The sequence below is a fragment of the Clostridioides sp. GD02404 genome, from assembly GCF_045898275.1.
In the GTDB taxonomy this organism is placed as follows: Bacteria; Bacillota; Clostridia; order Peptostreptococcales; family Peptostreptococcaceae; genus Clostridioides; species Clostridioides difficile_A.
On record NZ_JBJOCA010000034.1, the window covers coordinates 1 to 41,908 of the forward strand.

The window sequence follows — 41,908 nt, forward strand, 5'->3', positions numbered from 1 at the left end:
ATACTTCTCTTTATAATTATATATTTCATTACTGTATTACTATATGTTTTTCTATAATAGTATATATTTAAATAGTATATGTTTATATTTATACTTTATCTCATAGCCCTCATAGCATTTATTACTGCTATAAGTGCTACCCCTACATCAGCAAATATAGCTTCCCACATAGTAGCTATTCCTCCAGCTCCTAATATCATAACTATAATTTTTACTCCTAAAGCAAATATTATATTTTGCCATACTATTTTATTAGTCTTATTTGCTATCTCAATTGCTTTAGATATTTTACTAGGCTCATCCGTCATAAGAACTACATCTGCTGCTTCAATGGCTGCATCTGAACCTAGACCTCCCATTGCTATACCAACATCAGCACGAGCTAGTACTGGAGCATCATTTATTCCATCACCTACAAAGGCTATTTTTTCTTTTTCAGTTCTTCCTTCATATAAAGATTCTAATCTATCAACTTTTTCATTAGGAAGTAAATTTGAATAAACTGTATCTAATTCTAATTCTTTAGCAATATTTTTTGCTACTTTCTCATTATCTCCAGTTAACATTACAACTTCTTTTATTCCTATTGATTTTAAACTTCTTATAGCATTTTTACTATCTTCTTTTACTTCATCTGATATAACTATATAACCTCTGTATACTTTATCAACAGCAATATAGACTACTGTACCCACTTCTTTAGCTGGTGAATAGGATATATTCTCCTTCTTCATAAGTTTCTCATTGCCTGCTAATATAAGTTTTCCATTATGCTTTACTCTGATTCCATAAGCTGCTATTTCCTCATAGCTATCTATTGTATCTAAATCAATTTTTTTACTGTAGTAACTTAATATAGATTTAGCTATTGGATGATTTGAGTTTACTTCTGCAATAGCTGCAAATTCTAGTAACTCTTCTTCTGATATACCTTCAGGATTTAATTTAGTTACATTAAACACACCTTTAGTAAGTGTTCCTGTTTTATCAAATACTACAGTATCTACACTTCTTAAAGCTTCTAAATAGTTACTTCCCTTAATAAGGATACCATTTTTAGATGCAAATCCAATTCCACTAAAGAAACTAAGTGGTATTGATAAAACTAGTGCACAAGGGCAAGAAACAACTAAGAATATCAACCCTCTATACACCCAATCACTAAATACCTCACCTGAGATTACAAGTGGTGGCACAAATGCTATCAATAAAGCAGCTATTACTACTACTGGAGTATAATATCTTGAAAATTTAGATATGAAGTTTTCTGTTTTTGATTTTTTAATACTAGAATTTTCAACAAGGTCAAGTATTTTTGAAACTGTTGACTCTCCAAAACTCTTTGTAACTTCAATACTCAATAAAGCATTCTTATTTATAACTCCAGATAAAATTTCATCACCTTTTTCAACTTCTCTCAGTACTGATTCACCTGTAAGTGCAGAAGTATCTAGCATAGAAACTCCATCCACTACTACCCCATCTAGTGGTACTTTCTCACCAGGTTTTACTACTATTATATCTCCCACATTTACTTCTTCTGGTGAAACTACCTTAACTTCAGAATTAACTTTCAGATTTGCATAATCTGGTCTTATTTGCATAAGTGAAGTTATAGACTTTCTAGACTTACCAACTGCAACACCTTGTAAATATTCTCCTATTTTATAAAATAGCATAACCCCTACTGCTTCTGATAATTCTCCTATTAATAATGCTCCTACTGTAGCCAGAGCCATCAAGAAGTTTTCATCAAATACTCTTCCTTTTGATATGTTTCTTATTGCTCTTAAAAGTACATCGCCACCTACTATTACATAAGCAACTATAAATACTATATTACTAAATTGACTTTCATAACCTGTAGCTGTTTGATATATACCAAATATATATACGAGAGCTCCAATTATAAGTGGAATTAATTCTTTCTTATTTGTATCATTTGCACTCATTGCTTTCTCAGAAGTTCTAGGCCCTGTTTTGTCCTTAGACTCCACTTGTATATCAAGTCCTGGTTCTGTTGAATCTATTATTTCTTTTATTTTGTTTATAACACTATCTTCTTCAAAGTCATTAAGTATATTTACTGTAAGTTTTTTATTTACAAAGTTTAAATTAGAAGATTCAACTTCTTTTAATTTAGAAACTTTATTGTTAATCTCTTCTGCACAATGTGCACAGTTTAATCCTCCTAATATAAGTTCTTTTTTAATTGATGTCCTATTAGATGTATTTTCTTTAGAACTTATTTGTATATCAAGACCTGGTTCTGTTGAATCTATTATATCTATTATCTTTTCTATAGTATTATCTTCATTGAAACTATTTTCTATATTTACTGTAAGCTTTTTATTTATAAAATTCAAATTGGAAGACTTAACTTCTTGTAACTTAGAAACTTTATTGTTAATCTCTTCTGCACAATGTGCACAATTTAATCCTCCCAATATAAATTCTTTTTTAATTATATTATTTGCTTCCATATACATTCACTCCTCTCTGTTATCATTTATAAGTCTCTCTAATATGGTTTAATCCACAATCAAATATTTGGCTTATATGACTATCATCTAATGAGTAATACACTGTCTTTCCTTCTCTTCTAAACTTTACTAATCTTGCCTGCTTTAATACTCTAAGTTGATGAGATATTGCAGAGTGAGTCATATTTAATAAACTTGCTATATCACATACACACATTTCATTTGCAAATAATGCATATAATATCTTTACTCTAGTAGTATCTCCAAATACTTTAAATAACTCTGCTAAATCATATAACATTTCTTCATCTGGCATAGTCGATTTAGCTTCTGTTACTATTTCTTCATGTATTACATTACAATTACAATCATTTATCTCTTCTCTCATTTTTAATCCTCCATTATTTTAATATATGAATAACTGTTCATATGTTCATTATATTCCATCACTTCTAAATTTGCAACAATAATTTTTATTTATTTAATAACAATTAGAATGCACATATTATCACCTTTTTTAATATATATATTATTAGAATAAGTTTTTGTAAACTTTTTTATAGTTTTCTAGGAGGTGCAAGTTTAATATGAGTAACAAGAAAAAAAAGGATTTAGACAATAGTTACATGCCTTACTTAGACCCAGCTAACTATGCAGATTATATTACTAATGAAGAAATTCCCCAAGATGAATTGAGAAATGACCCACAAATTTCTAATGGTTATACAAAGATACCTAATAATCAGAATGTAAATAATATTTATCCTAACAGCGCAAATAATTATCCTAAAAGTAGTAATTCTCCAAACAACTTGCCTAACACAAATAATACATCCGGAAATATGAATTACAACACATCTGCTTCAAATAATATGCCTAATAACATGAACTATAATGCATCTAATAATATGGGTATGCCTAACAATATGTCTGGCAATATGAATAATAACATGGGTATGCCTAACAATATGTCTGGTAATATGAATAATAACATGGGTATGCCTAACAATATGTCTGGCAATATGAATAATAATAACATGGGTATGCCTAACAATATGTCTGGCAATATGAATAATAATAACATGGGTATGCCTAACAATATGTCTGGTAATATGAATAATAACATGGGTATGCCTAACAATATGTCTGGCAATATGAATAATAACATGGGTATGCCTAACAATATGTCTGGCAATATGAATAATAACATGGGATGGAATATGAACAATAATATGGGTATTCCTAACTTCTCATGTAATCAAAATATGCCTCCTAATGTACTTATGATGATACCAGGTGTCATATGTCATAATACAATGCAAGGTATGCCTGTAGTTATGCCTAGTACTATGCCTCCTAGTATATTTCCTACTCCTTATGGTTCTAGTAATATGACTATGCAAGGAATACCACAAAATACTAATATTGAGGAATTTGATGAGGAAGAAATGTAAAATATTTTTTAAGTAATTTTAAGTAAATTGTATAAGACATCAATAATTGGCCATAATAATAAATGTATTCCTCATAATATTCCCCCAATATTATAGAAATTAATTTAAGCGAGATTAAATTCAGTTAATCTCGCTTAAATAATGCCCAAAAATATTATTCCAAAAAATCATCAAAATCTATTGAACCTGATTCTGCAAAATCATATAACGCATTTTGTTCAAAGAAAAAATTCTCTTCAAACTTTATATATTTACTATAGTTAGCTTGACTTATCTCATTAATATAATTGCAATCATTTTCATTATAAGTGCCAATAAAAAGTTTATTTCCCATTAAGTAATATATAGCTTTCATATCATTATTTATTATATACACATTTTCTTTAACATGGTCATTATTAAAATTAAATCTAGTAAAAAATACACCTTCATTCATATAACTTTTTAATAAAAATGGATTATCTCTATAAAATACTTTAGCAAATTCTTCAGATGAGTTTACACTATAAACACTTACAAATTCATTCTTAGAAATCTCATCAAATACCTCAAAATCATACATTGCTTCTTTATCTGTTACCAATAAAGAATTAATCTTAAAACCAGTTTCATTACATTTACTTATACAAAAAGCAATTTTACAGATATAATATCCATCATTGTCTTCATATAAGGCTTCACTTATATACCTACCTTGACCTTTATCACTTACCACATTTTTGAGCAATGTGCCATTTATATTTGTAATATGCATATTTGCAATCTCATCACTACCAGAAAAATATTTTAAACTTTCCCTATCCCATGCTATAAATCGCATAGTCATGTAGTTTATAAATTCAACTTCTTCATCAACTCTTTTACATATTTTGTTATATAATTTTTCTATAGTTAAATTTGTTTTATAATTTTTTATAATATCAATGTACTCAACTTTATCTCCTGGCAATAACTTGTCATAGTAAAGATTTTTATTCCCAAAATGAGAGACTAAAAACAAGGATTCATCCTTTGTTAATTCAACTCTATCTGAACCAAATCCGCCCATTAATCTTTCTTCTTCCATGTAAGCTTCTTCTTGTGTTGGATTTTTTAAACTTACATAATCTGCTAAACCTAATCCCTCTGCATCTAATAGAAAATATTGACAGAAGTGATTATTTTTATCATCTATCCAATTTATTATAAGACCTAAACTACCCATAAGTCTAGAATTCGTAACCTTTGCAAAACTAAAATTCATATAATCACACCCTTTAGACTTTAAAATATTTGTTTTTTAATATATAAATTATTATACATATATTTTAACAACTTAGATACAATTTATAATATAATATAAGGAAATGATTAATTGAGGTGGTCTTATGAAAAATATAGCAGCTTTTTTTGATATAGATGGTACTCTTTATAGAGACTCTCTTATGGTTGAACATTTTAAGAAATTAATTAAATACGATATAATTGACCAAAAAAATTGGTATAAACATGCTAGAGACACTTTTATGGATTGGGATAAAAGACAAGGTAATTATGATGATTATCTATTGGAAATATGTGACCTTTATGTCGATTCATTAAAAGGATTAGATAAAACTTGTATTAATTTTACAAGTGACCAAGTAATTAAATTAAAAGCAGATAGAGTTTATAAATACACACGTTCAAGAATCGATTGGCATCTAAATCAAGGTCATATAGTCATATTCATATCTGGTAGCCCTGGATTTCTGGTTGAAAAAATGGCAAAAAAATATAATGTAACTGATTTTCTAGGAAGTGACTATGTATTTGAAAATGATATATTTACAGGAACAGTTATTCCAATGTGGGATTCTATAAGTAAGAATAATGCTATAAACGATTTTGTTGTAAAGTATGATTTAGACTTATCAAACTCATATGCTTATGGTGATACTAATGGTGATATAAATATGTTAAAAAGAGTTGGAAATCCAATTGCAATAAATCCAACAAAGGAACTTTTAGCTCAAATATCACTTGATAATGAAATTTCTAAAAATGTTGAAATAATAGTAGAAAGAAAAGATATTATTTACTCTTTATCTACAGATGTAAATATAGTAGATATTTAATTTATATTATATCTTTTAAAATAAACCATTCTATCTAATATATAAAAAGCTTTGACTAAAAATCAAAGCTTTTTATATATTAATACCAAGTATATATTAAATTTATTTTTAAATATAAATACATACTCAGATACATTATTTATATTTATTTAAATTACAATTCCATTAAAATTAAATATAAAAATCAACTCTTATTTTTAAATAGCATCTTTCTTAGCTTATTATTGTAATAACTTATAAAAGAGCTATAAACATAGTCATATACTATAAAGGCTACTTCAAATGAACCTATAATAAAAATATTTATTGGGATATAAACTATTGTTCTTAATAAAAAATACAATATAAGTATCATTATATTTGCAAATACTAACTTCATGAAATATTCAATATATATTGCCCTATCTTTTTCTATAAGATATTTTGCAATACCATATATTCCAAATGTAAGTGAATACACAATCCATTGAGACTTACTTACCATCACTATAAATCCCAAAGCTATAGAACCTATATAAAAAGCAATTCCACTCTTAAATCCCCATTCCATTATTACAATTGATACTAAAAGTGATGCTACTCCCATAATGAACAATGTATTTACAGGAATAATATTTGTAAGAGTCAACAATATCACATTTAATGCTAATAAAACTCCTCCATAAGCAACTTTTATACTCATATTTATCATCCTAACAACAAGTTATTAAATCTCCTCCAAAGCATTCACAACATGAATCTAGACACCAAAGTTTAGCACAGTTTTCACAACAATCATCACCTAGACAACAGCAACAATCATCACAACAACAGCAACATCCACCTAAATCATTACGTCTTCTTCTATTATAGTTATCAGCTCTATTGTTATATTCATTTCTATATTCTGTATAACTTCTAAGTGCCTCACTATATTCATGATTTTCTGGCTCCATAAATTTTGCTCTTTTTAAGAAGTCTTCTCCTTCTTCATAATATCCTATGTTCATTGCAGAAAAACCAGTTAGATAATACCATTCTGCACACTTGTCACTCAACGACTTTAAAAAATCATATGCTTTTCTAAATTCACTATTTTCTATAAAAGCTCTTGCTCTCATAAAATTTTCATTATTATAAGTATTACTGTACATTCTTTCCACCTCTGCTTTCTAATATATTCATATATCTTAAATAAACACCAGAATAAATTATATTTTCTATTATCCCGACATTTGTATTTAGATTTAAATTATCAATTCCTCTAGCTAAAAATCCCAATGATGTTACAATTATTTTTTTTACCTTTTGTTTTAACTCATCGTTTTTATCTACGTATTCTATAAAAGGATTGTATCTTCCTTTCTTAAAATCTTCATCTAAATCTTCATATGCATCTAGTAGATATATATACTTACCTATATTAAAACCTATCATTCTTAAGTTTCTCTCATTTTCATCTTTTTTGTAGGCAAACACTTCACCCATTATATTTCCAAATGTATTAGATACTTCATCTATATTTATATTGTTTTCCTTTTCTAACTTATTTAATTCATTTAGCTGTTGTTTTATATACTCTGCTTTTTCGGGATACTTTTCATATGCTAAGTTTAATTTGTTTTTATATATATAATATGCTAATTTATCTTTTATGCGTTTATCATCCATTAAATTATCTTCCAATTTATAATATGTTAAAAGAATATTCATACTTGCTGCATATTCTGTAATATCATTTGTGATTACCTTTTTCTTTTTAAATGGATTAACTATACATGCTTCCTCTGTATTTATAGATTCTGGCTTATATACTGAAGTTAATAAAATAATTAAAAATGTTATATCGTAATTCAGAGAAAATCTAGAGATTTCGCCATGATTTCTTTTTAAATATTTACATAGACCACAGTAATAAGCTTTATAATGGTCATATTCTCTAAATGTTAAATCCATTTTGTTTATTTTAACATATCCAAACATAAATACTCCTTTTTGTACTACTTTTTATATAAATTATATATAGTATAACACTTTTTATCAAGATTATATAATTTACAGTATTCTAAGAAACTTTAAAAATACCTTCTAATCATTGTATCTTAGATTGAAAATAATTAGAAGGTTAAGTTAAAAATAATATTAAATTATATACTTATACTAATTCATGCACATAATCTTACTTACATTAACTTGATTTTTAGATAATTGGAATATATTCGAAATTGCCTATAGTATCCTTTAATTCCTTTTTTGCTTTACCTACAATAGATTCATCAAGCATTACATCACTTATTGAACATGCTATAGCTTTAGATGCTAATAACATCGCTTTAAATCCCATATTAGAACCTGCACTAGCACAAGATTGCCATGTATGAGCAGAAATACCAACAGGCCAAACTGAACAAGAGCATTGTGCTATAGGAGTTATATAACTAACATCTCCAATATCTAATGATAATGATATACAGTTATTATGAGTAAAAGTATCATCTGTAACTTCATCATGTAAAGCCATTCTAGTAATATCTTTATTTCCACTTAATACACTAGAAACACTAATTCTTTTATCTATAGAAACTGTTTTAGCTAATTCTTCTGCAAAATAGTAGTCATTTTCATCATAATTTTGAGTTCCTATCAATTTCATATTTTGTGATAGAATATCTGTTAATATTGTATTTGGAATATAGTCATATACTCCACTTATAATATTATATTCCATACTAGTACCTGTCATCAGTGCTGCTCCTTTTGCTATATCAACCACTCTATCAAATACATCTCTTACATGTTCCATTTTCACACCTCTTATGTAATACCATACTTCTGCGAAATCTGGAACTATGTTTGGCATTTTTCCACCATTAGTAGTTACATAATGTACTCTACAACTGTCAAATATATGCTCTCTTAAATAGTTACAACCTATGTTCATAAGTTCTACTGCATCAAGTGCACTTCTTCCATTATAAGGAGCTTGTGCCGCATGAGCACTAATTCCATTATATCTAAATTTTACAGAATAATTAGCAAGGGTTGGAATCCTTATTGGAGTATTTATATCAAATGGATGCCAACTAAATGCACAATCTATCCCATCAAAAAAACCTTTTTTTATCATTAATACCTTTCCTGACAAATCTTCCTCTGCGGGACACCCATAGTACTTTATAGTTCCTTTAATCTTTTTTAGTTTGATTAGCTCCTTTATCGCAACTACAGCCCCCATTGAACCTGTACCAAGTAAGTTATGTCCACATCCATGACCTGCACCACTCTCTAAAATAGGTTCTTTTGTAATGGATATTTTTTGAGATAAACCATCCAAAGCATCATATTCTCCTAAAACTGCTATAACTGGTTTACCTTCTCCATAACTAGCTACAAATCCTGTATCCATATCTTCTAATTCATCTATATTAAAATCATACTTTCTTAAATATTCTTTTTGTAAGTTTGAAGCATAATATTCTTTATATTGAAGTTCTGGATTTTCCCATATCTTATCTGATATATCCCTTAACTCTTCTTGTATCTCATCTATATATTGCATTAAAAATTTTTTATTTAAATCTTCCATATTAATTGTATAACCCTCCTTAAATCAGATACTTTATACTTAACTAATTAAAATAGCTAATTTTAAAATATATTCTACTTTATAATCATTCTATACAATAAAACCTCTTGACTTGTAAGCTTCACTTTATCAAGTAAGAGGTTTTCAAATTTTATAAAATTTTTAACATGTTAACCAGTCTAGCATGTTAACCCATAATTTATTATAGTACTTCCAATCAGTAAATTCTTTTGGTCCCCAATGAGGTGCACAGTCAGAACTAAATATAGCAGATTTTCCTTTTCCAAACTTCCCAACTGCTACAAATGGGTCTCCTCCAATTGTTGCTAATACAGGACAATTATCTCTGGTAACTGTCTTGTTATATCCTAAAAACTTCGGCCAGTCTTTTGGAATATCTTTCAATACTGGATGCTCAGAATCGACAACTACTGGAATTATTCCTGCTGGTTTTTCTACTCTATCATCTTTATCTATCATAGTTATTGGTAATACATCTTTTATAGCAGTTTCTCCAAATCTAGCTTTTGCATCTATACCTGTAAATGACATGTATCCACCTACCATAATCAATGCTCCACCATTATTTACATACTCTTTGATTAGTTCAAGTCTATCTGGATTACTATTACAATCTATAAAAGTGCTATTAGATAGTAAGAAAGTGTTAGAACCTATATCAGACAATATTATACAATCATACTCATCTAATTCTTCTAATGTATATGGGAAACTATCTGCTGCTACATGTGCAGGCATATGAACTGTCTCATATCCTCCAGATTCTATTGCTTCTTTTAACCACTTTACAGCTTCTTCGTAGTGAGTTGTAACAAATGTATCAAACCCTTTTATATGAGTTATATTTTTTACCCAAGATTCCCCTACTATTAATACTTTTTTCATTTATATAATCCTCCTACTTTTATAAGTTTAATATTAGACTTGCATACATAAGTATACTGTCTAAATACTCATTGATTTCAACATACTCATTTATTGAATGGCATTGTTCTATTGAGCCTGGTCCCAATATTAATGTTGGTATTTCAGCTAAGTTTTTCATCAATCTTGCATCATTTCCAGCTGTCGAACCTTTTATTTCTAATTTTTTCTCTAAAACATCTTCTAGTATTTTATGTGCATTCACTACAAAATCAGAATTTTTATCCATCTCAAAACCTAATCCTGATTGATATATATTTATATTTGGCTTATTGTCTTTAAGCCACAAATCTCCATTAGACCTTGTCATTATAACATCAGTCACATCATTTACAACTTGTTCATAGCTCATTATATTTGGTAAGAAGTGCACACACAAATTAAATACACACTTATCTGGCACAGTAGAGCCTGCTGTTCCACCGTTTATTACACCCAAATTTATTGTAGGCGAAGGTAATAGTGGATGCTTATATATCATAAGCCAGTTATGTTCTAATTCTTTTATATCTTGAAGCAGTAACATAGCCTTCTCTATTGCGTTTACACCCTCCCACTTACTACCACAGTGAAGAGATACACCTTTAACCTCGACTTCAAAGAATACAAATCCCATATGTGCAATTATTAAATTCTGTTCTGATGGTTCACAAATTACACAGTAATCTCCATCAATTCCATTCATAACTGCATTTATGGTCCCATTTCCTCCACCTTCTTCATCTACTACTGACATTACCTTTACATTACCAGGTACATTTAAACCACTATCTTTTATAAGTTTTATAGCTAATAGTGATGCTATAAGTCCAGACTTCATATCCGCAGTTCCAAGACCATAAATCTTACCATCATCTTCTGTACCACAATATGGATTGTATCTCCACTTACTTATATCACCTGGTGGCATAGTATCTACATGACCATTAAATACGATTGTCTTCCCAGGTAAATTATCACTGTATTTACAAATTAAATTATATCTATCTTTATAATTGTGACCTAGATTTCCTTCTTTATAGGTGTCTTTTGCTTTTTTAATTAGCTCTTCACTCATGTCTTGTCTATCTACACTAAAACCTATGTTATTTGCAAGTTTCTCAATATATTCTTGTCCCTCTTTTTCAAATCCACCTAGTATTCCGTGACCAATATCTTCAGTCTTTATACTTACAAGTTCTTTTAAATAATCTATGTATTCTTGTTTTTTATTATTTAATGTATCTAAGAGAATTTTTTTCATATTTCCTCCTAAGATTTATTTTTTCATTTAAAGTACAACTATTATTTAGCTTTAGCTGATTTTTTTAATTTTATATTATTTATCCATATAGCAAATAGCATTACCAACCCTTTTATAATCATTTGATTATATGAAGATACACTCAATAGATTTAGACCATTTCCTAATATTCCTATTATCCCAACACCTATACATGTACCTACTATAGAGCCAGAACCACCCATCATATTAGTTCCACCAAGTACAACTGCTGCTATAGCATCCAACTCTGCTCCATCTCCAACAGTTGGTGAACCTGATGCTAAACGTGATGATAATATTATTCCAGCCAATGCTGTTAGTAATCCAGCTAGTGCATATACTTTTACTATTACTTTATTTACTTTTACTCCACATAATCTAGCAGCTTCTTCATTTCCACCTACTGCATGTACATGACGTCCAAAATTGGTTCTTTTTAATAGAAAATGGCCAACTATTACAACTATAATCATAATTATAACTGGTATTGGTATCGGCCCAACATATCCTCTACCTAGCATCTTAAATGCATCTGTATTTACTGATATAGGTCTTCCTCCTGTAAATACAAAGCTTGCTCCACTTATTATTGTCAACATGGCTAACGTTACAATGAATGGTGGCAGTTTTTGTGTTGAAATAATTGCACCTTTTATAACTCCTAATATTGTTCCTATTGCCAAGGCAAGTATCATACCTACCCATATAGGTGCATTATAATTTACTACTGTTGTAGCCCAAAACGTACCTACTAGGGCAATTACTGCTCCTACACTTAAATCTATTCCTCCAGTAATTATTACAAATGTCATACCTACTGCAAGTATTGCATTTATTGATATTTGTCTTCCAACGTTAATTAAATTATCTAAAGTTAAAAAATTAGATGAAGCCACACTCATTATTATAAAAATTATTACAAGTCCTATAGCTGCACTCCCTTGGTCTCTAAATGCACTTGTTAATTTTGTTAATAATGGAGATGAATTATCTTCTCTATGCTTAGTTATTGAACTCATTAATTTTACCTCCGAAAGCCAATTTTAATACATTATTTTCAACCATTTCTTCACCTTCTAAAAATCCACTTATATGACCTTCTCTCATAACCATTATCCTATCACTCATTGATATTAATTCTGGTATTTCGGAAGATATCATTATGATACTTACACCACTCTCTACTAAATCTCCCATTAGATTGTATATCTCTGCTTTAGCATTTACATCTATACCTCTAGTTGGTTCATCCATAATTAATATGTCTGGCTGTAATAAAAGCCATCTTGCTATTATAGCTTTTTGTTGATTCCCACCACTTAAACTCTGTATAACTTGATTCATATGTGGTGTTTTTATCTTTAATGCTTCTATGTATTTTTCTAGTACTTCTTTTTCTTTTTTTCTGTCTATAACTGATTTAAACTTAGATATTTTCTTTAATCCAGCCATAGTTGTATTTTCTTTTACACTCATCTGCAAAAACAATCCAGTACCTTTTCTATCTTCTGTTATTAATCCTAATCCATTTTCAATTGCATCTGATGGTGTTTTAAATTTAATTTCTTTATTATTTAAGTATATTTTCCCATAATCATATGTTCTAAGCCCAAATATAGCTTCTACTATTTCACTTCTCTTACTTCCAACTAATCCACCTATTCCAAATATTTCACCTTTTCTTATGTTAAAACTTATGTTATTGAAGACGTTGTTCTTAGTTAAATCTTCTACTCTCATAACTTCTTCTTTTATCTCTACATCTCTTTTAGGAAAAAATTGGTCTAGCTTTCTATCTATCATTAAGTTAACTAATTCTTCCTCAGATGATACTTCTTTAGTGTTTAGAGTCGAAATCGTTTTCCCATCTCGCATTATAGTTATTCTGTCACAAATTTCAAAAATCTCTTCCATTCTATGAGAGATATATATTATACTAACTCCACTACATTTTAAATCATTTATAAGTCTAAAAAGTATTTCAGTTTCTTTTTTACTTATTGAAGATGTAGGCTCATCCATTATTAATACTTTGGTTTCTGATGATAAAACTCTAGCTATTTCTACCATTTGCTTTTGAGCTATACTAAGCTCTTTAACTAAACCATTTGGATTTATATCTATCCCCATATTGTCAAAAATCTTTTTAGCCTCTTCATTCATTTTTTTATCATTAGTTAAGACTTTGCCATTTATTTCTTTTCCCATAAAAATATTTTGTGCTACTGTCAATTCATCAAATACTGTTAATTCTTGATAGATTGCATTTATACCTATCTTCTTAGAAACATCCGGTGATATATTCTCTATTTCTTTACCTTCAAAGACAAATTTGCCAGAAGTTTTTGGATGTGCACCAGTTAAAATCTTTATCATAGTTGATTTACCAGCACCATTTTCACCCAGTAGTGCATGAACTTCACCATGAAGTAACTCAAAATTAACATTATCTAATGCTCTGACACCAGGAAATTCTTTAGCAATATTACTTAACTTCAGAATTGTATTACTCATAATGACACTCCTTTTTAAATAGGATTTCTTTCAAATAATCTCATTTTATTTTACTAATTCTTAAAGTCTTTTATATTTTCTTTATCATAAAGTAAAGCTGGTACTGGTATATTTTTTTCTACTTTTTCACCTTTTATAGCTTTTACTACTGCTTCTACAGCTAAACGTCCCATTTCCTTAGGTTGTTGTTGAATCATAGCAAGAATAGTTCCATCTGTTATTCCACTTGCTGCTTCTTCAGTTAAGTCAAATCCTACAATCTTAACATCTTTATTCTTTGCAGATTCAAGTGCCGCTTTAGCTCCTAGTACACTATTTTCAGCTGTTGCATATATTATATCTACATCTGGATTAGATTGAATTAAGTTTTCAACTGTATTAAGAGATTCTTCTCTATCATATCCTGGTTGTGAGTTTAATATCTTAACATTTGCTGAGCCTTTTAATGCATCTTTAAATCCATCTATTCTTTGCATTTGTATTTGAGATTTTAAATCTGTTACTATTGCTATTTCTGATTTCCCACCTAATTTTTCATCTATGTACTTTTTAGTGTATTCCCCTAATTTTTTACCAGCATCATAACTAACTGTTCCTACATAACTTGTAATATTTTCAGTATTTAATACAGCATCCACTGTCACTACTGGCATTTTTTCAAATGCTCCCTCTACAGCTGGTACTATAGCTGAGTTATCTGTTCCAAGTACTATCATTCCATCCACATTTTGTTGTATAAAATCTTCTATTGCTGATGTTTGCTTTGCCACATCTTGGTCTGGGTCATTTACTATGACTTTCACGCCTAGTTCTTTGGCTTTTTCTTTGATTCCCTCATCAATATCTATAAAAAATTGATGTTGAAGAGTTATTGTAGATACTCCTATAGTTAAATCTTTCTTATCTGAGCCACTTTTATTATCTGACTTGCTTGGCCCTTCCATTGAACATCCTGTTAACATTCCTATTGCTAGTGTTCCAGCAATTCCTAAAGATAAAATTTTTCTCACTCTCATAATTAACCTCCATTTTTAATAGTTTTAAATTTGAACAAATTGGATTTCTATTTATTAATATTTAAATATTTTTCAACATCTTCTTTATAAGGCATACCAGATTGAGCTCCCAACTTTGTTACAGAAAGACCTGATACTACTACTGCATATTCCACTGCTGTATATAGATTTTTACCTTCTGTTATAGCCACTGACAATGCTCCATTAAACGTATCTCCTGCTCCTGTAGTGTCTTGGACATCAACTCTTATGCAAGATACATGCTTGATTTTCTTACCATCATAAAATCTAGCTCCATTTTTTCCTTCTGTTATTACAAGTTTATTAGGATATTTTTTTAATACTTCCTCTATCTCTTCCTCTGTATCAAAAACTATTTTATATTCATGTTCATTTGGTGTTAAGTAAGTTGCTTTTTCTATTATATCTTCATCTAATTTTATTGCAGGTGCTGGATTTACCAAAACTTTTATCTTATTTTCAAAACAGAAATTTACCACATAATTTATTGTTTCTAATGGAATCTCTAATTGTAGTAATACTATGTCTGCATTCTTTATCTCTTCTTCATTCTTTTTAATTAATTCTATGTCTACTAATTCATTAGTCCCTGGCACAACAACAATACTATTATCATTTTCACATAGTGTTATGACAGCAACACCAGAACTTTTGTGCTTATTTCTAGATACTAAGCTATAATCAACTTTATTATCTCTAAAATTTCTTATTAACTCTTCTCCTAAGCTATCCTCACCTACACATGATATCATTTTCACATTTGCTCCTAGCTTAGATGCTGAAACAGCTTGATTAGCACCTTTTCCACCAGGTGACGTAAAAAAACTATTACCTAGTACTGTTTCTCCTTTTTCTGGTCTTTTATCTACAGAACATACCATGTCCATGTTTACACTTCCTATGACAACTATGTTTCCCATTACATTACTCCTTTACATATCTATTTATGTCTCGAATGTTGCTATTTATTATCTTTCGTTGAATCTCTTATAACTAATTCTGGCTTAAAAATCAACTCATCAAATGATTCTTTTTTATCTCCTCTTAAACAATTTATCAGTATCTCACTAGCCTTGTATCCTATGTCATAAGATGGCTGTCTCACTGTTGTAAGAGAAGGACTTATTAGGCTAGCTGTCTGAATATCATCAAATCCTACAACATTTACATCATTCGGTATATTTAATCCTCTTTCTTTAAGCCCTCTTATAACACCTATTGCAATCAAATCATTTGCACAAAATATTGAATCAAAATCTATTTTTTCCAGTTTTTTTATAAATTCCTGTCCCCATTCAATTTTATACTTACCTTCAAATACATAATCAGGGTTGTAACTTAAATTACACTCAATTAATGCTTTTTTGTATCCCTCTAATCTATCTACTGCTATTTCATTTTGAAGAGGACCACTTAGGTATATTATTTTCTTACTCCCAATATCTAATAAATGTTTTGTAGCTATATATCCACCTTCAAAGTTGTTTATTTTAACTATTCCTTTTAAAGTTTCTTTGTTCATACTTATCTTCTTATCAATTAATACAGTTGGTATTTTTATGTCTTTATAATTTGCCTCTTTCCAATTTGTATTTGAAGAAGCCGCAAAGATAATTCCATCTATCATTCTCTCTGATAATGTTCTTATCCCTTCATATTCTTTTTTGGCATCTTCATCTGTATTACATAAAATTATGTTGTAACCTTCTTCATTAGCCTTGTCTTCCACTCCTCTTGATACATCTGTAAAAAATGGATTTCGGATATCTGGTATAAGAAGCCCTATAGTGTTAGTTTTTTTAGTTACTAGGCTTTGCGCTAGTTTGTTTGGTACATAATTTTTTTCTTTCATTATTTTTAAAATTTTTTCTCTTGTTGCTTGACTTATATTTTCATCTTTATTATTAATGACTTTTGACACAGTTGTTTTAGAAACACCAGCCAATTCGCCAATTTCTTTTATAGTAATACTCAAGAAGTTCACCCCCGCAATTTAGGAAACCGTTTTACTTAACCGGTTACCTAGATATTAGCACATCCTTTTTTCCTTTGCAACTATTTTATATAAATTTTGATATTTTTCTCATTTTTCATAATATTGCAATTTATAATTCAAATTTAATATTTATATTAATATACAAAAAAAAATTAATATACTTTTATAATTATTTAAAAGTACATTAATTAATTTAAGTAATCTTTATTAAAGTTCAAGTCCTTGTTCTATAATCATTTTTTTATCATTTTCAATTCCATTTCCGACAGTTGTTAAATAATCACCCACAATTGCAGAATTTATACCACCATTAAATCCAATTTTGTCATACCCTTTTAAAGATAGCCTTCCTCCAGCATATCTTATGTATACATTGGGAATTATGAATCTAAATACTGCTGTTGTTTTTAATATTTCCATAGGCTCTAATATATCATAAGCTTCCATGGGAGTATTCTTAATAGGGTTTAAAATATTTATCGGAATTGATTTGACATTTAATTCTCGTATTTCAAAAGCCATTTGTAGTCTTTGTCCTTTACTTTCATTCATCCCTATTATTCCACCTACACATACATCTAATCCAGCCCTTTTAGCTTCTTTAATTGTTCTTATTCTGTCTTGATAAGTATGTGTTGTACATATATTATCAAAATTATCTTTAGATGTCTCGACATTATGATTATATGTAGTCACACCTACTAATTTTAGCTTTTTAGCTTGCTCATAATCTATAATACCTAGAGATGCACATAATTTTAAATTAGTATTTTCTCTTAATCCTTCATAGATATTTAAAATATCATTAAACTCTTTTCCTGTCATACCTTTACCACTTGTAACTAAAGAGAATCTATGTACTCCTTTACTTTCCATTTCTTTAGCTCTCCTTAAAATCTCATTGTACTCGAGCAATGAATATTCATCTACCCCAGTTTTATAATGGGATGATTGTGCACAAAATTTGCAGTCTTCACTACATTTGCCAGACTTAGCATTCATTATTGTACATAAATCCACTCTTCTTCCCATAAAAGCTTCTCTTATTTCATTTGCAGATTTTAATAGTATATCAAGAATATTTTTGTTATTTGTATCAAGGCTTATTAAATTAAGAGCTTCTTCATAATTTATTTCTTTTCCATCCAAAACTTTATTTTTTAATTTAATTATGTATTTTTCCATGTACCCTCCTATTCGTCAACCTATATTATTTATATAGTTTACTTATTATATATAGTATTACATAGGTAGTATTTATTAGTCAACCTTATCTCATATACAAGTTTACTATTAAGCAAAAAATACTGCCTTAAAATAGTATTCGTATAATATATTTATACATATCACTATTAAAACAGTATTTTTTATTAAATATTATTCTTATTAATTTACAAAACTATCCTTGTCTTAACTCCATCCAAGCTTTCCATTGTAACAACCTCTAAACCTTCATACTCTCTAAATAGCCATTTTAAATCCTTCATAGCTTGATTAACCTGATTTTTTGTTAGATTATTTATAAAATATTCTTTTCTAGTTTCCTCATACTCTTTGCTAGTTAAAAAGTTTCTTAGAAAATTAAATGCAAATACACTTGGGATATTGTTTACATTAGCTTTCTTGCTATTTTCTTTCTCATAGTAAATTTTCATAAATGCATACTCCTTTGATACTTTTAAATTTCTCTTACAATAATTATATGCATTTAAGTCCTACTATTCTTATAATTTTATTAATTCATATTCTTTATTTCCCATTCCCATTTCACATGCATAATCTATTATTCTAGTTCCATTTACATGAGGATGCTCATGTTTGAACACATCATGACCCATTTCCTTACAAACCAAATCATAGCATGCTTGTTCAATAGCTACTGGGTCTGTTGATGCTAATATTCCTATATCATGTGCAATCGGTCTACCTGACCAAGGCACGCAATCACAAAGTGGAGTTACATTCATGACAAAAGTTATATATCCTACCTTATCTTTTTTGTTTGATACTGCTCCATAAGCGTATTCTGCCATCTTTTCAACAAACACATCTGAGTCACTTTCCCATTGTATAGTTACTGCTCTAGTTGGACAGACAGTTGGACATTCTCCACATCCATAACACACATCAGAATCTATAATTGCCTTCTTATCTACTATACTTATAGCTTTTGTAGGACAAGAATTAACACATTTTCCACATCCTATACACTTCTTCTCTTTTACTACTGGCGTAACATCAGAATGTTGCATTTGCTTTCCTGCTGCACTTGCACACCCCATAGCTAAATTTTTTAATGCGCCTCCAAAACCTGCTGCTTCATGACCTTTAAAATGACTCATTACTATCATTGCAGAAGAATTATAAATTTCGCCACCTATTTTCACACTTTCAAAATGTTTTTTATCTATTTGTACATTTTCATAATTTCTACTGTACAATCCATCTGCAATTATTACTGGCGCATTTACCACTGCATAGGCAAAACCATTTTCTATAGCTGTTGTAAGATGGTCTACAGAATTTGTTCTACTCCCTGTATATAATGTATTTGTATCTGTCAAAAATGGCTTTCCTTCACAATCTTTAATCTTATCAACCACTTGTCTAACTGCTACAGGACTCATATATGTAGTATTTCCTTTTTCTCCAAAGTGAAGTTTGATTGCTACTTGGTCATTCTTTCCTATTAAATCTTTGAATCCTGCTGTATCAAATAATCTTCTTACATTGTTTGGCACATTTTTATTTTGCGAATTTGAGTATAAGTCACAAAAATATACTTTTGACTTTTCCATATCTACACCCCTTTAAAATATTTACTTGAATTAATTTTATCACTTTTAAAGTGATTTTTTAGTATATTTTACCACAATTAAAGATTCTTATCTTTATTTAATAAAAACAATATTATTTTAACTCCTTACTACACCGTTTTAACTTTTTACTAGTTAGGCTCTATATACTATAGCATATCTTAAATAACTGATAATCACTAGATTATAATCTAGCTCCTTTTTATTTTTAAACAATTTCTTAAGGTAATAATTTAATTATTATAAAATAAAATGAGTAGAAGTAAAACAAAAAAAGACTTGAAACTTAAGTTCAAGTCTTTTTTGCTTAGATATATTCTTATACATTATTAAGTTTATTTCTACACAATATATTGCTATTTATATTTATAATGAAGATATCATTAAACTGGTTTTTTATTAAATAAAATAACAGCTGATAACAGACACACTATTGAAATAATAATTGTTACAATGATTGGAATAATAAATTCTGGAGCTGTCACTTTACCTGAAATCAAATCTATATTTTTTGATAATATGAAATTAGGCGTATAAGGTGCAATCTGCTTAGGAATAGAAATTAAACTCAAAGCAAGGGTTACTACTAATACAAGTAATACACTTGCAAATGCTGGTCTAAATAATACACATCCAAGAATTAATATAGTAATATACATAATACCAATTATCCATAAGTTAAATGCTGAAAATACAACATGATTAAGATTTGCAGTTGGCCAAAAATACATTGTATAACCATAAGTACATAAAAAACTCAACCAGAAACCAATGGTCATAATAATTACTGCAATAGAAAATTTAGATAATACTACAGATGAACGTGACAATCCTTTAGTCAACATAATGACAAGTGTTCCTTTAGAATATTCGTTTGATAAAATATTACAAAAAATAATTAGAGTTAAACTCATTCCAAGACCAGAAATATTACTAGAAAACTGTGTCCAAGAATCTAAAGCAGTTGGTAAAGCAGTAACTTTTAACGTTGGGGCAAAATGAGCAATTATGTCTGGCATAAATTTAGCAGAAAGAGGACTCATTATTCCAAATATTAAAAATAAAGTAATCAGACTAAATAATTTGTAATTTCTTACGTTCTCTACAAATTCTTTTTTTGTAAATGCTATGTATTCTCTCACTTTACTACCTCCAAAAATAAATTTTCAAGTGACAATTCTATTAATTCCATCTTTATTGGACAAAGATTCATTTCTGCAAGTGTAGATATGACTGTTTGTTGTATTGATTTTATATCTTTACCATGGAAAATAATTTCCATATTAGTCTCTTCTGAATCTTTAAGTAAGGATTTAATCCTACTACTAGACTTAAATACTTGGATTTCATCATTACTTGAAAACTCCAATAAAAGTCTATCTTTTCCGTGCATACTTTTTATTTCTGAAAGTGTACCACTAAGAGCAATGCTTCCGTTATTTAATATAGCAACATGGTCGCAAATTCTTTCAACATCAGATAGTATATGTGTTGAAAATATTACGGTTGTTGAGTCTTTAATTTTAAACATAATATCTAATATTTCTTTTCTACCAACAGGGTCAAGTGCGCTTGTTGGTTCATCACAAATAAGTAATTTAGGGCGTGAAAGTAATGCTTGAGCTATCCCAAGACGTTGCTTCATTCCACGAGAAAATCCACCTATTCGTTTCTTTTCATTTCCAAGTCCTACAAGTGATAACAACTCTTCACTTCTTAACTTTATTTCTTGTTTTGAAAGCCCTGTGATTTCTCCACAAAGAGAAAGATATTCAAGTGGTCTCATATAGTTATAAAACTCTGGAACATCAGGTAGATAACCTACATGGCGATTAGAACTTGTTCTTCCATAGGTCACTTTCTCACCACAAACATTTATAGTTCCAATATCTGTTTCAAGTAACCCAAGCACCATTTTCATTGTTGTAGTCTTGCCTGCACCATTCTTACCTACAAAGCCAAAAACTGACCCTTCTGGTACAGTAAGATTTAGATTATCTATTATCTTTCGATTACCAAAACTTTTTGATAACCCATTTATTGAAACAATATTCATCATTCATCACCTCTCCCTATAGTGAAATATAAAATTGGGCCTATTATACTTATAAATAACACTAAAAGAATCCATATTGCCTTATTACCAACTTTATAATTTGGATGTTTTATTATATGAATAAGTGCAGTAATTACGAGTATTAAATTTAAAATAATAATAGGAAGTAACAGTGGTAAATTTTCCATTAAATTTTCCATAATTTTATTCCTCCAATAAAGATAATTTTTCTATAAGAAATCTGTATTCTTTGTTCTCATTTAATACAGAGAACATAGGATTATTCTTAATAGCAGCAACAATACCTGCCTTTACAATTGTATCATCACGTGTAATACCTGTTCCAATATCAGAAATCCAGCCATCGATATGATTAAAAAAGTCATCACTATGTAGCATAATTGGATATATATCACTCATTGCCAAATCTACATATCTTTGTAATGACTTAATAGCTCCTTTAGTATTTCCATGTATTAAATTCATTTGTATCTGTGTTAAATATACAGAAAACATAATGCCAGGAGATAATGCATCAAGGTCAAAAGTATCTGAAATCATTAAAATACGTCTTTCTATTTCTTCAATTTGTGATTTATCTGAGTTTTGCAGAAGTCCCACTAAATCTTGAACTAACAACGTAAGATTCTGATATGCTCCTATCTGTAACGTTTCATTAGCTTCACTAGTTTGACCATTCATCATTTGTCCCTGTGCAAGGAGTATGCTTTCATTTACCATGGGAAAATTGCTATCTTGAAATAAGTCAATAACTTCTATAGGTTGATTTAACAAGATATAACAGGTTGCCTCCATACCTTTTGACTGACGACAAATTTCTATATCATCACTTGTTTCTCGTATTCGAATAAAAATTTCTAATGCTTCACTAATTAATAGTTCACGTTTTTCTTCATCTACAAGGTCATAATGATTAATTATTAAAACACCCATCTGATAAATCAAAGGAAAGCATGAATAATATTTCTTTATGGTTTCTCGTATTTCATCCATAACTTCGTCAAATGGTTTAACAGTAAAATCTTTACACAATCGCTGATATAGTTTATTAATATCTTCCTTAATCATTTGCGGTTCGTAACAAATTAATTCATCAACTGTAATGTTGAAATATGTCGCGAGTTGTGGCAAAAAAGTGATATCAGGATAGCTTTGCCCAGTTTCCCATTTAGATACAGAGGCTTTAGAGATACCTATATAATTTGCAAGTTCATCTTGTGTAATTCCTTTTTCTTTACGCTTTAAAATCAGTGTTTTTGCAATGTTTAATTCATTCATATCAACGCCTCCTTTGTATAATTATATCCTTAAATCCATGAACCTAACAAGCGATTTAAAGTTGACTTTTGATGAAAAAATCAACCATAGAGAAACAAATAAGCAGGTATCTTAGATACCTGCTTAAATATATTTTTAAATTCAATTTATATAATTTTTTATTTATCCCAATTATTTCCACATTTTTATACAAAACCACAGATGAATATATCCAGATATAGTTTTTATTTATCATGCTTTTTAAACGCCTTGTATAAAATATCTTTTAATATAAGTACATTATTCTCATTGCTCATCTTGTATTCTTTTTCAAATATTGAATATAATTCTTCAATAGCTATTTGATACTTTTCTATCCCCTCTATATCAACATATGCTTCTAAAATAGGATACTTAGAGCTCCATGCTTTTGTCCAGTCAACATCCTTACTAATATTATCAGTTATATCTTTAGAACATAAATTACTTTCATCAATCAAGTAATCATAAGTAATATTAAATAGCTTTGATATATTTTTTATATTTTCTAAGTCTGGCTTAGCTTGCCCTAATTCCCACTTGCTAATAGTTTGTCTAGATACATTTAGTCTTTCAGCCAACAATTCTTGAGAATAATTATATTTCTTTCTTAGTTTTGTAATCTTGTCTCCTAAATTCATATATTAAGCCCCTTTCGATTTAAAATAATTATATTTCAATTATAAAGTATTAAACTCAACTGTTCTACAAAGTAAGGTTTGAAATATGTAAACTTTAGTTTACATACATAATGAAACATTCTATATAAACAATATTAATATTTAATTATAGATTTTTTGATAAAAATTAATTATTTATTCTTAAATAATAAAAAAGGCTTGTGTTGTAGTTAACTCCAAGTAGTATACTCTATTTAAGAGTTGAGTAAACATAATGAGTTTTACATAGAGATATTGTACAGTTTGTAAGTAAAATCAATAGGAGGAAATTTATGAGTAATATAGATATATTTGAGAGAGACAAATCTGGCGAAGTAATTTCAGATTCTGACCCAGATATGGATAAAATAAGATATGTAATAGAAAGGGCTAAAAAAATAACTGCTGAGCTAAATAACTCGTATCATACTAAAAAAGAAATAAGAAAATTATTTTCTAAACTTACAGGTGTTGAAGTCGATGAAAGCTTATATTTAATACCACCATTTTACACAGACTTTGGAAAAAATATAAGAGTTGGAAAGGATGTATTTATTAATCATGCCTGTACATTTATGGATAGAGGTGGCATTACGATTGAAGATGATGTACTTATTGGACCTAAAGTAAATCTTATAACAATAAATCATCCTTTAGAACCATCTAAAAGGCATTCCACTGTGTCTACACCTATAGTTATAAAGAAGAATGCTTGGTTAGGAGCAGGAGCAATGATTATGCCAGGTATTACAATAGGTGAAAATGCTGTTGTTTCAGCAGGAGCAGTAGTCACAAAAGATGTACCTCCAAATACTGTTGTTGCAGGTGTACCTGCTAAGATAATAAAGAATATATGTTAGATTGTTAGATTCTAAGTTGAAGTTTAGTTGTTGGATTAATAGAATATTATTATAGTGTTTCAATAAAAAAAGACATTCTTAATTTAATTAAGTTTGTCTTTTTTTATTGATTAATATCATATTTATGTCAAGTTTTATTGTCAAAGTTCTTGACAAGTAAACTTTGCATGATATAATTAAAATACCAAGTAAACTTGGCATCTAATTAGGAGGTGTCTCATATGAATAAAGAAGAAATCTTAAGTAAGAGTCGTCAATCCAATAAAGATGAAGGATTAGAGTACATTGAAAATAAAGGTAGAAAAATAGGATATTCAATTTTCACATGTGTCTTCGCTTTCATTGTAATATTTAACGCCTTTATTGGACAAAAGAGTGATGCAGTATCTGCTTTATTTTGGACATTTGGTCTTGCTGAAAATATAGCAAAATACCAATTCACATATGAAAAAAAGAATTTGATTTTGGCTATTGGTTTCTTAATTACAACTATATTCTCATTGACTAATTTTGTTTTATCATCATTGAGGTAAGCATATGAATGAAGAATTAATATTAAAAAATCACTTAAAAATAGTAAGAACAGAGAAAAAGTTATCTCAAAGTCAACTAGCTGAAATGGTTGGTGTGTCAAGAAATACTATTAGTTCAATAGAAACAGGTCAATTTAATCCAACAGCAAAATTAGCACTTATCTTATGTATAGCTCTAGATAAAAAATTTGAAGATTTATTTTACTTTGAATAAAATCTATTGTAGCCATAAAATATAAAAGAAACTGTAGTCATTATATATATTATCAACTTCCAAAATTTAAAATAAAAAGATTTATATAAATAAATAAAAGAGTAAATGATTAGATATTTATTATCTTATCACTTTACTCTTTTATTTATTTTAAAGTCTCATCCATCTCCTTAATACCTTATATTCCATATTTATTAGAGCCTCTTCTGTTTTAAAAAAAACTCAATTTTAAGTCTATATATTACCCAAATATAGCGCAATTATACAGGTACCTTAAGAAATATGTTGCAAAATTGTTAAGGTACCTGTATAATATATTTCATAAGGTGCCTTATCATTATAATTTATATTATTTAGGAGGATAACATGGAAAATGAAAAATCAAATATTAAATATTTAAAAGAAGAACCAATAAAAAAAACTATTCTTTATTTATCTATTCCTATGATGATAGGAATGTCAGCTGGAACTATTTATAATGTAATTAATGCCTACTTTATAGGATTAGTTCATGACACAGCTATGCTTAGTGCAATAACATTGGGACTCCCTATATTTACAATTCTAATGGCTTTTGGAAATATGTTTGGTGTTGGTGGCAGTACATTCATAACTAGGCTAATTGCACAAAATAATAGTGATGAAGCCAAAAAAATTGCTGGATATACTTTTTATGCAAGTATTATAACGGGTCTATTAATAGGTCTAATTGGCTACTTACTAATGAATCCTATTGTTAAATTATTAGGTTCTGATATGGCTACATTTGAATATACAAAACAATATGCGATTACACTATTTGTTGGTGGATTCTCTATTGTATTGAACTTCTCTCTTGAGCAAATTGTAAGGTCTGAAGGTGCATCAAAAGAATCTATGTATGGTATGTTTGTAAGTGTAATAGTTAGTATCATATTAGATGTTTTATTTATACTAGTTCTTAATATGCATGTGTATGGTGCTGCATTATCAATGATACTTTCTAATATTGCATCTAGTGCTTATTATGTTTGGTATTTAAATGTTAAAAGCGAGAACCTTAGAGGATTTTTACATTACATAAAAATCAGCATAAATAGCCAAGTTGAAATATATAAAGTTGGTGTATCCCAATTAATCCAATGCTCTTTCTTAATTGTGACTACACTATTATCCAATAATTACTCTATGCAATATGGAAATAACATAGTTGCTAGTTTTGGTATAGCACTTAGAATTGCTCAAATTCCAGAATTCTTTGTTATGGGTATTGTTTTAGGTGTAATGCCACTTATAGCATATAATTTCTCTAATAAGAATATACCTCGTTTAAAAGAAAGTATAAAGTATTCTGCTTTATTCATATTTGTAATCGCAGTTGTATTTTCAGGAGTTGTTTATATATTTAGAACTCAAGTAATACAAACATTCTCAGTTGATACATCAGTTATTGAAATAGGGACGTATGTATTGGTAGCTATGTTAGTATCTGCCTTATTCAATGGAGTTACATCCTTATTTATGACAATATATCAAGCATCAGGAAAAGGCATTGAAACAGGTATAATGTCTATAAGCCAAGGTGGATTGTATATACCTATAGTAATATTTCTTAATTATTTTTATGGACTTGATGGGCTAATATGGTCTATGACAGTAACAGAAATTATAACATTTTTAATAGGTGCAGTTTTATATATACCTTATAGTATAAAACTAAAAAAAGAATCAACTAAAAATAAAGTAAGTCTTATATAAGATTTACTTTATTTTTAATTTTAATGTTAGTCAATACAAATTATTTGATTATATGCAATTATTAATATATTAACCAATTTTATTAAAAATAACAGTCTTCTCTTTTAAAGAGATTTTTCCTACTTGATATCCATATTCATTTAATTCTTTTTTATATTTCAAAAACGAATGGTCTATCTCTATCCCTGCAATATCTTTTATTTCTTCAAAAGTTAATTTAAATGATTGATTACCAGATTTCTTGACATATTCCCATAAAGAACTATATTTGCTCACTTCATATCACTCCTTTTAAAATTATATCTTATCTATTAGTTTATATTCTATCACTATTAATTTATAACGTCATGCTACTTATTATTTATATAGAAAAATATACGAATAATAAGTAGCAATTTTTTATAATTATCATATTTTATTCATATTTAAGAAAAGTTGCTAATAGTTAAACTATTTTTTAAAGGAAGTTTACTCCATCAGAAAATAAATTTTAATTGTTCTTATTTTTATTATGTAATTATTCAACACAATATGTCATTGTTGAAATACAAATCTAATAACTAAATATTTTTACAAATTCATTACTTAAATTTTTTTATTGCATTTAAGTTAAATTTGTCATTATTTTAGTAATAACGTTTTCTTTATTTTCACTATGGATATCAATTCCATTATAATTAAAGCTCTACATCAATCTTTTTACCACTCATTGAACAACAACTAACTTTTGCCTTATCAATAGAGAATATTTCAAACTTACCGTCTCCTACAGAGTACATCTGACTTAGACTTGGCATTATTTCAAGTGCCTTAGCTTGTGTTTCTTTTGATGTAACGAATACTGCTTCACCCAAAATACGTAGAGTATTAAGTTTTTGGTCTATACAGCAAATCTCAAGCTTTGGATTAAAAATAAGTTGTTTAAACATATCTTTTTGATTAGATGTGCAAAATGTAAGTCTCCCATCATATTCCATAACAAACCCTAGAGGACGCACATGCGCTTGATTGTTCTCATCAACTGTTGCTAAATAATAAACTCCTGCTTTGTTCAAAAATTCTAATACTTTCATAATTTTTACACTCCTTTTAAATACTTGTATTAAGGATTATCCTTTGATATAATTTTAATATAAAATATAAAAAAAACAAGTATGCAGTTTTTTCTGATAAAGTATAAAAAAGATACTACTATAGGTAAGGAGTAATTATAATGAGTTTAGATAATGAAAAAAATACGACTACAAAGATTGAAGAATTAACCTGTCCAATACGTTATGCACTAGATATCGTTGGTGGTAAATGGAAATTACCTATTATATGTATGTTGGCAGTTGATAATCCGATTAGATATAGTAGCATAAAAAGAAAACTAGATGGAATTACAAACACTATGCTAGCTCAATCATTAAAAGACTTAGAGTCTGATGGTATTATTAATCGTAAACAATATAATGAAATTCCTCCGAAAGTTGAATATACATTGACAAGTAAAGGCAAAAGTATTGTGCCTATTTTACAACAATTTGCTAATTGGGGAGCTATAAATATGCAAGAAAAAAGCATATGTGGACTTAATTGTAAGGAATGTCGAAAAATAAAATAAATTGAAGTATATTAGTTTATTTAATTGATTACAAAAAGCCACTCTTTTATGAACTATACCCCTCTTAGGAGACAGTTCACATTATACAGAGTGGCTTAAAACTTAAATACGAATACTGCCCTACTTAACTACCTTGCCATTCTTAAATCTCATATTTGGAAAACTTGCACCTAAAATTTTATTCTTGTCTATAGCATTTTCAATCCTTCTTATATCTTCATCGCTCAATTTAATATCTTTAGCTTTTAGAGAATCTAATAATGTAACTCTTCTTGATGCTCCAACCAAGGTTATAATATCATCGCCTTTTGATAAAATCCATGCAAGAGCTATTTGTGGAATAGTAGCTTCTTTTTCATTTGCTATTTCTCTTAAGTTCTCTACAAGTTCAAGGTTTCTCTCTATATTCTCATCAGAGAATAAAGGTATCCACTTATATCTTTGAGCATTAGATTTTGAGCATACTCCACTTAAAAGACCATGAGCAAGAGCCCCAAAAGCGACAACCCCTACTCCTAATTCTCTAGCAGTTGGTAATATATTTTCTTCTATATCTCTATTAAATAAAGAATATTCAGCTTCTATAAAGCTTATATGGTGAACCTTATTAGCTCTTCTTAAAATATCTTCACCAACTTGAGTAATACCTATATGTTTTATGTATCCTTCTTTTACTAAGTCAGAAATAGCTCCAATAGTCTCTTCTACTGGTATAGCCAAATCTATTCTCGCAGGTTGATAAAGGTCTATATAATCTAAATTTAATCTCTTAAGAGTCTGTGCAACGTGACTTTTTATATTAAAAGGATTGACATCAAGACCATACATTTGACCATTAGGTGCAACAAGAGCCCCTGTTTTTACAGATACAAAGGCATCTTCTCTTTTTCTACCTTTAAGAGCCTCACCTATTACCATCTCACTTTGACCTGCTCCATAAAAGTCAGCTGTGTTTAACACATTGATACCACTATCTAAAGCTTCATGTATTGTGGCTATATTCTCAGCTTTATTGTCAAGGTTTACCATACCTCCGCAACCTAGTCCAATTTTATAAAGTTCTAAATTATCATTTTTGTATCTCATTGTAAGACCTCCTAATATAACACAAATATTATTTTAGTACACTCGTACTTTACTTGACATTGTAGTACGAATGTACTAAAATGTCAAATAAATGTTATTATAAATTTTTATTGGAGGATTCAATATGGCAAAACAAACAAAAGTGGATATCTTAATTAAAGCTCGTGACTTATTTAATGAATATGGCTATAACAATGTATCTATGAGAAACGTTGCTGATGCTTTGGGAATGAGTGTAGGTAACTTAACTTATTATTTTAAAAAAAAGGAAGATTTGATTGAAGAGGTAGTTAAATACAAACATAAAAACTATAAAAAAATAGACATGCCTAAATCCTTACAGGATTTAAATAATTTATTTTTAAATTCACTAAACATTCAAAATGAGAATGCATACTATTTTAAACATTATGACCAGTTATCTCAAATAAGCCCTAAAATATATAGATTTCAGCTTGATTTTATAAAAGAACTTAAGCAGTTTTTAAAAGAAAGCTTCATCAATCTACAAAACTCTAATTTAGTTCAGGAATGTAATATGCCTAACCAAATAGAAAACATTATTGAATGTATTTTGACAATACTTATATATAAACCCGTTGGTACTAAAGAACTTGATGAACATGATAGTATAGAAAGTACTCTAAACTGTTTATGGAGCATTATTTTTATGTTCCTTACTGATAAAGGAAAAAATATATATTTAAGTTCTATATCAAATCAGTTTAAATAATACTTAGTAAATTCAAGTTATATAATATTATGAAAAATTAAGATACAAAAACTAATTTAATTTATATAAGTTACTAAAATTAATATAAAAACAGGATGCTCATATAAGTCATCCTGTTTTATGTATTAAGCTCTAAATTTAATCAGTTCAAGTGTATCATTCAATACAGATATATTATCTATTTGAATCATTAACCACTTACTACTATTAAAAAAATCTATCTCACTGTATATTTGTTTGATATAATCACAACAAGTATTAATAAATAAGTCAACTTCCACTCTATTACTCTCATTTACAATAACCAAAGCTTTAAAGGAACCTTCTTGTGGATATAAAGTACACAATGATTTACCTCTTTTTTTGTATTTTACATTCCAACCTCTTTGCATTGAACATTTACTGTATTCAAGCTTAGGCTCTACATTATAAATTGAAATCAAAGCATTATTTAGATTGTCCCATAATGGATTATTGATAAACTCTTTGATTTGTTCAGGTGTTGGTTTGTTATCTTGAAAAAACATATCTTGCCAATCCATATTCATGCCCCCTTCTATTATTCAATAGGTACTGGAACAGTCCAGTGCTCCATATATGCCACTTCAGGTGTAGAAGGATAATACATCTCAATCGCAAAATCAGTGGCCATTAAATTATGATTCTTCATCCATCGTTCCATAAACTTATCTGCTTTAAAAACAGCTGAATCGACCAACTCATTAAAATTTTCTGCTTCAAATCCACATACTAAATATTCTTTAGCAGGTAACTCAAAGGTACTATATCCTTCTACCAATGTACCTGGCTCCACTTCTATACCTGCCATATACATACAATTCCCTTCTTTTGCACTTCCCATATAAAGAGCAGCAAATTCATTTCCACCTGGGATTTTATTTGGTATATTGTGTTTTTGACTTCCAAGTTTCATCCATAATTCCTTTGCTATCGCAATACCAGTTGTCTCACCACCCATCAACTGGCAAATAGGTATTTCTCCTTCTATTCCAATAAAAGACCTTGGATTCCTCAATCTTCTGCGAGTTACTTCAATTACTATATCATCTGCAATAAGCGGTACACCTTCATCAACCATAATATAATTTAAAATTAATTCTGGCTTAACAAATTGATTAAGTTTTACTGGATTTGCTCTATATTCCTCTGGCGTTAATCCATATGCTTTTTTAAAAGCACGTGTAAATGTCTCATGACTTTCAAATCCAAAATTTAAAGCTACATCAAGTATACGATTCTTATATTCTGCTAAATGTTCAGAAGCTTTTGCAAGACGTCGAAGTTTTATATACTCCATCACTGTTTTATTGACTAATCTTTTAAACAGTCTTTGATAGTAAAATGGTGATAGGTTTGCTTCATTTGCCAGTTCATTAATTGAGATTCCTTCTGATAACCTTTCTTCTATTAAGTCTAATGTGATTTGAATAGATTCCCATGCATGCAAGTTATAAGTACCTCCTAATATTGTTATTAATCTTATACCTTTATATTATCAAAACTAAAAAAAATGTTCTTGATATACAGTGCCTTTTTTAATTTTTTGTATGATGGTACTGAGTTTTATCACTTTTTAAGTAAATGTAAAATACATATGAACATAAAATATAGCAAATCTAATTTAAAGATTTGCTATATTATATATTTTATTAAACTATTTTCAAATACTTCATTTATTTCCTTATGAAAAAACTCTTTCATATCGTCTATTTGTTCTTTATCATATACATACTTTCCATATCCAAATTGACCATATTTAAACTTTCTATCTTCATTTTCCATTGGCAACAATGTGTCTGGATAAATTTCTAATATTCTATTTTTAGCTTTAGTAGTATATCTATGAGATATAACTTCAAATATAATTTTTCTATCAAAATCCTTTGGTAGTGCTTCTTTTATGTTTCTGATAAGGCTTCTATATTCTTCTTTCCAACCTTCATATAGAAACACAGGAGCTATTATAAAACCAATCTGATAGCCAGCTTTAGCAAGTTTCACAGCTGATTCTATTCTTTTATTAGCAGATGCTGTATAATGTTCATGTCCTTCTATAATCCTAGGAGTATTTATACTGAATCGTATTTCTGTATGATTATTATGTTTAGCATCCAATAAACTATCTACATCACTGTATTTAGTAACAAATCTAAATCTTCCTTTTTCTTCTCTTCCAAAAAACTCTATTGTTTTTTTCAATGAATTGGTATACGGCTCTACTGGAACTGGGTCTGATGTAGCTGCACCTTCAAATATAGTAACTTGTGGCTTTCTATCTTCAATATACTTCTTTGTTTGTTCAAGTATCTCATCTATATTTACAAATACCCTTATAAAGGGTTTATCACCTAGTTGTGTGTTTAAATAACAATATTCACATCTTCCCATACATCCACTGACAAGTGGTAGTTGATAATTAGCAGAAGGTTTACATGTTTGAAACTTCATGCTTTTTCTAATCCCAACTACCATGGTCTGTTTTCCACTCCTATATTGCTCGTATAGATTTTCACCTGGAATATGTTCCTTGACTCTATTTGATGATATATTAATTATCTCTACATCTTTTTTATCTTTAAATTTATCATATATGTTTTTTCCAACATCAGTATCTAAAGTTCCTTTTTCAAATATTATTCTTTTGGGATTAAACATTTATTTCACCTCTACTCAAAGTTTTTAAATGAAGATTTTTATAAAATATTACTTAGTTAATCTTCCCTTTTTTAAGCACCTTTATTTATTAGAAAGTAAAATAAAAATTTAAGATTAATTTCCTATATGTACACTACTATTTATGAGTTTCTTACTGATAATAAATGTATTTATCTAAAATTAAATGTATAATGTTAAGTTAAAGAGACTTGTAGTATATTTCTTTTATTTGTTCTTTATTAAAAGTTTTTGGATGTCTCTTAATATTTGCGGCCGATATCTTCATGCAATTATCAGTTAACCAATCTATATCTGATTTTTCAACACCTAAATCAGTTAGTTTTATATTTAAATCTATTTTTTTAAGGAAATTTCTAATTGCATCTGAACAATCTTCTGCACAAGTTCCTCCTAATATTTTTGATATATTTCCAAATCTTTCGATGTCACTATCCCATGAACTTTCTACAATGCTTGGAGTCAAAGCTGCAAGTCCTTTTCCATGCATTACATCTCTAAGACCACTTACAGGATGTTCCATACCATGTGGTAAGGCTGTCCCTGCTGTACCAATTGTCATTCCTCCAATAGTGCTTGCAAGTGTTATTTTCTCCCATGCTTCTAGGTCATCTACATTATTATATACTCTTACTAAATTTTTTGATATAAGCTCAATTCCATAAATAGCTTGTATATCTGCAAGGGAATTTCTTCCGTTAGAAAGATATGCTTCCATATTATGAGCAAGTGCATCAAATCCAACTGATGCAATTATATGTTTTGGCATTGTAACCATAAGTTCTGGGTCAATTATTGATGCCTTTGCATACATACTATTCTTTTTTATGGATTTTTTATCTTTGGTTTCTGAATTTGTAAGAACTGCAAAACAATTCCCCTCACTACCTGTACCTGATGTAGTTGGAACTAAAATTATAGGTAAAGCTTCTTCTCCTTGTCTGATTCCAAATATATATTCATTTAAATCTCCTGGATTTTTATAAGAGAAAGCTATACTCTTAGCAGCATCCATTATACTTCCTCCACCAAGACCTAAGACACAGTCACATCCAGTTGCTTTTATAATTTCTACACCTGAATATATAGTAGTTATAAGAGGATTTTGTTCTACTTTATCAAAAACTTCATATTCTATTTTAGAATCTTTTAGTAAGTCTATTGTTTTATCAAGTAATCCAGTTTTCTTTGTACTATTTTTGCCAGTTACAATTAATACCTTTTTACCATATTTAGATACTTCTTTTCCTACATCATTGATTCTACCTCTCCCAAATAATATGTTTACTGGTAAATTATAATTAAAATTCATGCCAAAACCTCCTATTTCTACTTTAGTAATAATTTTTTTTCAACACAACGTAATTATGTATTAAAACATAAATTACAAAACAATCTTTTACTTAATTATATGTATTATTTTATACTATATCAAGTTATCTCTATTTAACCAAATTCAATTTTTAATTGTAATCTATTTAAATATTTGAAACTTTAATCAAAGATAAAAAATAAAGAAGAGTTACACAAAGATAATTTCAATTATCTTAAAATAACTCTTCTCATAATATTAGATATTTTTTATAAATTTACTTTAATATATTTAATCTTACAATTCTATTAACATGTTCATAAGTTTATTACTTCTTTGAACAAATGAGTCTAATTCGTCTGGTTTTAATTCTTTATTAGAAAGTAAAGCTAAATCTGCTATCTGATTACAAATAAGTGCAACTTTATCTTTCTTTTCTTCATTATCTTTAAGAGAAACTAATTTTTTAATAATTGGGCTATTTTCATTTATCACAAGAGTTTTCTCTTCCTCGAAGTTCATTCCTAAATCCATTCCAGCAAATCTTGACTGCATTTCTGCCATTCTGATAGATTGTTCAGACACTAATACCATAGCTGGAGTATCCTCGTTTTTCAAGCCTTCTACAGAATAATTTTTAACTCTTTCTCCAACAGCTTCTTTAAATAGACCTTCTATCTTAGCTATTTCTTCTTTATTTTCTTCACTATCTTTATTTTCATTTTTGTCTTTTAATACATCAGAAAGGTCTGCATCTATTCTATTAAACTTAACACCATTTTCTTTATATTCCATAAATGAAATAAAGTGAGTATCTATTGATGAGTTTAATACAACAGCATTTAAATCATATTCTTTAAATAGTTTAATGTATTGTGATTGTTGTTCCTTATCACTTACATAGAATACTTTATTTTCGTGCTTGTCTTTACATTTATCTAGATAATCTTGTAATGTTATATATTCATCATTAATAGTTTTAAATAATATACATTCTTTTACTTTTTCATAGAAACTTTCATCTTTTAAGCAACCATATTTAATAAATATTTGTATATCATCCCAAAACTTATTGTATTCTTCTCTTTCATTTTTAGAAAGAGATTTTAACTTGTCAGCTACTTTTTTAATTATATGTTTAGAGATTTTACTTACATCTCTATCATTTTGTAAGAAACTTCTTGATACATTTAATGGTAAATCTGGGCAATCTATTACACCTTTTAATAGAAGTAAAAATTCTGGTATAACTTCTTTTATATTATCAGCTACAAATACTTGATTGTTGTATAATTTCACTTTTCCCTCTGTCAATTCAAACTCATTTTTTAGTTTAGGGAAATAAAGTATACCCTTTAAGTTAAAAGGATAATCTACATTTAGATGTATCCAGAATAAAGGCTCATCAAATACATGGAATACTTTTCTGTAAAACTCTTTGTATTCATCATCAGTACAATCTTTTGGAGATTTTAGCCATAGAGGATTAGTATCATTTAAAGGCTCAATTACCTTTGCATCTATAACTTCTTCTTCTTTTCCTTCTTCCTTTTGCTTTTTAACTTTTTCTTCTGCTTCCTTAGCTTCTCTTTCTAATCTTTCAACATCTTCTAAATATATTTCTACTGGTAAGAAAGAACAATACTTATCTATTATACCCCTTACAGTAAATTCATCTAAGAATTCCTTACTATCATCATCAATAAATAATGTTATAGTAGTTCCTCTCTCATGTCTAGCATCTGATTCAGATATCTCATATTCTGTACCACCCTCAGATATCCATCTTACTGGAGTTGCTCCTTCTGTATATGAAAGTGTGTCTATTTGAACTTTTTTAGACACCATGAATGCAGAATAAAATCCTAATCCAAAGTGACCTATTATGTCATTTGATTCTTCCATCTTATCCTTATATTTGTTAAAGAAATCCTCAGCACCTGAAAAAGCAACTTGATTTATGTATTTTTTTATCTCTTCTTCAGTCATACCAATTCCATTGTCAATAAATTTAAGTGTGCCTTCCCCTTTATTTACAGATACTGTAATTTTATAATCTGATGGCTCAACTTCTGATATTTCTCCTAATGATACAAGTCTTTTGTGTTTACTTACTGCATCACATCCATTACTTATAAGTTCTCTTATAAATATGTCTTTATCAGAATATAACCATTTTTTAATTATAGGAAAAATATTTTCTGTATGAATTGAAATACTCCCTTTTTCAAACTCCATTTTTATCCCTCCTCATTTTATAGTTAATATTTTAAATTTTTTAAAATAGTATGTCAATATATTATAAGGAAATTATTTTAAAATAAAATAATTTCTTTTTCTTATCTAATTTAATTATTCTTCTTTCAAAATTTCTTTCACTTTTGAATTATTATACATGCTATTGGGTACCTTATTAACTAATTTTTTTAATGTTAATTTAGAATTTTTTAAATCTCCTTTATTATAATACATCATACCTAGGTTATAATATGATTCATCAAAGTAGGAATCTTTTTCTGAATAATTTTCTACATACATTTTATAATATTCTTCAGCAGTATCATAGTCTTTTAATTTTTCACTAAGAATAGCAACTTGATAAGTTGCTTCTGATGTATTTCCCTTATTCTCCCCTATATCTGCAACCTTTTTATATAATTGTATAGAAGATTTGGTTTGTTTTTCTGACTTTAATGTATTTGCCTTTGACATCAGTTCATCCTCTGTAAATAAATTAGAATCACTATTACTTTCATTTTCCACAATATTTTCTTGGGATTTTACATCATTTTTATTAATATTTTTAGTACTCTTGTTGGTATTTGAAGTCTTATCAGCAACCTCATTTTCTTCTCTGTTATTTTCTTTCTTATTCAAGCTAGAATCTATTGACCCTCTATCTTTAGTTCCACTATTTTTAGATATTTTATTAGTTAAATTATTCATCTTATAAGAACTATATATATTTTGTCCTATTAATAATACCCCTAATATTATTGCTATGTATATGTACTTGTTTTTTCTAATACTTTTTTTCTTATTAGAATCTGAAGTTTTCTGTTTTTTATCCTTGCTTCCTTCTTCATTCATATTTTTAGTTCCATCAATCCTAGAACTATTAATATTTTTATATACAGGCTCATTCTTATAATCATCTAAATTCGCATTGATTTTAACCTGTCTGTTAATATTATGGTATATATCTAATGTATCATTTTCTTGATTTAATAAATAATTTTCTTTATCAATAGTCTTCAATACTTCTAGACATTCATCAAATTTTATATATTCTTCTTCCTTTTCATAAAGTAAAGCAAGCAACTCATACGGTTCTATTAAGTCACTATATTGCTCAGTTATGAGTTTGAATCCTTGTATGGCTTCTTTATACATACCTTTGTTTATCATTCTTATAAACTGATTATATCTTTCAAAGAAAATTAAAAACTCCTCAGATGTAAGCATATTTATATACTTTTCACACAGAGCAGTTTTTTCACAAATTAAACTCTTATAGAAACTTTCTACAGACTCATCAAAATTACATTTTAGTAAATTTACAAGACCTATGAGATTTAATACATCCACATCATCTGGCCTTAAATCTCTTGCTTCTTTTAAAAATTTTAATCCACTTGATATGTAATTATTGTTTATATTATCAATAGATTTATTATAGAGAGCACATGAGTCCTTTTTATTGAGTTTTAATATATCTTTTTTTATATCATTTAAGTTTAAAATAAATACCACCTCATGCCTTAAGTATTAATTAATGTTGTTTTTAAACAAGAGATTTTACCATATCCTCTTCACTTACTATACTCGTTACTTTTACACCAAAGTTCAAATCCACTACTACTACTTTTCCATAAGCTAATACTTTATTGTCTATTAATATTTCTACATCTTGGTCTGCCAAAGTATCCAGTTCAATAAGAGAACCTTTATTTAGATTCAAAATGTCTCTTAGACTCATCTTTGTTCTTCCTATAACTACAGATAACTCTAGCTTAAGGTCAAGTATTCTTTGTATATTATTTTTGTTAGCTTCAGAGACATCTAGAGCTAATTCATTATCTCCATCAATTTCACTTTCAACTTTATCATTTAATAACATCTTTGCTTCTTCATCTGAAATAAGATTACTATTATCCATAACTACACCTCTTTTCTGACAGCATCGTTTATTTTCACACCTTTTTTACTTGATATAAAACCTGGTGTTGCTGTGTATGATTTTGAATTTTCTACAAATACATCTATATAATCATTTATTTTTTTATTTGTTACTATTACATCTCCAACCTCTAGTTTGAGTAAGTCTTCAATATTAATCGATACTTTTCCTATCTCTGCAATAACTGCTAACTCTATATTAGATACACTATTGTATATTTTATTAGTGAATTCGTCTGAATTATCTCCTGCATCCATATCTAAAAAGTCTACAACAGAAATACTCTCCAGCATAGCCTCTAATGCATTATATGGGAAACAAAGAGAAACACTACCAATATACTTATTATCATTTATCACCTTTAAATCTACTACACATACAGGTGCAGTTGGAGAACATAATTGAGGTAAATTAATATGTGTATGTGTATCTAATACTCGTATGTTTTCAAAGCCTTCAAATAGATGCATGTTTCTTACTAAATCTTCCATAAGATGTAAGAGTACTTTCTTATCAAGTTCTGTAAGTTCTCTGTCATTGTCTTTTACAATCCCATTACCTCCAGCTGTCACGTCAATCCACATATCAGCTACACTTCTATCTATTCTAAAAGAAAAGTTTTTCATAATAGGTTCCATCGAATTTTGTACTACTATACATGAAGATGTTACCTTATCTAAAAAAGTTTGATAATTTACTTGGTCTATACTCTCAACTACCATACTAGAATTACACTTAAGTTCATAAATTATATAATTTTTATATTTTTTACAGAATTCAGCTAATAAAAAATTTAAACAAGTTAAATTTTCTCTTGAATAACTCTGAGGTTTGCCGAAATCATAATCTTTCATATCATACATGAATATTCCTCACCTTACATAATTATTTAGCTCTTAAATTATTAGCTATTTGCCACATTTCATCTGCTGTCTTTATTCCTTTTGAATTCATCTGAAATGCTCTTTGAGTGGCTATTAAGTCAACAAATTCATCTTGTAAAGAAACATTTGACCTTTCTCTATATCCCTGAACTATATCAACTTTATCAACTTGTTTAATCTGTGCTGCATCAGTTGAAACAAATAAACTATCACCTTCAGAGATAAAATTTTGAGTCCCTATAGGTTGATATAAATTGATTTTACCTATTTTTTTATTATCTACAGCTAAATCTCCATTTCTTGCAACTGTTAAGTTTGTGTTATTTATATTCGTATTATTATAGTTATATCCTGCATCAAATTGAACATCTAATACATTTCCATTAGCATCTACAATCTTACCTAAAGCATCCACATTAAATCCACCATCTCTTGTGTATGCATATGTTCCATCTTTTCTTATTACTCTAAAAAATCCTTCTCCATCTATTGCTAAATCACTCTTACTACCTGTAGGTGCCAATGCACCTTGTTCATAGTTTCTCATAGGGGCTGATACCTTAGCTCCAGTTCCAGTCGATATATCTTTACCATTTGTAGGATATGATGGTCTGTTTAGTACTTCATCTACTAAGTCAGAATATTCCATATTTATTTTTTTATATCCATTAGAATCATTATTTGCTATATTATTGGATATTACATCTAATTTGCTTTGATTTGCTGATAAAGCAGTTTTACTAGTATAAAACATTGTGTACATAAAAATTCACCTCCTATTATCTATCTTACTGAGCCAATCTCACTTGCTATCTTTGCCAATTTAGAGTCCATAGCTTGAATTATTTTTTGATTTGCCTCATATTCTCTTGATATTGTCATCATGTTATTAATTTCAGACACAATATCTACATTAGAAGACTCTACTGCACTCTGTATTGTAAGTGCATTATTTGCCTTTATAGCTCCTCCTCCAGAATACAAGTTATCTCCTTCTTTTTTTAATTTATTATAGTCATTAAAGTCTACCATATTAAATTTGTACATAGCATTTCCGTCCAGTGATATTGTATTATCTTTTGCTACTTCAAATTTTTTATTACCAACATTTATATGTCCTACAGCACCAGTTGCAGTATTTGTTCCAAGTACATAATATCCTTCACTAGTTATGAGGTCACCCTGATTATCTGTTCTAAAATTACCATTTCTGGTATAAAATTGATTTCCAGCTGCATCACTAACTGGAAAAAATCCCTTGCCTTGGATGGCTACATCCATTTTATTATCAGTTGTTTTTATAGGACCTTGGTTAAAATTTGTGATAGTTTCATCCATAGATACACCTGGGCTTAACTTACCTATTTCTTGCTTTTGTTTAGTTCCATTTACATAATTATTGTAACTATCTAACTGTAATTCATCAAAACTTTTAGTTAGAAGTAGTTTATTCTTATATCCATTAGTATCCATATTTGCTAAGTTATTGACAACAACATTTTGCTTTTGTTGATTAGTTATCATTGCAGAAACTGCCGTATATAATCCTCTTATCACGTTATGACCTCCTTTTTTGTAAATTATCCAACAATATTATCTATTCTAAAACCTTCATCTCACTTGCATATTTCATACCTAGCTCTCTTGCCTTTTTTTCTATCTCCGCTTTACTCATATCATTGTTGCTAAAAAGCATTATACATAAAGTTGATATTAATATACCAATCCCTATTCCTAAAAGTACTTTTTTCTGAACCTCCCATGACTAAAGTCACAGGGTTCCTGCTTAATAGAATTTTGCATACTGAAATATGTCTTACCAATTCTCCACAGGCTATCCCCGTAGTTCCTACGGTTCTTACATAAG

General features: G+C 28.5%; 44 protein-coding genes. 8 read left to right on the top strand and 36 right to left on the bottom strand.

Annotation, left to right across the window (positions count from 1 at the left end; translation table 11 throughout):
- Positions 1–95 precede the first annotated feature (95 nt).
- Both Q3287_RS16670 and Q3287_RS16675 read right to left on the bottom strand, forming a co-directional pair.
- Positions 96–2,483 (bottom strand): heavy metal translocating P-type ATPase, encoded by a 2,388-nt coding sequence (locus Q3287_RS16670; RefSeq protein ID WP_407964463.1) that lies wholly within the window; start codon positions 2,481–2,483, stop codon positions 96–98.
- Positions 2,484–2,505: 22 nt separating this feature from the next.
- Positions 2,506–2,871 carry a helix-turn-helix transcriptional regulator gene (locus Q3287_RS16675; protein ID WP_054268993.1) on the bottom strand — a complete coding sequence of 122 codons (366 nt, stop codon included), beginning with the start codon at positions 2,869–2,871 and terminating at the stop codon, positions 2,506–2,508.
- A gap of 199 nt (positions 2,872–3,070) precedes the next feature.
- Between Q3287_RS16675 and Q3287_RS16680 the strand changes: the two genes are divergently transcribed.
- A complete protein-coding gene (locus Q3287_RS16680; protein WP_407964464.1) occupies positions 3,071–3,937 on the top strand; it encodes a hypothetical protein in 867 nt (288 codons plus the stop codon).
- 154 nt (positions 3,938–4,091) lie between these two features.
- Here the strand turns inward: Q3287_RS16680 and Q3287_RS16685 are convergent, their stop codons facing one another.
- The gene (locus tag Q3287_RS16685) at positions 4,092–5,180 is read right to left on the bottom strand and encodes a hypothetical protein (RefSeq protein ID WP_407964465.1); all 1,089 of its coding nucleotides are present in this window, start codon (positions 5,178–5,180) and stop codon (positions 4,092–4,094) included.
- 124 nt (positions 5,181–5,304) lie between these two features.
- On the opposite strand from Q3287_RS16685, the gene Q3287_RS16690 reads away from it, so the two are divergent.
- Positions 5,305–6,033 (top strand): HAD family phosphatase, encoded by a 729-nt coding sequence (locus tag Q3287_RS16690; RefSeq protein WP_054268909.1) that lies wholly within the window; start codon positions 5,305–5,307, stop codon positions 6,031–6,033.
- 184 nt (positions 6,034–6,217) lie between these two features.
- On the opposite strand, the gene Q3287_RS16695 is transcribed toward Q3287_RS16690, so the two are convergent.
- From Q3287_RS16695 to Q3287_RS16785, 19 genes are all read right to left on the bottom strand, one after another.
- Positions 6,218–6,715 (bottom strand): hypothetical protein, encoded by a 498-nt coding sequence (locus Q3287_RS16695; RefSeq protein WP_054275703.1) that lies wholly within the window; start codon positions 6,713–6,715, stop codon positions 6,218–6,220.
- Positions 6,716–6,725: 10 nt separating this feature from the next.
- On the bottom strand, positions 6,726–7,166 hold the full coding sequence (locus tag Q3287_RS16700) for a hypothetical protein (protein WP_074179321.1): 441 nt from the start codon (positions 7,164–7,166) through the stop codon (positions 6,726–6,728).
- Positions 7,156–7,995, bottom strand: coding sequence for a DUF5685 family protein (locus tag Q3287_RS16705; RefSeq protein WP_054268908.1), 840 nt, complete (start codon positions 7,993–7,995; stop codon positions 7,156–7,158). The genes Q3287_RS16700 and Q3287_RS16705 overlap by 11 nt, the downstream gene beginning before the upstream one ends.
- Positions 7,996–8,212: 217 nt before the next feature.
- On the bottom strand, positions 8,213–9,598 hold the full coding sequence (locus Q3287_RS16710; protein WP_407964466.1) for a M20 family metallopeptidase: 1,386 nt from the start codon (positions 9,596–9,598) through the stop codon (positions 8,213–8,215).
- A 162-nt stretch (positions 9,599–9,760) separates the two neighbouring features.
- Entirely contained in the window at positions 9,761–10,504 is a 744-nt protein-coding gene (locus Q3287_RS16715) for a glutamine amidotransferase (RefSeq protein WP_407964467.1), read from the bottom strand.
- Positions 10,505–10,523: 19 nt separating this feature from the next.
- A complete protein-coding gene (locus Q3287_RS16720; RefSeq protein WP_054275694.1) occupies positions 10,524–11,786 on the bottom strand; it encodes a M20 family metallopeptidase in 1,263 nt (420 codons plus the stop codon).
- A gap of 41 nt (positions 11,787–11,827) precedes the next feature.
- Positions 11,828–12,826, bottom strand: coding sequence for an ABC transporter permease (locus Q3287_RS16725; RefSeq protein WP_054275693.1), 999 nt, complete (start codon positions 12,824–12,826; stop codon positions 11,828–11,830).
- Positions 12,810–14,321 (bottom strand): sugar ABC transporter ATP-binding protein, encoded by a 1,512-nt coding sequence (locus tag Q3287_RS16730; RefSeq protein WP_407964468.1) that lies wholly within the window; start codon positions 14,319–14,321, stop codon positions 12,810–12,812. The genes Q3287_RS16725 and Q3287_RS16730 overlap by 17 nt, the downstream gene beginning before the upstream one ends.
- Before the next feature lie 53 nt (positions 14,322–14,374).
- The gene (locus Q3287_RS16735; protein WP_054268902.1) at positions 14,375–15,337 is read right to left on the bottom strand and encodes a substrate-binding domain-containing protein; all 963 of its coding nucleotides are present in this window, start codon (positions 15,335–15,337) and stop codon (positions 14,375–14,377) included.
- A gap of 47 nt (positions 15,338–15,384) precedes the next feature.
- The gene (gene rbsK / locus Q3287_RS16740) at positions 15,385–16,278 is read right to left on the bottom strand and encodes a ribokinase (protein WP_054275691.1); all 894 of its coding nucleotides are present in this window, start codon (positions 16,276–16,278) and stop codon (positions 15,385–15,387) included.
- A 41-nt stretch (positions 16,279–16,319) separates the two neighbouring features.
- Entirely contained in the window at positions 16,320–17,342 is a 1,023-nt protein-coding gene (locus tag Q3287_RS16745) for a LacI family DNA-binding transcriptional regulator (protein ID WP_236730030.1), read from the bottom strand.
- 219 nt (positions 17,343–17,561) lie between these two features.
- Positions 17,562–18,539, bottom strand: coding sequence for a biotin synthase BioB (bioB, locus tag Q3287_RS16750; RefSeq protein WP_407964469.1), 978 nt, complete (start codon positions 18,537–18,539; stop codon positions 17,562–17,564).
- A gap of 206 nt (positions 18,540–18,745) precedes the next feature.
- Positions 18,746–19,009, bottom strand: a complete 264-nt coding sequence (locus Q3287_RS16755; RefSeq protein WP_054275688.1) for a hypothetical protein — start codon at positions 19,007–19,009, stop codon at positions 18,746–18,748.
- Between the two features lie 69 nt (positions 19,010–19,078).
- Positions 19,079–20,152, bottom strand: a complete 1,074-nt coding sequence (locus tag Q3287_RS16760; RefSeq protein WP_074179325.1) for a DUF362 domain-containing protein — start codon at positions 20,150–20,152, stop codon at positions 19,079–19,081.
- A 401-nt stretch (positions 20,153–20,553) separates the two neighbouring features.
- Complete coding sequence (locus Q3287_RS16765; RefSeq protein WP_167640750.1) at positions 20,554–21,312, bottom strand: ABC transporter permease subunit; 759 nt, start codon at positions 21,310–21,312, stop codon at positions 20,554–20,556.
- Positions 21,309–22,229, bottom strand: a complete 921-nt coding sequence (locus Q3287_RS16770; RefSeq protein ID WP_407964470.1) for an ATP-binding cassette domain-containing protein — start codon at positions 22,227–22,229, stop codon at positions 21,309–21,311. Before Q3287_RS16770 ends, Q3287_RS16765 begins: the two co-directional genes overlap by 4 nt.
- On the bottom strand, positions 22,226–22,426 hold the full coding sequence (locus Q3287_RS16775) for a PLD nuclease N-terminal domain-containing protein (RefSeq protein ID WP_054268895.1): 201 nt from the start codon (positions 22,424–22,426) through the stop codon (positions 22,226–22,228). Before Q3287_RS16775 ends, Q3287_RS16770 begins: the two co-directional genes overlap by 4 nt.
- Before the next feature lie 4 nt (positions 22,427–22,430).
- Entirely contained in the window at positions 22,431–23,525 is a 1,095-nt protein-coding gene (locus tag Q3287_RS16780; RefSeq protein WP_167640749.1) for a helix-turn-helix transcriptional regulator, read from the bottom strand.
- Between the two features lie 224 nt (positions 23,526–23,749).
- Positions 23,750–24,184 carry a helix-turn-helix domain-containing protein gene (locus Q3287_RS16785; RefSeq protein ID WP_407964471.1) on the bottom strand — a complete coding sequence of 145 codons (435 nt, stop codon included), beginning with the start codon at positions 24,182–24,184 and terminating at the stop codon, positions 23,750–23,752.
- Positions 24,185–24,495: 311 nt separating this feature from the next.
- Between Q3287_RS16785 and Q3287_RS16790 the strand changes: the two genes are divergently transcribed.
- The 4 genes from Q3287_RS16790 to Q3287_RS16805 all read left to right on the top strand — a co-directional run bounded on the left by Q3287_RS16790 (position 24,496) and on the right by Q3287_RS16805 (position 27,546).
- Positions 24,496–25,062 (top strand): sugar O-acetyltransferase, encoded by a 567-nt coding sequence (locus Q3287_RS16790; protein ID WP_021382845.1) that lies wholly within the window; start codon positions 24,496–24,498, stop codon positions 25,060–25,062.
- Between the two features lie 221 nt (positions 25,063–25,283).
- A complete protein-coding gene (locus Q3287_RS16795; protein ID WP_243193876.1) occupies positions 25,284–25,595 on the top strand; it encodes a DUF6442 family protein in 312 nt (103 codons plus the stop codon).
- 4 nt (positions 25,596–25,599) lie between these two features.
- Entirely contained in the window at positions 25,600–25,809 is a 210-nt protein-coding gene (locus Q3287_RS16800) for a helix-turn-helix transcriptional regulator (protein WP_054268891.1), read from the top strand.
- Positions 25,810–26,175: 366 nt separating this feature from the next.
- Positions 26,176–27,546, top strand: a complete 1,371-nt coding sequence (locus Q3287_RS16805; protein ID WP_407964472.1) for an MATE family efflux transporter — start codon at positions 26,176–26,178, stop codon at positions 27,544–27,546.
- 69 nt (positions 27,547–27,615) lie between these two features.
- On the opposite strand, the gene Q3287_RS16810 is transcribed toward Q3287_RS16805, so the two are convergent.
- Both Q3287_RS16810 and Q3287_RS16815 read right to left on the bottom strand, forming a co-directional pair.
- Positions 27,616–27,822, bottom strand: coding sequence for a hypothetical protein (locus tag Q3287_RS16810; RefSeq protein WP_054275680.1), 207 nt, complete (start codon positions 27,820–27,822; stop codon positions 27,616–27,618).
- Positions 27,823–28,223: 401 nt separating this feature from the next.
- Positions 28,224–28,619: a pyridoxamine 5'-phosphate oxidase family protein gene (locus Q3287_RS16815; protein ID WP_054268888.1), complete on the bottom strand. Its 396-nt coding sequence runs from the start codon at positions 28,617–28,619 to the stop codon at positions 28,224–28,226.
- Positions 28,620–28,759: 140 nt separating this feature from the next.
- Here Q3287_RS16815 and Q3287_RS16820 point away from each other — a divergent pair, with 140 nt between their 5' ends.
- Entirely contained in the window at positions 28,760–29,152 is a 393-nt protein-coding gene (locus Q3287_RS16820; RefSeq protein WP_054268887.1) for a helix-turn-helix domain-containing protein, read from the top strand.
- Between the two features lie 120 nt (positions 29,153–29,272).
- Here the strand turns inward: Q3287_RS16820 and Q3287_RS16825 are convergent, their stop codons facing one another.
- Positions 29,273–30,238: an aldo/keto reductase gene (locus Q3287_RS16825; protein WP_407964473.1), complete on the bottom strand. Its 966-nt coding sequence runs from the start codon at positions 30,236–30,238 to the stop codon at positions 29,273–29,275.
- 124 nt (positions 30,239–30,362) lie between these two features.
- Between Q3287_RS16825 and Q3287_RS16830 the strand changes: the two genes are divergently transcribed.
- Entirely contained in the window at positions 30,363–30,971 is a 609-nt protein-coding gene (locus Q3287_RS16830; RefSeq protein ID WP_407964474.1) for a TetR/AcrR family transcriptional regulator, read from the top strand.
- 125 nt (positions 30,972–31,096) lie between these two features.
- Here the strand turns inward: Q3287_RS16830 and Q3287_RS16835 are convergent, their stop codons facing one another.
- The 11 genes from Q3287_RS16835 to Q3287_RS16885 form a co-directional block, all read right to left on the bottom strand.
- Positions 31,097–31,513 carry a DUF3788 domain-containing protein gene (locus Q3287_RS16835; RefSeq protein WP_407964475.1) on the bottom strand — a complete coding sequence of 139 codons (417 nt, stop codon included), beginning with the start codon at positions 31,511–31,513 and terminating at the stop codon, positions 31,097–31,099.
- Between the two features lie 17 nt (positions 31,514–31,530).
- On the bottom strand, positions 31,531–32,439 hold the full coding sequence (locus Q3287_RS16840; protein WP_054275677.1) for an AraC family transcriptional regulator: 909 nt from the start codon (positions 32,437–32,439) through the stop codon (positions 31,531–31,533).
- 185 nt (positions 32,440–32,624) lie between these two features.
- Positions 32,625–33,647, bottom strand: coding sequence for a spore photoproduct lyase (gene splB / locus Q3287_RS16845; protein ID WP_054268882.1), 1,023 nt, complete (start codon positions 33,645–33,647; stop codon positions 32,625–32,627).
- Between the two features lie 199 nt (positions 33,648–33,846).
- A complete protein-coding gene (locus tag Q3287_RS16850; RefSeq protein WP_407964476.1) occupies positions 33,847–34,977 on the bottom strand; it encodes an iron-containing alcohol dehydrogenase in 1,131 nt (376 codons plus the stop codon).
- 297 nt (positions 34,978–35,274) lie between these two features.
- The gene (gene htpG, locus Q3287_RS16855) at positions 35,275–37,215 is read right to left on the bottom strand and encodes a molecular chaperone HtpG (protein WP_407964477.1); all 1,941 of its coding nucleotides are present in this window, start codon (positions 37,213–37,215) and stop codon (positions 35,275–35,277) included.
- Between the two features lie 114 nt (positions 37,216–37,329).
- Entirely contained in the window at positions 37,330–38,730 is a 1,401-nt protein-coding gene (locus Q3287_RS16860) for a tetratricopeptide repeat protein (RefSeq protein ID WP_407964478.1), read from the bottom strand.
- A gap of 31 nt (positions 38,731–38,761) precedes the next feature.
- Positions 38,762–39,136: a FliM/FliN family flagellar motor switch protein gene (locus Q3287_RS16865; RefSeq protein WP_054275673.1), complete on the bottom strand. Its 375-nt coding sequence runs from the start codon at positions 39,134–39,136 to the stop codon at positions 38,762–38,764.
- Between the two features lie 2 nt (positions 39,137–39,138).
- Positions 39,139–40,020, bottom strand: coding sequence for a FliM/FliN family flagellar motor switch protein (locus Q3287_RS16870; protein WP_054268830.1), 882 nt, complete (start codon positions 40,018–40,020; stop codon positions 39,139–39,141).
- 22 nt (positions 40,021–40,042) lie between these two features.
- Entirely contained in the window at positions 40,043–40,804 is a 762-nt protein-coding gene (locus Q3287_RS16875) for a flagellar hook-basal body complex protein (RefSeq protein ID WP_054268829.1), read from the bottom strand.
- A gap of 20 nt (positions 40,805–40,824) precedes the next feature.
- Positions 40,825–41,598: a flagellar hook-basal body complex protein gene (locus tag Q3287_RS16880; protein WP_407964479.1), complete on the bottom strand. Its 774-nt coding sequence runs from the start codon at positions 41,596–41,598 to the stop codon at positions 40,825–40,827.
- Between the two features lie 128 nt (positions 41,599–41,726).
- A partial coding sequence (locus Q3287_RS16885; RefSeq protein WP_407964480.1) for a hypothetical protein occupies positions 41,727–41,908 on the bottom strand: 182 nt, incomplete at its 5' end.

What these genes read in the sequence shown, in the direction of transcription:
- Q3287_RS16670 (WP_407964463.1), bottom strand. Translation starts at nt 2,483, where the DNA reads ATGGAAGCAAATAATATAATTAAAAAAGAATTTATATTGGGAGGATTA.
- Q3287_RS16675 (WP_054268993.1), bottom strand. Translation starts at nt 2,871, where the DNA reads ATGAGAGAAGAGATAAATGATTGTAATTGTAATGTAATACATGAAGAA.
- Q3287_RS16680 (WP_407964464.1), top strand. Translation starts at nt 3,071, where the DNA reads ATGAGTAACAAGAAAAAAAAGGATTTAGACAATAGTTACATGCCTTAC.
- Q3287_RS16685 (WP_407964465.1), bottom strand. Translation starts at nt 5,180, where the DNA reads ATGAATTTTAGTTTTGCAAAGGTTACGAATTCTAGACTTATGGGTAGT.
- Q3287_RS16690 (WP_054268909.1), top strand. Translation starts at nt 5,305, where the DNA reads ATGAAAAATATAGCAGCTTTTTTTGATATAGATGGTACTCTTTATAGA.
- Q3287_RS16695 (WP_054275703.1), bottom strand. Translation starts at nt 6,715, where the DNA reads ATGAGTATAAAAGTTGCTTATGGAGGAGTTTTATTAGCATTAAATGTG.
- Q3287_RS16700 (WP_074179321.1), bottom strand. Translation starts at nt 7,166, where the DNA reads ATGTACAGTAATACTTATAATAATGAAAATTTTATGAGAGCAAGAGCT.
- Q3287_RS16705 (WP_054268908.1), bottom strand. Translation starts at nt 7,995, where the DNA reads ATGTTTGGATATGTTAAAATAAACAAAATGGATTTAACATTTAGAGAA.
- Q3287_RS16710 (WP_407964466.1), bottom strand. Translation starts at nt 9,598, where the DNA reads ATGGAAGATTTAAATAAAAAATTTTTAATGCAATATATAGATGAGATA.
- Q3287_RS16715 (WP_407964467.1), bottom strand. Translation starts at nt 10,504, where the DNA reads ATGAAAAAAGTATTAATAGTAGGGGAATCTTGGGTAAAAAATATAACT.
- Q3287_RS16720 (WP_054275694.1), bottom strand. Translation starts at nt 11,786, where the DNA reads ATGAAAAAAATTCTCTTAGATACATTAAATAATAAAAAACAAGAATAC.
- Q3287_RS16725 (WP_054275693.1), bottom strand. Translation starts at nt 12,826, where the DNA reads ATGAGTTCAATAACTAAGCATAGAGAAGATAATTCATCTCCATTATTA.
- Q3287_RS16730 (WP_407964468.1), bottom strand. Translation starts at nt 14,321, where the DNA reads ATGAGTAATACAATTCTGAAGTTAAGTAATATTGCTAAAGAATTTCCT.
- Q3287_RS16735 (WP_054268902.1), bottom strand. Translation starts at nt 15,337, where the DNA reads ATGAGAGTGAGAAAAATTTTATCTTTAGGAATTGCTGGAACACTAGCA.
- rbsK (WP_054275691.1), bottom strand. Translation starts at nt 16,278, where the DNA reads ATGGGAAACATAGTTGTCATAGGAAGTGTAAACATGGACATGGTATGT.
- bioB (WP_407964469.1), bottom strand. Translation starts at nt 18,539, where the DNA reads ATGGAAAAATACATAATTAAATTAAAAAATAAAGTTTTGGATGGAAAA.
- Q3287_RS16755 (WP_054275688.1), bottom strand. Translation starts at nt 19,009, where the DNA reads ATGAAAATTTACTATGAGAAAGAAAATAGCAAGAAAGCTAATGTAAAC.
- Q3287_RS16760 (WP_074179325.1), bottom strand. Translation starts at nt 20,152, where the DNA reads ATGGAAAAGTCAAAAGTATATTTTTGTGACTTATACTCAAATTCGCAA.
- Q3287_RS16770 (WP_407964470.1), bottom strand. Translation starts at nt 22,229, where the DNA reads ATGATGAATATTGTTTCAATAAATGGGTTATCAAAAAGTTTTGGTAAT.
- Q3287_RS16775 (WP_054268895.1), bottom strand. Translation starts at nt 22,426, where the DNA reads ATGGAAAATTTAATGGAAAATTTACCACTGTTACTTCCTATTATTATT.
- Q3287_RS16780 (WP_167640749.1), bottom strand. Translation starts at nt 23,525, where the DNA reads ATGAATGAATTAAACATTGCAAAAACACTGATTTTAAAGCGTAAAGAA.
- Q3287_RS16785 (WP_407964471.1), bottom strand. Translation starts at nt 24,184, where the DNA reads ATGAATTTAGGAGACAAGATTACAAAACTAAGAAAGAAATATAATTAT.
- Q3287_RS16790 (WP_021382845.1), top strand. Translation starts at nt 24,496, where the DNA reads ATGAGTAATATAGATATATTTGAGAGAGACAAATCTGGCGAAGTAATT.
- Q3287_RS16795 (WP_243193876.1), top strand. Translation starts at nt 25,284, where the DNA reads ATGAATAAAGAAGAAATCTTAAGTAAGAGTCGTCAATCCAATAAAGAT.
- Q3287_RS16800 (WP_054268891.1), top strand. Translation starts at nt 25,600, where the DNA reads ATGAATGAAGAATTAATATTAAAAAATCACTTAAAAATAGTAAGAACA.
- Q3287_RS16805 (WP_407964472.1), top strand. Translation starts at nt 26,176, where the DNA reads ATGGAAAATGAAAAATCAAATATTAAATATTTAAAAGAAGAACCAATA.
- Q3287_RS16815 (WP_054268888.1), bottom strand. Translation starts at nt 28,619, where the DNA reads ATGAAAGTATTAGAATTTTTGAACAAAGCAGGAGTTTATTATTTAGCA.
- Q3287_RS16820 (WP_054268887.1), top strand. Translation starts at nt 28,760, where the DNA reads ATGAGTTTAGATAATGAAAAAAATACGACTACAAAGATTGAAGAATTA.
- Q3287_RS16825 (WP_407964473.1), bottom strand. Translation starts at nt 30,238, where the DNA reads ATGAGATACAAAAATGATAATTTAGAACTTTATAAAATTGGACTAGGT.
- Q3287_RS16830 (WP_407964474.1), top strand. Translation starts at nt 30,363, where the DNA reads ATGGCAAAACAAACAAAAGTGGATATCTTAATTAAAGCTCGTGACTTA.
- Q3287_RS16835 (WP_407964475.1), bottom strand. Translation starts at nt 31,513, where the DNA reads ATGGATTGGCAAGATATGTTTTTTCAAGATAACAAACCAACACCTGAA.
- splB (WP_054268882.1), bottom strand. Translation starts at nt 33,647, where the DNA reads ATGTTTAATCCCAAAAGAATAATATTTGAAAAAGGAACTTTAGATACT.
- Q3287_RS16850 (WP_407964476.1), bottom strand. Translation starts at nt 34,977, where the DNA reads ATGAATTTTAATTATAATTTACCAGTAAACATATTATTTGGGAGAGGT.
- htpG (WP_407964477.1), bottom strand. Translation starts at nt 37,215, where the DNA reads ATGGAGTTTGAAAAAGGGAGTATTTCAATTCATACAGAAAATATTTTT.
- Q3287_RS16865 (WP_054275673.1), bottom strand. Translation starts at nt 39,136, where the DNA reads ATGGATAATAGTAATCTTATTTCAGATGAAGAAGCAAAGATGTTATTA.
- Q3287_RS16870 (WP_054268830.1), bottom strand. Translation starts at nt 40,020, where the DNA reads ATGTATGATATGAAAGATTATGATTTCGGCAAACCTCAGAGTTATTCA.
- Q3287_RS16875 (WP_054268829.1), bottom strand. Translation starts at nt 40,804, where the DNA reads ATGTACACAATGTTTTATACTAGTAAAACTGCTTTATCAGCAAATCAA.